Annotated in this window: 58 protein-coding genes, 3 pseudogenes and 1 other annotated feature (1 of these 62 running past the window's edge); of the genes and pseudogenes, 44 read left to right on the forward strand and 17 right to left on the reverse strand. The window is 46.3% G+C overall.

From position 1 onward, the window contains the following. Positions 1-149: 149 nt before the first annotated feature. From mmuP to JMN17_RS17615, 4 genes are all read right to left on the reverse strand, one after another. The gene (gene mmuP, locus JMN17_RS17600; RefSeq protein ID WP_087993173.1) at positions 150-1,562 is read right to left on the reverse strand and encodes an S-methylmethionine permease; all 1,413 of its coding nucleotides are present in this window, start codon (positions 1,560-1,562) and stop codon (positions 150-152) included. Positions 1,563-1,680: 118 nt separating this feature from the next. Beyond that, a complete protein-coding gene (mmuM, locus tag JMN17_RS17605; protein WP_087993079.1) occupies positions 1,681-2,628 on the reverse strand; it encodes a homocysteine S-methyltransferase in 948 nt (315 codons plus the stop codon). A 125-nt stretch (positions 2,629-2,753) separates the two neighbouring features. After that, positions 2,754-4,190, reverse strand: a complete 1,437-nt coding sequence (locus tag JMN17_RS17610; protein WP_202328637.1) for an alanine/glycine:cation symporter family protein — start codon at positions 4,188-4,190, stop codon at positions 2,754-2,756. A 24-nt stretch (positions 4,191-4,214) separates the two neighbouring features. Beyond that, on the reverse strand, positions 4,215-5,198 hold the full coding sequence (locus tag JMN17_RS17615; RefSeq protein ID WP_087993081.1) for a glutaminase: 984 nt from the start codon (positions 5,196-5,198) through the stop codon (positions 4,215-4,217). 296 nt (positions 5,199-5,494) lie between these two features. On the opposite strand from JMN17_RS17615, the gene JMN17_RS17620 reads away from it, so the two are divergent. From JMN17_RS17620 to JMN17_RS17685, 14 genes are all read left to right on the forward strand, one after another. Continuing rightward, positions 5,495-6,727, forward strand: a complete 1,233-nt coding sequence (locus JMN17_RS17620) for an ATP-binding protein (protein WP_202328877.1) — start codon at positions 5,495-5,497, stop codon at positions 6,725-6,727. Between the two features lie 9 nt (positions 6,728-6,736). Beyond that, positions 6,737-7,672: a DNA-binding domain-containing protein gene (locus tag JMN17_RS17625; RefSeq protein ID WP_087993082.1), complete on the forward strand. Its 936-nt coding sequence runs from the start codon at positions 6,737-6,739 to the stop codon at positions 7,670-7,672. A gap of 227 nt (positions 7,673-7,899) precedes the next feature. Next, entirely contained in the window at positions 7,900-8,826 is a 927-nt protein-coding gene (gene kdgD / locus JMN17_RS17630; RefSeq protein ID WP_202328638.1) for a 5-dehydro-4-deoxyglucarate dehydratase, read from the forward strand. A 31-nt stretch (positions 8,827-8,857) separates the two neighbouring features. Continuing rightward, positions 8,858-10,324: an alpha-ketoglutaric semialdehyde dehydrogenase GucD gene (gucD, locus tag JMN17_RS17635; RefSeq protein WP_202328640.1), complete on the forward strand. Its 1,467-nt coding sequence runs from the start codon at positions 8,858-8,860 to the stop codon at positions 10,322-10,324. An 85-nt stretch (positions 10,325-10,409) separates the two neighbouring features. Then, the gene (gudP, locus tag JMN17_RS17640) at positions 10,410-11,777 is read left to right on the forward strand and encodes a glucarate transporter GudP (protein ID WP_087993085.1); all 1,368 of its coding nucleotides are present in this window, start codon (positions 10,410-10,412) and stop codon (positions 11,775-11,777) included. A 36-nt stretch (positions 11,778-11,813) separates the two neighbouring features. Further along, positions 11,814-13,181 (forward strand): glucarate dehydratase, encoded by a 1,368-nt coding sequence (gene gudD, locus JMN17_RS17645; RefSeq protein WP_202328650.1) that lies wholly within the window; start codon positions 11,814-11,816, stop codon positions 13,179-13,181. A 69-nt stretch (positions 13,182-13,250) separates the two neighbouring features. Further along, entirely contained in the window at positions 13,251-13,952 is a 702-nt protein-coding gene (locus tag JMN17_RS17650; RefSeq protein WP_087993087.1) for a FadR/GntR family transcriptional regulator, read from the forward strand. A gap of 92 nt (positions 13,953-14,044) precedes the next feature. Further along, a complete protein-coding gene (gene garD / locus JMN17_RS17655; protein WP_087993088.1) occupies positions 14,045-15,577 on the forward strand; it encodes a galactarate dehydratase in 1,533 nt (510 codons plus the stop codon). A gap of 65 nt (positions 15,578-15,642) precedes the next feature. After that, positions 15,643-15,890: a binding site (T-box leader), on the forward strand. Between the two features lie 93 nt (positions 15,891-15,983). Then, the gene (locus JMN17_RS17660) at positions 15,984-16,145 is read left to right on the forward strand and encodes a hypothetical protein (RefSeq protein WP_003241325.1); all 162 of its coding nucleotides are present in this window, start codon (positions 15,984-15,986) and stop codon (positions 16,143-16,145) included. A 20-nt stretch (positions 16,146-16,165) separates the two neighbouring features. Beyond that, positions 16,166-17,104 (forward strand): DMT family transporter, encoded by a 939-nt coding sequence (locus JMN17_RS17665; RefSeq protein ID WP_202328652.1) that lies wholly within the window; start codon positions 16,166-16,168, stop codon positions 17,102-17,104. Positions 17,105-17,200: 96 nt separating this feature from the next. Next, positions 17,201-17,881, forward strand: a complete 681-nt coding sequence (locus JMN17_RS17670; RefSeq protein ID WP_202328878.1) for a response regulator transcription factor — start codon at positions 17,201-17,203, stop codon at positions 17,879-17,881. Between the two features lies 1 nt (position 17,882). Continuing rightward, positions 17,883-18,818, forward strand: a complete 936-nt coding sequence (locus JMN17_RS17675) for a HAMP domain-containing histidine kinase (protein ID WP_087993090.1) — start codon at positions 17,883-17,885, stop codon at positions 18,816-18,818. Between the two features lie 94 nt (positions 18,819-18,912). Further along, the gene (locus JMN17_RS17680) at positions 18,913-19,836 is read left to right on the forward strand and encodes an ABC transporter ATP-binding protein (RefSeq protein ID WP_087993091.1); all 924 of its coding nucleotides are present in this window, start codon (positions 18,913-18,915) and stop codon (positions 19,834-19,836) included. A gap of 18 nt (positions 19,837-19,854) precedes the next feature. Then, positions 19,855-20,541, forward strand: a complete 687-nt coding sequence (locus JMN17_RS17685; RefSeq protein WP_087993176.1) for an ABC transporter permease — start codon at positions 19,855-19,857, stop codon at positions 20,539-20,541. Here JMN17_RS17685 and JMN17_RS17690 read toward each other — a convergent pair. Together JMN17_RS17690 and JMN17_RS17695 are read right to left on the reverse strand one after the other, a co-directional pair. Beyond that, positions 20,505-20,632 (reverse strand): annotated as a pseudogene (locus JMN17_RS17690) (hypothetical protein); the annotation flags it as partial. The gene JMN17_RS17685 and the pseudogene JMN17_RS17690 overlap by 37 nt on opposite strands. Beyond that, positions 20,592-20,978 carry a YndM family protein gene (locus JMN17_RS17695; protein WP_202328654.1) on the reverse strand — a complete coding sequence of 129 codons (387 nt, stop codon included), beginning with the start codon at positions 20,976-20,978 and terminating at the stop codon, positions 20,592-20,594. The pseudogene JMN17_RS17690 and the gene JMN17_RS17695, both read right to left, overlap by 41 nt. Before the next feature lie 110 nt (positions 20,979-21,088). On the opposite strand from JMN17_RS17695, the gene JMN17_RS17700 reads away from it, so the two are divergent. From JMN17_RS17700 to tatC, 7 genes and pseudogenes are all read left to right on the forward strand, one after another. Next, a complete protein-coding gene (locus JMN17_RS17700; RefSeq protein WP_202328656.1) occupies positions 21,089-22,324 on the forward strand; it encodes a serpin family protein in 1,236 nt (411 codons plus the stop codon). 80 nt (positions 22,325-22,404) lie between these two features. Next, the gene (locus JMN17_RS17705) at positions 22,405-22,833 is read left to right on the forward strand and encodes a cell wall hydrolase (protein WP_202328658.1); all 429 of its coding nucleotides are present in this window, start codon (positions 22,405-22,407) and stop codon (positions 22,831-22,833) included. Between the two features lie 101 nt (positions 22,834-22,934). Next, positions 22,935-23,666, forward strand: a complete 732-nt coding sequence (locus JMN17_RS17710; RefSeq protein WP_087993177.1) for a vWA domain-containing protein — start codon at positions 22,935-22,937, stop codon at positions 23,664-23,666. Between the two features lie 79 nt (positions 23,667-23,745). Further along, positions 23,746-23,922: pseudogene (locus tag JMN17_RS17715) on the forward strand (hypothetical protein). 18 nt (positions 23,923-23,940) lie between these two features. After that, positions 23,941-25,692 (forward strand): alkaline phosphatase PhoD, encoded by a 1,752-nt coding sequence (gene phoD / locus JMN17_RS17720; RefSeq protein WP_202328666.1) that lies wholly within the window; start codon positions 23,941-23,943, stop codon positions 25,690-25,692. A gap of 12 nt (positions 25,693-25,704) precedes the next feature. Next, on the forward strand, positions 25,705-25,917 hold the full coding sequence (tatAD, locus tag JMN17_RS17725; RefSeq protein ID WP_003223835.1) for a sec-independent protein translocase protein TatAD: 213 nt from the start codon (positions 25,705-25,707) through the stop codon (positions 25,915-25,917). A gap of 60 nt (positions 25,918-25,977) precedes the next feature. Continuing rightward, entirely contained in the window at positions 25,978-26,703 is a 726-nt protein-coding gene (tatC, locus tag JMN17_RS17730; RefSeq protein ID WP_087993094.1) for a twin-arginine translocase subunit TatC, read from the forward strand. Here the strand turns inward: tatC and pcp are convergent. Beyond that, positions 26,700-27,347, reverse strand: a complete 648-nt coding sequence (gene pcp / locus JMN17_RS17735; RefSeq protein WP_087993095.1) for a pyroglutamyl-peptidase I — start codon at positions 27,345-27,347, stop codon at positions 26,700-26,702. The genes tatC and pcp overlap by 4 nt on opposite strands. An 80-nt stretch (positions 27,348-27,427) precedes the next feature. Here pcp and JMN17_RS17740 point away from each other — a divergent pair, with 80 nt between their 5' ends. Continuing rightward, the gene (locus tag JMN17_RS17740) at positions 27,428-28,540 is read left to right on the forward strand and encodes an aminotransferase class V-fold PLP-dependent enzyme (RefSeq protein WP_202328668.1); all 1,113 of its coding nucleotides are present in this window, start codon (positions 27,428-27,430) and stop codon (positions 28,538-28,540) included. Positions 28,541-28,598: 58 nt separating this feature from the next. On the opposite strand, the gene lmr(B) is transcribed toward JMN17_RS17740, so the two are convergent. After that, on the reverse strand, positions 28,599-30,038 hold the full coding sequence (gene lmr(B) / locus JMN17_RS17745) for a lincomycin efflux MFS transporter Lmr(B) (RefSeq protein ID WP_087993097.1): 1,440 nt from the start codon (positions 30,036-30,038) through the stop codon (positions 28,599-28,601). Between the two features lie 55 nt (positions 30,039-30,093). After that, positions 30,094-30,660, reverse strand: a complete 567-nt coding sequence (locus JMN17_RS17750) for a TetR/AcrR family transcriptional regulator (protein ID WP_202328669.1) — start codon at positions 30,658-30,660, stop codon at positions 30,094-30,096. A gap of 198 nt (positions 30,661-30,858) precedes the next feature. Between JMN17_RS17750 and JMN17_RS17755 the strand changes: the two genes are divergently transcribed. Further along, positions 30,859-31,035: a hypothetical protein gene (locus tag JMN17_RS17755; protein ID WP_176365302.1), complete on the forward strand. Its 177-nt coding sequence runs from the start codon at positions 30,859-30,861 to the stop codon at positions 31,033-31,035. 16 nt (positions 31,036-31,051) lie between these two features. On the opposite strand, the gene JMN17_RS21960 is transcribed toward JMN17_RS17755, so the two are convergent. Further along, positions 31,052-31,177 carry a hypothetical protein gene (locus tag JMN17_RS21960; RefSeq protein WP_277986992.1) on the reverse strand — a complete coding sequence of 42 codons (126 nt, stop codon included), beginning with the start codon at positions 31,175-31,177 and terminating at the stop codon, positions 31,052-31,054. Positions 31,178-31,571: 394 nt separating this feature from the next. Here JMN17_RS21960 and lipA point away from each other — a divergent pair, with 394 nt between their 5' ends. Then, entirely contained in the window at positions 31,572-32,210 is a 639-nt protein-coding gene (lipA, locus tag JMN17_RS17765) for a lipase LipA (protein WP_087993099.1), read from the forward strand. Between the two features lie 38 nt (positions 32,211-32,248). On the opposite strand, the pseudogene JMN17_RS17770 reads toward lipA, so the two are convergent. Beyond that, positions 32,249-32,567: pseudogene (locus JMN17_RS17770) on the reverse strand (RDD family protein). Between JMN17_RS17770 and JMN17_RS21820 the strand changes: the two are divergent. Both JMN17_RS21820 and JMN17_RS17775 read left to right on the forward strand, forming a co-directional pair. After that, positions 32,506-32,667: a hypothetical protein gene (locus tag JMN17_RS21820; RefSeq protein WP_242519925.1), complete on the forward strand. Its 162-nt coding sequence runs from the start codon at positions 32,506-32,508 to the stop codon at positions 32,665-32,667. The pseudogene JMN17_RS17770 and the gene JMN17_RS21820 sit on opposite strands and share 62 nt — an antisense overlap. Before the next feature lie 173 nt (positions 32,668-32,840). Beyond that, positions 32,841-33,917: a helix-turn-helix domain-containing protein gene (locus JMN17_RS17775; RefSeq protein ID WP_087993101.1), complete on the forward strand. Its 1,077-nt coding sequence runs from the start codon at positions 32,841-32,843 to the stop codon at positions 33,915-33,917. Positions 33,918-33,956: 39 nt separating this feature from the next. On the opposite strand, the gene JMN17_RS17780 is transcribed toward JMN17_RS17775, so the two are convergent. Together JMN17_RS17780 and natR are read right to left on the reverse strand one after the other, a co-directional pair. Continuing rightward, positions 33,957-34,913, reverse strand: coding sequence for a sensor histidine kinase (locus JMN17_RS17780; protein WP_087993102.1), 957 nt, complete (start codon positions 34,911-34,913; stop codon positions 33,957-33,959). Between the two features lie 12 nt (positions 34,914-34,925). Next, complete coding sequence (gene natR, locus JMN17_RS17785) at positions 34,926-35,627, reverse strand: two-component system response regulator NatR (protein ID WP_087993103.1); 702 nt, start codon at positions 35,625-35,627, stop codon at positions 34,926-34,928. Positions 35,628-35,770: 143 nt separating this feature from the next. On the opposite strand from natR, the gene natA reads away from it, so the two are divergent. The 3 genes from natA to JMN17_RS17800 all read left to right on the forward strand — a co-directional run bounded on the left by natA (position 35,771) and on the right by JMN17_RS17800 (position 38,740). Continuing rightward, complete coding sequence (natA, locus tag JMN17_RS17790) at positions 35,771-36,511, forward strand: sodium ABC transporter ATP-binding protein NatA (protein WP_087993104.1); 741 nt, start codon at positions 35,771-35,773, stop codon at positions 36,509-36,511. Continuing rightward, positions 36,512-37,672 carry an ABC transporter permease gene (locus JMN17_RS17795; protein WP_202328673.1) on the forward strand — a complete coding sequence of 387 codons (1,161 nt, stop codon included), beginning with the start codon at positions 36,512-36,514 and terminating at the stop codon, positions 37,670-37,672. 135 nt (positions 37,673-37,807) lie between these two features. Further along, the gene (locus JMN17_RS17800; RefSeq protein ID WP_202328675.1) at positions 37,808-38,740 is read left to right on the forward strand and encodes an aldo/keto reductase; all 933 of its coding nucleotides are present in this window, start codon (positions 37,808-37,810) and stop codon (positions 38,738-38,740) included. 39 nt (positions 38,741-38,779) lie between these two features. Here the strand turns inward: JMN17_RS17800 and JMN17_RS17805 are convergent, their stop codons facing one another. Together JMN17_RS17805 and JMN17_RS17810 are read right to left on the reverse strand one after the other, a co-directional pair. Beyond that, entirely contained in the window at positions 38,780-39,844 is a 1,065-nt protein-coding gene (locus JMN17_RS17805; RefSeq protein WP_087993107.1) for a DUF4352 domain-containing protein, read from the reverse strand. A 12-nt stretch (positions 39,845-39,856) separates the two neighbouring features. Next, a complete protein-coding gene (locus JMN17_RS17810; RefSeq protein ID WP_202328880.1) occupies positions 39,857-39,997 on the reverse strand; it encodes a hypothetical protein in 141 nt (46 codons plus the stop codon). Positions 39,998-40,181: 184 nt separating this feature from the next. Between JMN17_RS17810 and JMN17_RS17815 the strand changes: the two genes are divergently transcribed. Together JMN17_RS17815 and JMN17_RS17820 are read left to right on the forward strand one after the other, a co-directional pair. Then, positions 40,182-41,561, forward strand: a complete 1,380-nt coding sequence (locus JMN17_RS17815; protein WP_202328882.1) for a YcdB/YcdC domain-containing protein — start codon at positions 40,182-40,184, stop codon at positions 41,559-41,561. A gap of 187 nt (positions 41,562-41,748) precedes the next feature. Continuing rightward, positions 41,749-43,110, forward strand: coding sequence for a YcdB/YcdC domain-containing protein (locus JMN17_RS17820; protein WP_202328677.1), 1,362 nt, complete (start codon positions 41,749-41,751; stop codon positions 43,108-43,110). A gap of 6 nt (positions 43,111-43,116) precedes the next feature. Here JMN17_RS17820 and JMN17_RS17825 read toward each other — a convergent pair whose 3' ends face one another. Beyond that, the gene (locus JMN17_RS17825) at positions 43,117-43,620 is read right to left on the reverse strand and encodes a M15 family metallopeptidase (protein WP_087993108.1); all 504 of its coding nucleotides are present in this window, start codon (positions 43,618-43,620) and stop codon (positions 43,117-43,119) included. Positions 43,621-43,742: 122 nt separating this feature from the next. Here JMN17_RS17825 and rapJ point away from each other — a divergent pair, with 122 nt between their 5' ends. The 6 genes from rapJ to znuB all read left to right on the forward strand — a co-directional run bounded on the left by rapJ (position 43,743) and on the right by znuB (position 50,178). Continuing rightward, the gene (rapJ, locus tag JMN17_RS17830) at positions 43,743-44,864 is read left to right on the forward strand and encodes a response regulator aspartate phosphatase (RefSeq protein WP_202328679.1); all 1,122 of its coding nucleotides are present in this window, start codon (positions 43,743-43,745) and stop codon (positions 44,862-44,864) included. A gap of 107 nt (positions 44,865-44,971) precedes the next feature. Further along, on the forward strand, positions 44,972-45,748 hold the full coding sequence (locus JMN17_RS17835) for an SDR family oxidoreductase (RefSeq protein ID WP_087993110.1): 777 nt from the start codon (positions 44,972-44,974) through the stop codon (positions 45,746-45,748). Positions 45,749-45,772: 24 nt separating this feature from the next. Further along, on the forward strand, positions 45,773-47,464 hold the full coding sequence (locus tag JMN17_RS17840) for a glycoside hydrolase family 13 protein (protein ID WP_202328680.1): 1,692 nt from the start codon (positions 45,773-45,775) through the stop codon (positions 47,462-47,464). A gap of 186 nt (positions 47,465-47,650) precedes the next feature. Further along, positions 47,651-48,628 carry a metal ABC transporter substrate-binding protein gene (locus JMN17_RS17845; RefSeq protein WP_202328682.1) on the forward strand — a complete coding sequence of 326 codons (978 nt, stop codon included), beginning with the start codon at positions 47,651-47,653 and terminating at the stop codon, positions 48,626-48,628. Positions 48,629-48,682: 54 nt separating this feature from the next. Beyond that, a complete protein-coding gene (znuC, locus tag JMN17_RS17850; protein WP_087993113.1) occupies positions 48,683-49,378 on the forward strand; it encodes a zinc ABC transporter ATP-binding protein ZnuC in 696 nt (231 codons plus the stop codon). Then, on the forward strand, positions 49,336-50,178 hold the full coding sequence (gene znuB / locus JMN17_RS17855; RefSeq protein ID WP_087993114.1) for a zinc ABC transporter permease ZnuB: 843 nt from the start codon (positions 49,336-49,338) through the stop codon (positions 50,176-50,178). The genes znuC and znuB overlap by 43 nt, the downstream gene beginning before the upstream one ends. Before the next feature lie 38 nt (positions 50,179-50,216). Here znuB and JMN17_RS17860 read toward each other — a convergent pair whose 3' ends face one another. Then, complete coding sequence (locus tag JMN17_RS17860) at positions 50,217-51,212, reverse strand: LLM class flavin-dependent oxidoreductase (RefSeq protein WP_087993115.1); 996 nt, start codon at positions 51,210-51,212, stop codon at positions 50,217-50,219. A 286-nt stretch (positions 51,213-51,498) separates the two neighbouring features. Between JMN17_RS17860 and JMN17_RS17865 the strand changes: the two genes are divergently transcribed. The 7 genes from JMN17_RS17865 to JMN17_RS17895 form a co-directional block, all read left to right on the forward strand. Next, positions 51,499-52,101 (forward strand): TerD family protein, encoded by a 603-nt coding sequence (locus JMN17_RS17865; RefSeq protein WP_202328684.1) that lies wholly within the window; start codon positions 51,499-51,501, stop codon positions 52,099-52,101. A gap of 23 nt (positions 52,102-52,124) precedes the next feature. Beyond that, positions 52,125-52,706: a TerD family protein gene (locus tag JMN17_RS17870; RefSeq protein ID WP_087993117.1), complete on the forward strand. Its 582-nt coding sequence runs from the start codon at positions 52,125-52,127 to the stop codon at positions 52,704-52,706. Between the two features lie 35 nt (positions 52,707-52,741). Next, positions 52,742-53,320 carry a TerD family protein gene (locus tag JMN17_RS17875; protein ID WP_202328692.1) on the forward strand — a complete coding sequence of 193 codons (579 nt, stop codon included), beginning with the start codon at positions 52,742-52,744 and terminating at the stop codon, positions 53,318-53,320. 51 nt (positions 53,321-53,371) lie between these two features. Next, a complete protein-coding gene (locus JMN17_RS17880) occupies positions 53,372-54,145 on the forward strand; it encodes a TerC family protein (RefSeq protein WP_087993119.1) in 774 nt (257 codons plus the stop codon). Between the two features lie 61 nt (positions 54,146-54,206). Further along, positions 54,207-55,367 carry an HpcH/HpaI aldolase/citrate lyase family protein gene (locus JMN17_RS17885; protein ID WP_087993180.1) on the forward strand — a complete coding sequence of 387 codons (1,161 nt, stop codon included), beginning with the start codon at positions 54,207-54,209 and terminating at the stop codon, positions 55,365-55,367. Continuing rightward, positions 55,357-56,667 (forward strand): phosphoribosyltransferase family protein, encoded by a 1,311-nt coding sequence (locus tag JMN17_RS17890; protein WP_202328884.1) that lies wholly within the window; start codon positions 55,357-55,359, stop codon positions 56,665-56,667. Before JMN17_RS17885 ends, JMN17_RS17890 begins: the two co-directional genes overlap by 11 nt. 6 nt (positions 56,668-56,673) lie before the next feature. Further along, on the forward strand, positions 56,674-57,671 hold the 5' portion of the coding sequence (locus JMN17_RS17895; protein WP_202328694.1) for a cysteine protease StiP family protein. 112 nt of this gene lie beyond the right edge of the window; 998 of the gene's 1,110 nt are visible here — the first part of the coding sequence; the start codon lies at positions 56,674-56,676; its stop codon lies beyond the right edge, outside the window.

Below are 57,671 nucleotides of genomic sequence, written 5' to 3' on the forward strand. Positions count from 1 at the left end.
GAGAAGAATTTCTTGTGTGGAACATAAGAAAGACACCGTCCTTTTTAGTCTTTCTTTTATTTTATTACAGAGGAATGGATATTTTAAGGAAAAATAAAGGCTGTCGAGATTTTCTCGACAGCCTGAACCTGCTCTGAGGCAGGTTCTTTTTACTTTGAATGAGTCATATCAGCTGTCGGCTTGTTTATGCGATTTTTTACATAATACACTGCGTAGCAGATGGCCATAAAAGAAATGCCGCAATACAGTGCGATTCTTTGATTTGGATCAAAGGCAATGCCGAGCACGGATGCCAGGCATAATAGGAACGCGGCAATCGGCACGAACGGATACCAAGGGGTCCGGTACTTTAAATCGGCGACCTTGTTTCCCGCTTCGATATACCGTTTTCTGAACATGAATTGAGAAGCTGCGATTCCCATCCACACGACAACGACCGCAAAACCGGAAATCGACACGAGCACAACGTATACAGTGTCTGGCGCAAATACGCTGGACAGCAATGAGAGAATGCCGCCGATCATGCTGAACACCAGCGCGTTAAACGGGGTTCCTTTTGATGTCAGCTTTGCAAATGCCGGGTGAAGCGTCTTTTCTTTTGATAAAGACCACAGCATCCGGGAAGAAGCGTAGAGTCCGGAATTAGCCGCTGACAGGATCGCTGTCAGGATGACAAAGTTCATGATATCGGCTGCGTATGGCACACCGACTCTGTCAAAGACAGCGACAAACGGGCTTTTGATGACGCCTGCTTCTTGAATCGGAATCAGCCCTGACAGGACAAAAATGGTTCCGATAAAGAAGAGTGAAAGACGCCAGACCGTTGTTTTAATCGCTTTTGGTATCGTCTTGTCGGGATCGACGCTTTCTCCGGCGGCGATTCCGATCAGTTCAGTCCCCGAAAAGGCAAAATTGACAGACAGCATCGTCATCAAAATCGGGACAAATCCATGTGGAAAGAGCCCGCCTTCCGCTGTGAAATTGGACAGCATCGGAGCGGCCTCTCCGCCTTGAATCGGAATGATGCCGAACATGGCAGAGCCGCCTAAAAGAATAAACAATACAATGGCTAAAACTTTGATGCTGGAAAACCAAAATTCCGATTCAGCGAAAAACTTGACCGAAAATGCGTTAAGCAAGAAAATCAACAGCGCAAAGATGGCACTCCACATCCAAACGGACGTATGGGGGAACCAGCGCTGCATTAACAGGCCGGCTGCTGTGAATTCCGATCCCAATGCCACGGTCCATGTCAGCCAGTACAGCCAAGCGACCGTAAATCCAGTTCCCGGTCCTATGTATTTGGTTGCATAGGTGTGAAAGGCGCCTGTCACAGGCATGGCTACAGACAGCTCACCGAGGCATAGCATGACCAAATAGACGATTCCGGCGCCGACTAAGTAGGCGAGTATCGTTCCCGCCGGGCCTGCCTGCTGAATGGTATAGCCGGAGCTTAAAAACAGTCCGGTTCCGATGACACCCCCTAAGGAAAGCATAAAGAGGTGCCGGCTTTTCATACTTCTCTGAAAGTTTGTCTCATTCTTGTTGTGAGCAGATTTCATCTTTTTCCAACTTTCTATCGGCGATTTCTTTCCTTTAATAAAAAATCCCATGTCAGCGAGTGACACGAGACTCCGGCGAACCGGCTTTAAGATAGAATATACAAACAATTCCGATAAGTCAAGTTGTTTTTAAAGAGCGCGCCCAAGCCGCGATTTCTTTAATATCTTCGGGTTTTGTCCGGCAGCAGCCGCCAATCAGCTTCGCTCCTTTTTCATGCCACGCGCGGGCGCTTACTCCGTAAGGTTCTCCGCATGCCGCCCCGTTCCACGTTTTTGTCTCCGGATCATACTGCTCGCCTGAATTCGGGTAGACGATGATCGGTTTTGATGTGTGTTTTTTTAACTCCTCTATTAAAGAAGGGATATGCTGAAGCGGCGTGCAGTTGATGCCGAGCGCTGCAATTTGGCGGTGCTTATCAAGCCATGACGCACAGTCAGCGGCAGGTGTTCCGTCACTAATATGAAGGCTGTCTTTTGCACTGAAGCTGATCCACGCATACGTTTCAGGAAACTCCTTCAGCAGCCGCGCAATCGCTTTTGCTTCGCTCAGACATGGGATCGTTTCACATGCCAAAACATCAGCTCCAGCTTCGATCAGCGCCTTCATGCGGGGGCGATGAAATTCAACAAGTTCATCCTCTGAGATTCCGTAGTCGCCGCGATACTCAGAGCCGTCTGCAAGATAAGCGCCATAAGGGCCGACAGAAGCCGCAATGATTGGCTTTGGCCGATTGACACGGTTTTCTTCGAGCGCCCAAAATTCATCACGTGCTTCAGCTGCGATGCTGACGGACATCTCGATGAGCCGGCGTGCTTCCGCTTCGCTCAGCCCGCGTGCGGCAAAGCCTTCAAACGTAGACTGATAGCTGGCGGTGATCGCACAGTCAGCACCTGCCGCAAAATAATCAGTATGCACTTGTTTAATCAGATCCGGCTCTTCCATCAGGATTTTTGCCGACCAGAGACTGTCGTTCAAATCACAGCCCTTGCGTTCAAGCTCGGTCGCCATGGCGCCGTCTAGCACAATAAGCGGGTATGTATCTAGTATGTGTTGGATAGGATTCATAGAATGTACCGATGCCTTCTTTCAGATTTTTTGAAATGATATGAAAATCGTAAGGGAGGTTTACGTGTTTGTCAATAAACACAAAAGGGAAAGGTGTTCAGCCCGTCTATCTGAACACCTTTTTTTTATGATATTTGTTTGTTGTGTGTGTCAGCCTGTTTGTCAGAAAGCGGCCAGCATTCAATGCCATTGTGGTTTTTGAGCACATTTTTATAAAAGACTGGATCTTTGCCCGCTTTTTTCTGGCGTGTATAGTCTTGCAGCGCCACAAAAACGACCTTTGATAATAAGAAAATCGCAATTAAATTCACGACGACCATCAAGCCCATGAACAAATCAGCCAGATCCCAGACGAGCTGGACTTTGGCAACACAGCCAAACACAATCATCGCCAGCACGCCGATACGGTAGACAAAAATCAGTTTTTTACTTTTGTTTAAAAAGCCGATATTGGTTTCCCCGTAATAATAGTTTCCGATTAATGCACAGAAACCGAATAACAAAATCAGAATGGCGAGAAAGCCTGATGCCCACGATCCGACATGGGAGCTGAGAGAGGCTTGTGTCAACGCGATCCCGCTCAGTCCCGGAGTTTGATAGGCATCCGAAAACAGGATGATAAAAGCAGTGCTTGTACAAATGACTAGCGTATCTGACAGCACACCCAGCGCTTGAATCAGCCCCTGTTTGACAGGATGGCTTGTCGTTGCGGTGGCGGCGGCATTCGGTGCGCTCCCCATTCCCGCTTCGTTTGAAAAGATTCCCCGTCTGACGCCCTGCATTAACGCCGCTCCCAAAGCGCCGCCAGCGGCCTGGTCAAAACCAAACGCATTTTTCACGATAAGCGTAATCACGTCAGGCAGCTGCGTAATGTTGGTTAAAATCACAAAAAACGCAACGCTGATATACAGGGCCGCCAACACGACGACAATGGATTCAGCCAGCTTCGCAATCCGTTTTACGCCGCCGAAAATAATCGTGCCGAACACAGTAATTAAAATGAGTCCCAATGTCAGGCGGTTTGTGCCGAACGCGTTTTCAAAGGCGAGGCTGACTGTATTTGATTGGACCGAGTTAAAGACGATACCGAACGATAAGGTGATTAATACAGCGAACAGCGCGCCCATCCACCTTTTGTTCAGCCCTTTTTCCATGTAATAAGCCGGTCCGCCGCGGAATCCGTTTTCATCTTTTACTTTATAAATCTGGGCCAGTGTGCTTTCCACAAAGCTTGATGCTGATCCGATAATGGCGATAATCCACATCCAGAAGATTGCACCGGGTCCGCCGAGCGCAATGGCGATGGCAATGCCCGTAATATTTCCCGTTCCGACACGGGCTGCCATGCTGATACAGAACGCTTGAAACGGAGAAATACTGTTTTTCGATCGGGAGGCAGCACCTTCTTTTAATACCCTGACCATTTCTTTCAGCATGCGAACCTGCAAAAACTTCAGTCTGAACGTAAAATAGATTCCCAGAGAAAGGAGCAATACAATTAATAGCTTTGACCACAAAAGATCATTTGCGATACCGACAACATGTTCCAGGATTTGCTGCATACAATCACCTCTTTTTTTTTATGTTTAAAAAATGCTGAGTTCCCACTCCTGTGCCATATGCTTCAGCAGCATTCCGCCAGTGAGGCTGTTGCCGTATTCATCAATGGCCGGTCCGTAAATGCCGATCCCGCAACCGGATGGAAAAGGCTTTTCTCTTCTGGCGCTTGGAGGAACCAGTGCCATAATGCCGCCGGAGACGCCGCTTTTGGCCGGCACGCCGACAAACGCCGCATATTTGCCTGAAGCGTTGTACATGCCGCACGTCAGCATTAACGCCTTGGCCAATTTTGCCACGTCCTTTGGAATCACTTGCTTGCGGTGAATCGGATGATAGCCGTCATGGGCAAGGATCAGGCCGATCAATGCGATATCTTCAGTGGTGCTCTCCATGGCGCAATGCTTCAAGTAAACCTCAAGCGTTTCTTCTACGTCTGCTTCTAAAAAGTTTGTTTCTTTTAAATAGTAGGCCAGCGCTCTGTTGCGGTGGGCGGTTTCCCACTCAGATCGGAACACTTCCTCATGAATTCTCGGCTGTTTTCCTATTAAGGTTTCCATCACCGAGTTAAGAAAATCGAGCTTATCGTGTGCCGACTCTCCGGGAAGAAGCGAGGCGATGGTGAGAGCACCCGCGTTGATCATAGGATTGAATGGCTTTCCCGGCTTGTTGATTTCGAGCCGAATGATGGAATTAAAGGCGTCACCTGTCGGCTCGACATCTACGCGGTCCAGTACATAGGGAATGCCGCGGCTCATGCAGGCGGCGATAAAGCTGATCACTTTTGAAATGCTTTGCAGGGTAAAAGGGACGTTCCAGTCGCCGGAGTGTATCATCGTTCCGTCAGGCTCCAATATACAAATGCCGAGCTGTGAATCATTGACTTTTCCTAAAGCGGGGATATAATTTGCACTTTGTCCATTAGCGGCAAATGGGCGATAGTGCTCCACCCAATCATGCAGCTGGGACGCCGGGTCTATTTCTTTCCGGAGCTCTTTTATCAATTCTTTCATCAAATTCCTCCTCACTGTTTTTTTAAAGGACTATGGTTTACCAAAACGAAGGATGAAGGGGCATTAAACGCTTTCACTAAAGCGGAGGGTATATTTACTGTATAATGACGACTACAGAATCATACAAAATACGACAAAAATATTTTGAAAATAAGCCGTAAGATTTATAAAAACCTCATGTTCTGGGTCAAAAGAAATTTGCGGGTTTTCAGCCGTTTCCCCAAAATAAAAGCGAGGATGTGATCATCATAAAACTGAAGCGTTTTTTTGAAAAAGATGGATATATTTTGGCTCTCATGCTGATGACGGTACCCTTGGCCGGTGAACTGAAATTTTATCCTCTTAATGAAGAGTTCCGGATTAGCTTTGGCGCACCGGTTTTTTTCTTCTTCTTGTCGCTGCTGCGGCATGTGCCCGCTGTGCTGCCGGGTTTTCTGACTGGAGCGGCAGTACTCGTCTTTCGTGTCTTTCTGGAATTGTGGCGCGGGGGACACGATGGACTGACTCCGATTCTGTATGACCAAGCGTCTGGCTTTTTCTTTTATATGACTTACGCTTGCCTGTTTTCCGTATTGAAGGCTAATCGTTTCCGCGAACGGCCGTTTATGCTCGGCTTTGTCGGTTTTATGATTGAAATTGTGGCAGATTGTGTCGAGCTGGCTGTGCAGTTTCTCATGTTCCATACCGTCGTCACGCCTGAGGAAATCACCGATCTCGCGGTGATTGCGATTTCTCACACATTTATCGTGATGAGCTTTTATAGTGTGCTGAAGCTGTATGAAACACAATCGAGAGAAAAACAGACAAGGCGGCAACACGAGCATATGCTGATGATCGTTTCCAATTTATATGAAGAAACGGTGCATCTAAAAAAGACGCTGAAAACGACAGAACAAGTGACGAACGATTCGTATCAGCTCTATCGGGAAGTAAAGGGCAAAGATGATCAGCTCAGCGGCAGAATCCTGAGGCTGGCCGGAGAAATTCATGAAGTGAAAAAGGACAACCAGCGGATATTCGCCGGGCTTTCAAAACTGATTTCTAATGAGAGCTTGAGAGATTATATGAGGGCGTCTGATTTGCTGCAGCTTGTGATTCGCATGAATGAGAAGTACGCTGAAGCACTGGGAAAGCAGATTGATTTTCACTGCTTGATAGAGGGGGAGCATGAAGAATATCACGTATTTATCGTGCTTTCGATCATTAATAATCTAACGGCGAATGCGGTAGAAGCCATGGGGGAAGAGGGAATGATCAGCCTGAGGCTCAATAGGCCAAATGAGAATATGGTAGAATTCCAGGTAGAAGACAATGGTCCCGGCATTTCTGAGAAAATCGGAGAGATTGTGTTTGACCCGGGCTTTACCTCAAAATATGACGAATATGGCACGCCTTCTACGGGAATTGGACTTTCCTACGTGAAGGAAATCGTGACAGAGCTGGAAGGGGATATCACATTTGATAATCAGCAGCGTGGAGTGGTGTTTGCTGTTAGGCTGCCTGTCCGGCATTTGATTCAGAAAGGGTGAACCGAAGCTATGCGTTTTTTTATCGTTGATGATGACCGTGCGGTACGGTCGATTTTAAGGCAGATCATTGAAGATGAGGATCTCGGGGAAGCTGCTGGTGAAGCGGAAGACGGGAGCCAAGTGGAAGGGCATATGCTGCAATTCAAGCAGATTGATATTTTATTAATCGATCTGTTAATGCCTGGAAGAGACGGCATTGAGACGATTCGCCAGCTCCAAAATACGTACTCCGGCAAGATCGTCATGATCTCTCAAGTGGAAGCGAAGGAAATGGTCGGAGAAGCGTACTCACTCGGCATCGAATATTTTATCCATAAGCCGATTAACCGCATTGAAATTGTCACGGTTCTCCAAAAAGTGAAGGAACGGATCGAGCTTGAGCACTCAATTGGGGCTATTCAGCTCTCTCTCAGCCGGCTTGTCAATCGGAATGAACGGAAAACGCGTCCTCAGCAGAATAGTGACAGCGGCTTAAAAGAAGCAGGAACATTCCTATTGTCCGAGTTGGGCATGATGGGGGAAGGCGGCGCGCATGATCTCGTGGCGGTGCTGCAGTATTTAGCAGAACATGAGCCGTACGAAAAACATATCCCTTCGCTAAAACAGATCTTCACTCAAGTAGCGGAACGGAAGCTGGGGGCAGGGGCATCCCAAACGGAAGTCAATCGCGAAATGAAAGCCTCGGAGCAGCGCATTCGCAGAGCGATTATCCATTCACTGCACCATTTTGCTTCACTGGGCACAACTGATTTTTCAAATCCGAAATTTGAAACCTATGCATCGAAATTCTTTGATTTTCCGGTTGTCAGCCAGAAAATGAAAGAACTTCAATCCAAGGATGCAAAACCTCTCGCCACTGCGAGAGTGAATATGAAAAAATTCATCCATGTGTTCTTTTTGGAGGCGAAGCTTTTGCATGAGGCGATGAAACAAAGAAGGGTGTAAAACCAAACAGCCGGCTGTCCCGGCTGTTTTTTTGCTGCGCCAGAACCCCGGAGGGACAGCGGTTTACTTTCTTTTTATAAAATATCAGAAAATAAAGATATTGACTTATTGTTTATTTGTCTTACAATTAAACAAAAGGATGTATGGGAAGGAGCGGATGCGAAACAAAAACTAATAAAAGCGCTTTCGGTCAGGGCTGTTTACACGAATAACAGGAGGTTATGTTGATGAGCCGTATGAGAAAAGCACCTGCTGGAATTTTAGGTTTTCCGGTTGCTCCTTTTAACACACAAGGAAAACTGGAGGAGGAAGCTCTTTTTCAAAACATTGAGTTTTTGCTGGAAGAAGGCTTAGAAGCGATTTTTATCGCTTGTGGGTCTGGTGAATTTCAATCTCTCAGCCAGAAGGAATACGCGCAAATGGTCGAAGTCGCAGTCTCGGCAGCCGGAGAAAAGGTTCCGGTTTACACGGGGGTGGGGGGTAACCTCAGCACAGCGCTTGAATGGGCGCAGCTGTCGGAGAAAAAAGGCGCCGATGGCTACTTGATCCTGCCTCCGTATTTGGTACATGGCGAACAGGAGGGGCTCTATCAGTATGCGAAAACGATTATTGAAAGCACTGACCTGAATGCGATTCTTTATCAGCGCGATAACGCCGTTCTCTCTCTTGAGCAGATCAAGCGGCTGACCCAATTGGAACAGCTTGTCGGAGTGAAGGACGGGGTGGGAAATATGGATTTGAATATTAACCTCGTCTATACGCTCGGCGACCGCTTAGGATGGCTCAACGGAATGCCGATGGCTGAAGTGACGATGCCGGCTTACCTGCCGATCGGATTTCACTCTTATTCTTCAGCGATTTCAAATTATATCCCGCATATTTCCCGGATGTTCTATGACGCATTGAAAAACGGAAATGACGAGCTGGTGAAGGAGCTCTATCAGCATGTGATTCTGCCGATCAACGACATTCGCAAACAACGAAAAGGATACGCCGTATCTTTGATTAAAGCGGGCATGGAGATCATGGGTTTAAATGTGAGAAACACAGCCAGACCGCCTGTCGGCCCGGTTGAAAAAGAGCACTATCAGCAATTAGAGGCGATTTTGAAGCAGGCGGCTGACCGTTTTCCGAAAAAAGCCACGACGGTTTGAAGAACAAAAAAACATGAAAGGGGCAATGGGCATGTCTGTGATCACGGAACAAAACACGTATCTGAACTTTATTAACGGAGAGTGGGTGAAGTCTGAGTCAGGCGATATGGTCAAGGTCGAAAACCCCGCGGATGTGAATGATATTGTCGGCTATGTACAGAATTCAACGGCTGAAGATGTGGAACGGGCCGTCGCCGCCGCCAATAAAGCCAAAACGGCTTGGAGAAAGCTGACGGGTGCCGAGCGGGGCCAATACTTATACAAAACAGCGGATATCATGGAACAGCGCTTGGAGGAAATCGCCGCCTGTGCAACGCGTGAAATGGGAAAAACACTGCCCGAAGCGAAAGGAGAAACGGCTCGGGGTATTGCGATTCTGCGCTATTATGCCGGAGAGGGCATGCGCAAAACGGGTGACGTCATTCCGTCTACTGACAAAGACGCGCTCATGTTCACAACTCGTGTTCCGCTCGGTGTTGTCGGCGTGATTTCTCCGTGGAACTTTCCGGTGGCGATTCCGATTTGGAAGATGGCCCCGGCATTGGTGTACGGAAATACCGTTGTCATCAAACCGGCGACAGAAACAGCCGTGACATGCGCGAAAATGATTGCCTGCTTTGAAGAAGCGGGGCTGCCGGCAGGAGTCATCAATTTCGTGACAGGCCCGGGTTCTGTTGTCGGGCAGGGACTTGCTGAGCATGACGGGGTAAACGCCGTTACGTTTACCGGTTCAAATCAAGTCGGCAAAATCATCGGGCAGGCCGCTTTAGCGAGAGGAGCCAAATATCAGCTTGAAATGGGCGGCAAAAACCCGGTCATCGTAGCTGATGACGCTGATCTTGAAGCTGCGGCAGAAGCTGTCATTACGGGTGCCTTCCGTTCAACCGGACAGAAGTGTACCGCGACAAGCCGCGTCATTGTGCAAAGCGGAATTTACGATCGTTTTAAAGAAAAACTTCTCCAGCGCACAAAAGATATTACGATCGGAGACAGCTTAAAAGAGGATGTCTGGATGGGGCCGATTGCCAGCAAGAATCAGCTTGATAACTGTCTGTCGTACATTAGGAAAGGCAAACAGGAAGGCGCTTCCCTTTTGATCGGAGGTGAAAAGCTGGAGGATGGAAAGTATCAAAAGGGCTATTATGTTGAGCCTGCCATCTTTGACAATGTGACATCTGAGATGGCGATTGCCCAAGAAGAAATTTTTGGTCCGGTGATCGCCCTGATCAAGGTGGACTCGATGGAGGAGGCGCTGGACATCGCCAATGATGTGAAGTTTGGTTTAAGCGCATCCATTTTCACGCAAAACATCGGCCGAATGCTTTCATTCGTTGATGAAATTGACGCCGGGCTTGTCCGGATTAACGCAGAAAGCGCGGGTGTTGAGCTTCAGGCGCCTTTTGGGGGAATGAAGCAGTCAAGCTCCCACTCCCGTGAACAGGGTGAGGCGGCGAAGGACTTTTTCACGGCGATCAAAACCGTTTTTGTGAAGCCGTAAGGGTGCTGGAAAGAGGCGGACGTCTCTTTCCTCGCTTTATCACCAGCCAGCATATGATTCTCTATTTTGAAAAGGAGAAGATATTATGAAAAAAGACTATGCGAATGTTTCACCGGCGGGCAATAAAACGTCTGTACGCTGGTTCATCGTTTTTATGCTGTTTCTTGTGACCTCTATTAACTACGCGGATCGGGCGACGCTTTCCATCACGGGAGATTCCGTCCAGCATGACCTGGGATTGGACTCGGTCGCCATGGGATATGTCTTTTCTGCTTTTGGCTGGGCCTATGTCATCGGGCAGCTTCCGGGCGGCTGGCTGCTGGACCGTTTTGGTTCAAAGACGGTCATTGCGTTAAGCATTTTTTTCTGGTCGTTTTTTACACTGCTGCAAGGGGCGATTGGCTTTTTCTCCGCCGGCACAGCGATTATCCTGCTGTTTGCACTGCGTTTTCTGGTCGGCTTGTCCGAAGCGCCTTCATTTCCCGGAAACGGAAGAGTTGTTGCCTCATGGTTCCCAAGCTCCGAGCGCGGGACAGCTTCAGCCTTTTTTAATTCAGCTCAATACTTCGCAATCGTCATTTTTTCTCCTTTAATGGGCTGGCTCACCCACTCTTTCGGCTGGCATTCCGTCTTCGTTGTCATGGGTGCCGCGGGCATTCTTCTGGCTGTCATCTGGCTAAAAGCGGTGTATGAACCTAAAAAACATCCGAAGGTCAATGAAGCCGAGCTTGCATATATCGAACAGGGCGGCGGGCTGATTTCCATGGATGACAGCAAAAGCAAGCAAGAAACAGAATCGAAATGGCCTTATATCAAACAGCTGTTGACGAACCGCATGCTGATCGGCGTGTACATCGCGCAATATTGCATTACAACTCTCACCTATTTCTTTCTCACATGGTTCCCGGTATATTTGGTTCAGGCCCGCGGAATGTCTATCCTTGAAGCGGGGTTTGTCGCTTCCCTGCCGGCGCTGTGCGGATTTGCCGGCGGTGTGCTTGGGGGCATCGTGTCAGACATCTTGCTCAAAAAAGGCCGTTCTCTGACCTTTGCAAGAAAGGCGCCGATCATTGTCGGCATGCTGCTGTCTTGCAGTATGATTGTCTGTAACTACACGGATTCAGCGTGGCTCGTCGTTGTCATTATGTCACTCGCGTTTTTCGGAAAAGGCTTCGGCGCATTGGGATGGGCTGTCGTGTCGGACACGTCTCCGAAAGAGTGTGCAGGATTAAGCGGCGGGTTGTTCAACACATTCGGGAACATCGCCTCGATTACGACTCCGATTATTATTGGTTATATCGTTAACGCTACAGGATCTTTTAATGGAGCGCTTGTGTTTGTCGGCGCTAACGCGATTGCGGCGATCCTCAGCTATTTGTTGCTGGTCGGGCCGATCAAACGGGTCGTGTTAAAGAAACAAGAGCAGGACCCCGATCAATCATTGCCTGTCTAACACTTATGAAAGCGCTTTATAAAAGGAGGATAAAACATGAGTTCACCAATACAAGAGCAGGTCCAAAAAGAAAAAAGATCGAATATTCCTTCAATTTATGAGATGAAGGTAATCCCTGTTGCGGGACATGACAGCATGCTGCTGAATCTGAGCGGCGCACACAGCCCATTTTTTACCCGGAATATCGTGATCTTAACCGACAGCAGCGGAAATCAGGGAGTTGGCGAGGTGCCTGGCGGAGAACAGATACGCCGTACACTCGAGCTGGCAAAGCCGCTTGTGGTCGGAAAATCTATTGGCGCGTATCAGGCGATATTGCAGACGGTCAGAAAGCAGTTTGCCGATCAGGACAGGGGAGGGCGCGGCATCCAGACGTTTGATTTGCGCACCACCGTACATGCCGTCACAGCGCTGGAAGCGGCTTTGTTAGATTTGCTTGGAACGTTTCTTCAGGAACCGGTCGCGGCCTTGCTGGGCGAAGGGAAGCAGCGCGATGAAGTGAAAATGCTCGGCTACCTCTTTTACATCGGTGACCGAAAGCGGACGACCCTGCCGTATCAAGGCGATGAGCAGTCAGATTGTGAGTGGTTCCGTCTTCGCCATGAGGAAGCACTGACGCCTGAGGCTATTGTACGCCTTGCCGAATCCGCGCAGGAGCGCTACGGCTTTCAGGATTTCAAGCTGAAAGGCGGGGTGCTGCGGGGAGAGGATGAAATCGAAGCTGTCACCGCATTATCAAAACGTTTTCCTGAGGCGAGAATTACCCTTGATCCGAACGGGGCGTGGTCATTAGAGGAAGCTATTATATTATGCAAAGGAAAGCATGATGTGCTTGCGTATGCGGAAGATCCGTGCGGGGATGAGAACGGCTACTCCGCCCGTGAAATAATGACTGAATTCCGCCGTGCGACAGGGCTTCCGACCGCGACAAATATGATTGCGACCGACTGGCGGGAAATGGGTCACGCGATCCAGCTTCACGCGGTGGATATTCCGCTGGCTGATCCGCACTTCTGGACGATGCAGGGTTCGGTGCGGGTGGCGCAAATGTGCCATGATTGGGGTTTGACATGGGGCTCCCACTCCAACAACCACTTTGATATCTCCCTAGCGATGTTTACTCATGTGGCAGCGGCGGCTCCGGGACGCATTACGGCGATTGATACCCATTGGATCTGGCAGGACGGGCAGCGTTTAACGAAACAGCCTTTTGAGATTGCCGATGGCTGTGTCAAGGTGCCGAATAAGCCCGGTCTTGGCGTTGACATTGATATGGAACAAGTTGAAAAAGCGCATGAACTCTACCAGAAAATGAATTTAGGCGCCCGGAATGACGCGATCCCTATGCAGTTTCTGATCAACAACTGGGAGTTCGACCGGAAACGCCCGTGTCTTGTGCGATAAGATTGATTGTAAATATTGTAACCTTGGCTATTTTGTCTTACAATTGAACAACTGAAGGGAGAGTTGTTCGTGTACGAAGGTTTAGAGGATCTGAAAGTCGATACAGTCAATCGGAAAACATTAGCCAAGCAGGTCATTGAACGAATTGTCCATTTATTGTCGAGCGGACAGTTAAAGGCCGGAGACAAATTGCCGACAGAAATGGAACTGATGGACATTTTGCATGTCAGCAGGCCGGTGCTTCGAGAGGCGCTGAGTTCACTTGAAACGCTGGGCGTCATTACGAGAAAAACCCGCGGCGGCACGTATTTCAACGATAAAATTGGCATGCAGCCATTTTCCGTCATGCTTGCCTTGGCCACTGATAATCTTCCGGCCATCATTGAAGCGCGAATGGCGTTAGAACTCGGACTCGTGACGATTGCCGCGGAAAAAATCAATGAGGATGAACTCCAGCGTTTGCAGAAGACGATCGACGACATCGCCAGCAGCACTGACAATCTTTATGGTGAAGCGGATAAAGAATTCCATCGAATTATTGCGTTAAGTGCCAATAACCCCGTTGTCGAAGGGATGATTCAGTCTCTCTTAATTACCCATGCGAAAATTGACAGCCAGATTCCGTACAGGGAGAGAGATGTAACGGTCGAATATCACAAAAAAATCTACGATGCACTTGCTAAAAGAGACCCTTACAAAGCGCATTACCACATGTATGAGCATCTGAAATTTGTCCGTGACAAAATTCTAAAGGGCATGGATGAGAAATAATTGCAGAGACAGCCGCAGTTGAAACGAAAGAGCTGCGGCTTTTTTGAACCGATTAAGAAAGCGTTTACTATGAGATAAGGAGTGATTTTCATATGGCGATGAACCTCAGGCAGAACCAAGCGCCCCTTTACATCAAAGTGAATGAAACAGATAACACGGCGATTATTGTCAATGACGGGGGACTTCCAAAGGGCACTGTTTTTTCATGCGGGCTCGTACTTGAAGAGGATGTCCCTCAAGGCCATAAGGTGGCGTTAACCGATCTCAATCAAGGGGATGAGATCGTGCGTTACGGAGAGGTGATCGGATTTGCCGATGAGACGATCAAACGAGGGAGCTGGATACGGGAAGCCCTCGTGAGAATGCCCGCTCCACCCGCTTTAGATGATCTTCCTCTCGCAAACAGAGTGCCCAAACCGCTGCCAACTCTTGAAGGTTACACGTTTGAAGGGTATCGAAATGCGGACGGTAGTGCCGGGACGAAAAATATTCTCGGCATCACCACAAGTGTCCAATGTGTCGTTGGCGTTTTGGATTATGCGGTCAAACGGATCAAAGAAGAGCTGCTGCCGAAATATCCAAATGTCGATGACGTTGTGCCGTTGCATCATCAATACGGCTGCGGGGTGGCGATCAATGCGCCTGATGCTGTCATTCCGATCCGCACAATTCAAAATCTGGCGAAGCATCCGAACTTCGGCGGTGAAGTGATGGTGATCGGATTGGGATGTGAAAAGCTCCTCCCGGCAAGGATTGCGCCTGAGAAGCATGATGATATCCTCTCACTCCAAGATCACCAAGGTTTTGCGGCGATGATTCAATCCATTTTGGAAATGGCGGAGGAACGGTTAATCAGGCTGAACAGCAGAACCCGTGTGACCTGCCCTGTTTCGGATCTGGTTATCGGCCTGCAATGCGGCGGCAGTGATGCGTTTTCCGGCGTGACGGCGAACCCTGCCGTGGGGTATGCGGCTGATTTATTGGTTCGGGCAGGTGCGACCGTTTTGTTTTCTGAAGTGACAGAGGTGCGGGATGCGATTCATTTATTAACACCGCGGGCTGTCAGTGAAGAGGTTGGACAATCGCTGATCAGAGAGATGAAGTGGTATGACAGCTATCTGCGGCGGGGGGAAGCGGACCGAAGCGCGAACCCGTCACCAGGCAATAAAAAAGGCGGGCTATCCAATGTAGTGGAAAAAGCGTTAGGCTCGGTAGCCAAATCAGGCACAAGCCCCATCTCCGGCGTGCTCGGCCCGGGGGAAAAGGCAGAGCGAAAAGGGCTGCTGTTCGCGGCGACACCGGCGAGCGATTTTGTGTGCGGAACCCTGCAACTGGCGGCAGGCATGAATCTGCAGGTTTTTACGACAGGGAGAGGAACACCGTACGGCCTGGCCGCTGCCCCGGTGCTGAAAGTATCCACACGGCATTCATTATCAGAGCATTGGGCGGATTTAATCGATATCAATGCCGGACGAATCGCGACAGGAGAGGCCAGTATTGAAGACGTAGGCTGGGAAATCTTCAGGACAATTCTGGCTGTGGCGAGCGGCCGCAAACAAACGTGGGCGGACCGCTGGGGCCTTCATAATGATTTGTGCTTGTTTAATCCTGCTCCGGTGACTTGATACATCTTGTGATTGACTTCTAAAAATAATCAGAGTATTATAAACTCTACAATTAATAGGACGGATCAACAATCGTGAGGAAGAGTGAGTACGCGTCAATGTGTGAGGTTCAGAGAGTCGGTGGCAGGTGTGAACCGATCCTCCCCTGATGCCGAATGGGCTTCTGAATTGCTTTGCTGAACGGATAGTAGGCGATGCCGGGATTCTCTCCCCGTTACCAAGAGAGGAGTATCGAAACGGATGTTTTCTGTACTGAGAGTGAACGGCGTATAGCTGTTAATAAAGGTGGTACCGCGAGACCCTCGTCCTTTGCATAGGACGGGGTTTTTTTGTGTCTTAAAGGAGGTGACGGCCAATGGATGATGGCTGGTGGTGCATAACAGAAAATAGGAAAGGAGGATGTCATGTGGTCATAGCAACTGATGATCTTGAGGTCGCATGCCCTGAGTGTGAAAGAGCAGGAGAAATCGAAGGCAGCCCATGTCCAGCTTGCGGCGGGAAGGGTGTCATTCTGACGGCTCAAGGAAATACGCTTCTGGATTTTATACAAAAGCATTTGAACAAGTAAAGGAGAAAAGCTGAGCTGAGATGAGAGTAGAAGAGCAGAGTAAGATTCGCAAGGCATCGGCAGGTACGGTTTTTTTGCTGATCGGAACGGTTTGTTTTGCATCTAAGTCGATTTGGATTAAATGGGCATATCAAATGGGTGCTGAGCCAGACGCGGTGTTGTTATACAGACAGCTGTTTGCTGTTCCGCTGTTTTGGTTGATTTTTTTGTTATACCGTCCTCCAATGCCAGACGGTATGAAAAAAGGAGATCTATGGAGGGCGTGTGTCGCGGGAGTGTTTTGTTTTTTTCTGTCTCCCTTGTTTGATTTTATCGGGTTGAACCATGTATCCGCAATGGTTGAGCGTATTTTGCTGATGAGCTATCCGGTGTTTATGATCGGATTCAACGCGTGTTGTGACCGGAAAATGGTTTCCATCCAAGACCTTTTCGCAGTGCTGATGGTCATGATCGGTTTTTTCTTTGCGCTCGGCGGCTGGAATGCCGAGCTTTTTCAGGCGAATATGATTGGTTCTGTATTCATTTTGTTATCCTCGGCCGTTTATGCTGGCTATCTTGTTCTTTCCGGGCGGCTCGTCCATCAAATCGGCGGCATCCGACTCAATGCTTATGGGATGACAGCAGCCGGAGCGGCCATGATGCTTTACACAGGCATAAAGGCGGCGATCGGCATAAATACGCCAATGACAGCATATCCGCTTGCTGTGTACGGTTTGTTTGTGTTCATCGCAGTCGTCTCCACTGTGATTCCATTTGTGCTGATGCTTGAGGGCATAAAACGAATCGGGGCACTGCGAGCTGCCACTATTTCAATGGCAGGGCCTGTCCTGACGATTTTCTTTGGAGCCTTATTTCTCGGTGAGCGGCTCAAACTTACTCAAACCATCGGATGCGCTGCCGTATTCTTTGTCATTACGGGCATGGAATACAGGAAGCTGAAAACAGGAAAAAATAAATAATTTTTGTAAAACACACACGTTTTTCAATTACAATAAGTGTAATTACGTGTGTGTTTTTTGATTTTGTAAAGGTTAGGTGAGAAGATGCAGCGCATATTGCTTGTAGAAGACGACCACTCAATCAGTGAAATGGTGGATCATTATTTAACAAAAGAGGGTTTTGAGATGGTGCATGCTTTCGATGGAGAAGAAGGCATCCGGCTGTTTCGTCAGGATTCATATGATTTGATTCTCCTTGATATCATGCTCCCGAAGCTGAACGGCATGGATTTTCTGAAAATCATCCGCGAAAAAAGCAACATTCCAGTTTTAATGATTTCGGCAAAAGACGGAGATGTGGATAAGGCATTGGGACTGGGGTTTGGGGCGGATGATTATATCTCCAAACCGTTTTCGATGATTGAGCTGACAGCTAGAGTAAAGGCCGCGATACGGCGGGCGACGCAATATTCGGCAGAGGAACCGGCTGAGAATAAGGTGATCCAGATTCAACAGCTTACGATAGATACAGATAATGTCTCAGTGTTGAAAAGTGGGAAGCCGCTTCAGCTAACGTCAACAGAATGGCAGCTGCTGTGCCTGTTTGCGGAAAATCCTAAAAAAGTGTTTACGAAAGAACAAATCTTCCGTTCGGTCTGGAATGACGAGTACTTTGGCGATCAAAATATCATTAACGTACATATGCGGCGTCTTAGAGAAAAGATTGAAGACGATCCCTCTTCACCTCAATACATTAAAACGTTATGGGGCATCGGTTATAAATTAGGAGAGTTTTAGCATGACAGTGTTATGGATGGCCGCTGTCATCGTTCTGGTATGTCTGAATGTCATTCAATTCATGATGAAAAAGAAGCGGGATGGGAATTTGGCATACATGGCTGAACAGCTCGGAGCCATGCTCAATCGGGATTCGGCAGGGCAAATTTTGCTTCATACAGACGATCAGGCGGTGAAAGACCTGCTTGTCAACACCAACCTATTCGTTGAGAATCGTCAGCAGATCAGCGCCCGGTTTGCCAAAACAGAGCAGTCTATGAAGCGAATGCTGACCAATATGTCACACGACCTTAAAACGCCGTTAACAGTCATTCTCGGTTATATCGAAACCATTAAAAGTGATCATGACATGCCGGACGAAGAGCGGGAAAGATTGCTGGGTAAGCTCGGCCAGAAAACAAATGAACTCATTCAGATGATCAACTCCTTTTTTGATTTAGCGAAATTAGAATCTGAAGATCAAGACATCCCGATCACCAAAATACATATGAACGAAATATGCAAACGAAATATCCTGCACTATTATGACGCCGTTCAGTCAAAAGGCTTTCAAGCTGCCATCGATATCCCGGACACGCCGGTGTTTGCGCAGGCGAATGAAGAGGCATTGGACAGAATCCTGCAAAACCTCTTATCCAATTCGATTCAATATGGCGCGGCCGGCAAGTTTATCGGCATGACGCTGTCGTATGATGAGACGAGCGTTGCCATCACTGTATGGGATCGCGGAAAAGGGATCGGTGAAACCGATCAGCAGCGTGTGTTTGAGAGGCTGTACACACTTGAAGAATCCAGAAATAAAGCATTTCAAGGAAGCGGTCTCGGTTTAACCATTACAAAACGGCTTACGGAAAAAATGGGAGGCACTATATCCATTCAAAGCAAGCCGTACGAACGGACCGCATTTACGATTACATTGAAACGAATGACATACTAGCAAACGTAAGAATTTCTTAAGATTTGAGAAATAAAAATGACAGGGATCGCCGCTACAATAGAAAACAGGAAAAGAGAGGGAAGGAGAAACAAAGTTGACTTATATCGTACAAACGAACGGACTGACCAAAGCGTATCAGGGAAAAGAAGTCGTATCCAATGTCAGCATGCATATTAAAAAAGGTGAAATCTATGGCTTTCTGGGCCCGAACGGCGCGGGGAAAACAACCATTATGAAAATGCTGACGAGCCTTGTTAAACCGACAAGCGGTGAAATCAGCATCCTAGGGAACAAGCTCACCCACACATCATACGAGGTGCTGGGGAACATCGGCAGCATGATTGAATATCCGATTTTTTATGAAAGTCTGACAGCTGCAGAAAACTTAGATCTGCATTGTGAATACATGGGGTACCACAATAAAAAAGCCATTCAAGAAGTGCTGGATATGGTGAACTTAAAACAAATTGACAAGAAGCCCGTCAAAACATTTTCGCTCGGGATGAAGCAGCGTCTGGGGATTGCGCGTGCCATCCTCACGAAGCCGGATCTGCTTATTTTGGATGAACCGGTAAATGGTCTTGACCCTCTCGGTATCAAAAAGATCAGGCAGTTGTTTCAAGTGCTGAGCAAAGAGTACGGGATGACGCTGCTGATCTCAAGCCACTTGCTGAGTGAAATCGAACAAATTGCGGACACGATCGGCGTCATTCGGGACGGCAGGCTGCTTGAAGAGGTGTCAATGGAAGCCGTCAGAGGCCAGAATACTGAATACATCGAGCTTGTCACACCGGATCAGACAAGAGCCTGCTTTGTGCTGGAGAAAGAGCTGCGATTAACCAACTTTAAAATCTTAAATGAGAAAACGATTCGGATTTACGAGGCAGAAGCCTCTCAAGCTGCCATATCCAAAGCGCTGATTTTAAATGATGTAGACATTGAATCAATGAACAAAAAGTATACGTCGCTGGAGGATTATTTTATCAGCTTGATCAACGGCAATAGCATCGGTGCGTAAAGGGGGAGAGACACGTTGATGAATTTGATCAGAATTGAATTAAGAAAAATGAAGTTGGGCTGGTATGTCAGAGGTGTCCTTATTGCCAATCTGATAATCATGGGCTTTTTGTGGCTGATTAGTTATTCCGAAAAAGCCGATGGCGGGGTTTCGTTCCAAAGCATGGAGGAAGCGTTTCTCATCATCGGCACTTTCGTCAGAGCGGTATTCATCGTTTTTGGCGCGGTGCTGATCGCAAAATTGGTGATTTCCGAATATAAAAACAAAACCATTCTTGTGATGTTCACGTACCCGATCAGCCGTAAAAAACTGCTCACTGCTAAACTCATGATCGCGGCCGGACTGACATTTATCACGATCCTATTATCGAATATACTTATCGCCGCCGGTTTCTTTGTGATGAACTCGATCTATCATTTCATACCGGGAGAGCTAACTTCTGAAATCATGTCACAGCAGGCCATAAAAATGGCGGTTTTCGCTTTTGGCGCCGCTGGAACGAGTTTAGTTCCCATCTTTTTTGGGATGCGTAAACATTCGGTTCCGGCTACCATCATTTCGTCTGTCGTGATTGTAATGCTTATCAGTTCAACAAGCCCGGGTTTCTCCATTTCGTCTGTTGTGTATATCCCGTTATCCTTGGCAGCTTTCGGTTTGTTGTTTTCATACATGGCGATCAGGAACGCAGACAAACAGGATGCTTGAAAAAAGGCGCCCAACATGAAAGGCCGATGCTATCAGCACCGGCCATTCTATTATGAATCTGTTCTTGTTTCAAGATAATGCGTCTTGCCAATCTCTTTGCTCATCATATAGAAATGGAAGCAATATTCACCGATGGCCATGGCGATCGCGCCAAATAGAGCCGCCAGTGCAACTTCACCGCCAGTCATCCCCATAGAAAGCGGCATGCCCATCAGCCAGATGACGAGGAAGGCCAGACCGAAATCAGCTAACGTCGCAATCATATTATTCCATCTTGGCAATACATAAAGATCGCCCAGCAAATAAGAAATAACCCCTAACACAAGTGTCATTAAGAGCGTATCACCAAACGTGAAACCGAAGCCCAGACCAAGCACTAGATACAACACAATGATTGTCATAATACCTTTAATCGCGAGTGCTTTCACATGTGTCATTCCAAAGTACCTCCTTCTATTTTTATTTGTTATGTATGATTCCTCAAATGCAGAAAGTTAAACCTTATATTGCGTTTTTGCATGCTGTGTAAAAGGAGTGGATGGTTTGTATGAAAGGAAAGTTGTTCACAGTGGTGCTGGTGTGTATGATGTTCGGAGGCGGGTGCAAACCTGCTGAAGAACCCGCGTCAACTGCTCAATCGTCTTCACTATCTGATTCTGCAAAAAACAAAGCTTATGATATTCATGAGGGTTTTATTAAAGCGGAGCGTACATTCGGAACCGAGTTGTTTCAATACATGTCAGCTCAAGACGGGTTAAAGGACAATCTTCTAATTTCCCCGTACAGCTTACAGCAGATGCTGATGATGACGGCAAATGGAGCGGCGGGAGATACATTAAAAGAAATGAAAGCTGCTCTATATTTGTCGGACATTCATGACAGCGCCATTAATGAGTCATCGTTCGGGCTCATGAAAAGGTTTGAATCTTTGACTGAAGGTGACCTGATGACGGCCAATGCTGTATGGACAAGGCTTGAGACCGAGCCGGACTTTAAACAAACGATTAAACAATACTTCTTTGGAAGTGTCTTTAAAATGGATGACAATATTAAAACCGCAAAAAACTCGATCAGTCAGTGGGCGGCTGGCCAAACAAAAGGGCGAATTGACGATATAGCGGATCATCTTTCGCCGAAAGCTGTTTTGGTTTTGATAAACGCCGTCTATTTTCAAGCAAAGTGGGCGCTGCCGTTTGACCCGAATGTGAGCGCTGAGGAGCATTTTTTTCTGCCAGACGGATCGGCCAAAAAACTGCTGATGATGAAGCAGACTGCACGCCTCGCTTACTTAGAAAATGATCTGTTCCAAGCAGTCAAGCTGCCATACGAAGATCAACAACTTTCGTTTACTTTATTTCTGCCGAAGAAAACGCCGGCTTCTTTCATGTCTCTCTTCACCAATCAAAACATAAAAGCATGGGACCGCGAATTTCAGCCAAAAACAGTAAAGCTGAGTATGCCCCGTTTTACATTGAAAGGGAGGTATAACGTAAAATACGCTCTTCGTGATATGGGGCTGATTTCCGTCTTTTCCGATGCTGACTTTTCCAGAATGTTTACTGAAGGCCGGGGTGTTTCAATCGACGATGTGAATCACCATACATTTATCAAGGTGAATGAATCTGGCACCGAGGCTGCGGCTGCCTCGTCAGCGGAAATTGTTGAGGCCGGACTGGCGCCAGATGTTACCTTGACGGCCAACCGCCCATTTTTCTTTGCCATCACTGATGAGCAAACAACAAGTCTTTTGTTTTTAGGCTTTGTCGCAAATCCGCATGAATAAATTAAAAACTTCTCCTGTCCTCCGTCATCACTTTTGAAGTATTGCAATATGATGAAAGGAGATCAAGGGGAGGTGACGTGATGGCGGTCGTGAGAGCAACGAGTGAAGATGTCGATTTGCTGGCAAGGCTGCTCAGAGCTGAAGCGGAAGGCGAAGGCAAGCAGGGGATGCTGCTTGTTGGCAACGTGGGAGTTAATCGGCTAAGGGCGAATTGTTCAGATTTTAAAGGCCTCCGCACCATCAGGCAGATGATTTTTCAGCCGCACGCGTTTGAGGCGGTGACTCATGGATATTTTTATCAAAGGGCACGGGAGAGCGAGAAAAGCCTTGCACGCCGGTCGATTAATGGCGAAAGGATCTGGCCTGCAAAATTTAGTTTGTGGTACTTCAGGCCGGAGGGGGACTGTCCGCCCCAGTGGTATAATCAGCCATTTGTAGCCAGATACAAGTCACATTGCTTTTATCAGCCGACTGGGGAAACGTGTGAAAATGTATATAACACATTTTAGAGACAGGGCGCCGTTCAAATTGAACGGTGCTTTTTTTTGAAAAGATATACAATGGAAAATATTCCTGTGAGATAATCAAAGAAAAAAACGGAGATGACAGAATGGCAACAATAGACCTGCAAAAGAAAAGCGTAAAGATCGTACTGGAGAAAAAGCAATTAACGAAGGTGACGGCTCGTGTCGGACTTGTGCTTGATATTACGGGTTCAATGAGAACGCTCTATAAAAACGGAACGGTTCAAAACGTGGTGGAACGGATTTTGGCGGTGGCCGATCAATTTGATGATAACGGCTTACTGGATGTATGGGTGTATGATAACGAATTCTCCCGATTAAAGCCAGTTTCTGAAAAAGATTTTTCGGGCTATGTCAATCGAGAAATTTTGAATAATGACCGCTTGCATAAATTCGGCAGAAATGATGAGCCGCCGGTCATGAAGGACGTGCTGCGCAAATATATTGCAGAGGAACCCAGTTCTTATCCCGCTTTCATCGTTTTTATTAATGATGGAGGCTGTAAAAAGTCGATCAAATCAATTATTGAAGCCTCTTCTGACAAGCCGGTGTTTTGGCAGTTTGTCGGCATCGGAAACGGAAACTTCGATTTTCTCAATAAACTGGATACGTTAGAAGGACGTGTCGTTGATAATTCGAGCTTCCTGCGTATCGAAGAGATCGACCGTATTTCTGATGACGAGCTTTATGACGCTTTGCTTACTGAATTTCCATTTTGGCTGAAAGAAGCGAAGAAAAAAGGGATTGTAAGAGAACAAGAGCCACCTGCTGAAAAGCCGAAAAAGAAGGGCTTCTTCAGCAGATTATTTTCAAAATAACTGGTGCGGCACTGAGTCATTCTGCGAAATGGCTCGGTGTTTTTGTTTTTTTAAGATCATGTGAAGAAAAATAGTCCGAATGGGCGGCTTGCAAACGACAGGATATGCGGAAAACGCGCCATTTAGCCAGCTTTCGGCAAGTTTCAGCGGCAGGCTTGTGAGTGAAGACCTGTTTCTGTAGTTCAGCGCTTACAATCGGTTCACACTTCTTCACATCCATTTAACAATGATCTCCTATAATGGAGGCGATCAATGAGAAGAGAGGGGATCTTGAATGGCATACGACAGTCGTTTTGATGAATGGGTACAGAAGTTGAAAGAGGAAAGCTTTCAAAACAATACGTTTGACCGCCGCAAATTTATTCAAGGAGCGGGGAAGATTGCAGGGCTTTCTCTTGGATTAACGATTGCTCAGTCAGTTGGTGCATTTGAAGTCAATGCTGCGCCTAAGTTCTCTAGCTATCCGTTTACGCTAGGGGTCGCGTCTGGAGATCCGCTTTCTGACAGTGTCGTGCTCTGGACGCGTCTTGCGCCAGATCCGCTGAACGGCGGGGGAATGCCGAAGCAGGCGATCCCAGTCAAATGGGAGGTCGCAAAGGATGAGCATTTCCGCAAGATCGTGAGAAAGGGCACCCAGATGGCCAAACCGAGTCTCGCCCACTCTGTTCACATAGAAGCGAACGGGCTTGAGCCAAATAAAGTGTACTATTATCGTTTCAAAACCGGACATGAACTAAGCCCTGTCGGAAAAACAAAAACATTGCCCGCCCCTGGCGCGAATGTGCCGAAAATGACCTTTGCGTTCGCTTCCTGCCAGCAATATGAGCATGGATATTATACGGCCTACAAGCATATGGCGAAGGAAAAGCTTGATCTTGTCTTCCATCTCGGTGACTACATCTATGAATACGGTCCAAATGAATATGTTTCAAAAACAGGCAATGTCCGCACGCACAGCAGCGCAGAAATCATAACGCTGCAAGACTATCGGAACCGCCATGCCCAATATCGTTCTGATGCCAATTTAAAAGCTGCACATGCGGCGTTCCCTTGGGTTGTGACATGGGATGACCATGAAGTCGAAAACAACTATGCCAATAAAATCCCGGAAAAAGGACAGTCGGTTGAAGCATTCGTGCTCCGCCGCGCGGCTGCGTATCAGGCGTACTATGAACATATGCCGCTCCGCATCTCCTCTCTGCCGAACGGTCCGGATATGCAGCTGTACCGTCATTTTACGTACGGAAACCTGGCGTCCTTCAATGTTCTTGATACCCGCCAGTATAGAGATGACCAGGCCAATAATGACGGCAATAAGCCGCCTTCCGATGAATCGCTCAATCCGAATCGGACTTTGTTAGGAAAAGAACAGGAGCAGTGGCTCTTCAACAATTTGAGCAGCTCAAACGCTTACTGGAATGTGCTGCCGCAGCAGATTTTCTTTGCGAAGTGGAACTTTGGAACAAGCGCTAGCCCGATCTACAGCATGGATTCGTGGGACGGCTATCCGGCTCAGCGCGAGCGGGTCATCAATTTCATTAAAAGTAAAAATCTGAATAATGTTGTTGTGCTGACAGGTGATGTACATGCAAGCTGGGCATCAAATCTGCACGTCGACTTTGAGAAGACAAGTTCAAAGATTTTCGGGGCTGAGTTTGTCGGAACTTCGATCACCTCTGGAGGGAACGGCGCGGATAAACGGGCGGACACAGACAAAATTTTAAAAGAAAATCCGCACATTAAGTTTTTTAACGACTATCGCGGATATGTCCGCTGTACCGTGACGCCTCACCAGTGGAAAGCCGATTATCGGGTAATACCGTTTGTGACAGAGCCTGGCGCAGCCATTTCAACTAGGGCTTCATTCGTTTATCAAAAGGACCAAACTGGATTGAAAAAGGTATCCTCCACGACAGTCCAAGGCGGGGTGAAGCAATCCGATGAAGTCGAAGAGGATCGTTTTTTTGCACACAACAAAGCCCACGAAAAACAAATGATTAAGAAACGGGCAAAAATCACGAATTAAGGAGTGGAAAGTATGTTTTCAAACATTGGAATACCGGGCTTGATTCTGATCTTTGTCATCGCCCTCATTATTTTTGGCCCTTCAAAGCTGCCGGAAATCGGACGTGCCGCCGGACGGACACTGCTGGAATTTAAAAGCGCCACAAAATCACTTGTGTCTGGTGATGAAAAAGAAGAAAAATCAGCTGAGCTGACAGCGGTAAAGCAGGACAAAAACGCGGGCTGAGTGCTGATGAGGCAGACACCGGGTCTGCCTCTTTTTTTATGAAAGGGAGGGCTTTTTTGAATGGATAAAAAAGAAACCCATCTGATCGGGCATTTAGAAGAGCTTCGCCGCCGGATTATCGTGACACTCGCGGTCTTTCTTCTATTTCTTATCACGGCTTTTTTGTTTGTGCAGGATATTTATGACTGGCTGATTCGAGATTTGGATGGGAAGCTGGCTGTGCTTGGACCGAGTGAAATTCTCTGGGTGTATATGATGCTTGCCGGTATTTGTGCCATTGCGGCTTCCATCCCTGTTGCCGCTTACCAGCTATGGCGTTTCGTAGCCCCGGCGCTGACGAAAACGGAGCGCAAGGTGACGGTCATGTACATACCCGGGTTATTTGCGTTATTTTTGGCGGGCATCTCTTTTGGATACTTTGTCTTATTTCCGATCGTACTCAGTTTTTTGACTCATTTGTCTTCCGGGCATTTTGAAACAATGTTTACGGCGGACCGCTATTTCAGGTTTATGGTGAATTTGAGCCTGCCGTTTGGCTTTCTGTTTGAAATGCCTTTAGTGGTGATGTTTTTAACAAGGCTGGGCATCTTAAATCCCTACAGGCTGGCCAAAGCGAGAAAGTTGTCCTATTTTTTGCTGATTGTCGTGTCCGTATTGATTACACCGCCTGATTTCATTTCTGATTTTCTCGTTATGATCCCTCTGTTTGTCTTGTTTGAAGTGAGTGTCACCCTATCGGCGTTTGTCTACAAAAAGAGGCTGACGAGCGAAACGGCGGCCGCTTAGTGCAGCGTCCCGCCGGGTGACTTCAAATCTTGCTCGTATTGTGCGGCCGTAACAGCGGCGATCCTCAATGCCCGGACCATCGTGTCCAAGCTGAGGCTCGGCGCTGTTTTGTCGATGGTCTGCTCCGGAATGAAGGGGATATGAATAAACCCGCCGCGTATGTGCGGGGATGTCCGGCTAATGTGATCCATTAATCCGTAGAACAAATAATTGCATACAAATGTGCCTGCTGTATAAGAGACAGCGGCTGGAATGCCGTTTTCCTTCATTTTCGCAGTCATGCGTTTCACGGGAAGCCCGGTCCAGTAAGCGGCGGGCCCGCCTGGAGAAATCTCTTCATCAATCGGCTGATGTCCTTCATTATCGGGGATGCGCGCGTCTGTAAGATTGATCGCCACCCGTTCGGGCGTGATTTGCATTCGCCCGCCGGCTTGGCCGACACAGATCACGACATCCGGCTGATGCTTCTGAATGGCTTGCCGCAGAGTGTCCAGAGCGGTTTTAAAAACAGTCGGAATTTGTTCTGCTGTGATGATTGCTTCATCTGTTTCAAAGCCATTCAGCCGTTTCGCCGCTTCCCATGATGGATTGACGGTTTCTTTGTCAAAAGGGTCAAAGCCTGTGATCAGCACTTTTTTTCTCATCTTCCCATCTCCTTTTTCCTTTTATTCTATTGTTTATTTTTAGGTTTTTCCTCAAAATAATGAAAAGGAGTGAATCGCCAATGGAACATTTACCGCAGCAGTATCGTCAGTTGTTCCCAACCGTGCAGACACATACGATGCTTGCCAGCTGTTCTCAGAGCGCGTTGGCAGAGCCGGTGTCAAGGGCGATCAACGACTATCATGACAGCCTGCTCCATATGGGGACAAACTGGAATGAAGCGGTCGAAAAAACAGAGAGTGCGAGGAACGAGTTTGCAAAGCTGATAGGGGCTGAACCGGATGAAATTGCGATTGTGCCGTCAGTTTCCGATGCGCTGGTCTCTGTCGCAGCCTCTTTATCTGTTTTTGAAAAGAAGCATGTTGTGTATACGGAGATGGATTTTCCGGCGGTGTCCCATGTTTGGCAGTCACAATCCGATTATACCGTATCTGTCATTCCGTCATTAGACGGGGGACTGCCTCTCGAACAATATGAAACACATATTACCGATGAAACAGTGCTGACGTGTGTTCCGCACGTTCATTATCGTGACGGCTTTGTTCAGGATGTAAAAGCGATCGCTGCGATTTCTAAGAGAAAGGGTTCTTTGTTATTTGTGGATGCTTATCAATCAGCGGGGCACATTCCCATTGATGTGAAGGAGTGGGGAGTAGATATGCTGGCGGCAGGCACGCGGAAGTATTTGCTTGGTATACCGGGAATGGCGTTTCTTTATGTGAGAAAGGAGCTGGCGGATGCGCTTAAGCCGAAAGCATCAGCTTGGTTCGGCAGAGAGAACGGATTTGATGAGGCTTATGCGACAGGTGCGCGGCGTTTTCAAACAGGCACCCCTGCTTTTATCAGTGTATACGCAGCGGCATCAGCTTTATCACTGCTGAATCATATCGGGGTTTCTCATATCCGGGATCATGTGAAAACGATCTGTGCCGATGCCTGTCGATATGCTGCTGAAAAAGGCCTGAAGCTGGCGTCGGCACAAGCGGGGCATCATCCCGGAATGGTTGCGATCCGGGATGAGCGGGCATCGGAAACGGCGGCGCTGCTGAAGAAGAAAAAAGTGATTTGCGCGCCGCGGGACACTGTCATCCGTCTGGCTCCCCACTTTTACAACACGAAGGATGAATTGCGTCATGCGATTGATGAAATCGCAGCGGTTTTCTCCGCGCGCTGATTGCGGCACATGTAAACATACAAAAGCCCCTGACCTTGAGATCAGGGGCTTTTTCATATTAATGATCAACCTTAACCCGCTTCAAAAAGAAAGCGCCAATTAAACCGATAATCGCCACAATCATCGCGAACACAAACGCATGCTGTACGCCCGCTGTCAAAGCCTGCGGGATGACTGCCGGATCGGCAGGATTTTTGGCTGTGTTCATATAATCATGCTGGCCCGCAGCCATAATGCTGACCGCAACCGCTGTTCCGATAGCGCCCGCCATTTGCTGGAGCGTGTTCATGATGGCGGTGCCGTCTGGATAAAACTCGCGCGGAAGCTGGTTTAAACCATTTGTCTGCGCAGGCATCATAATCATAGAGATCCCGATCATCAAGCAGGTGTGCAAGATGATAATCATCACAGCCGTTGAAGTTGTAGTGACGTTCGAGAAGAGCCAAAGGACAACAGTGACAATCACAAATCCCGGAATGACAAGCCATTTCGGTCCGTATTTGTCGAACAGACGGCCTGTAACAGGGGACATTAAACCGTTTAAAATGCCGCCCGGCAAGAGAATGAGACCAGCAGCAAATGCCGTCAGGACTAAGCCGCCTTGCAGATACATCGGCAGAAGCAGCATAGACGACAGGATGACCATCATGCAAATGAACACCATGAGCACGCCCAAAATAAACATCGGGTATTTGAATGCACGGAGGTTCATCATCGGCTGCTTCATCGTTAGCTGGCGGATTGAAAATAGGATAAGACCGACAACGCCGACAATCAGTGAGACGATAACAGTCGGGCTGGACCATCCGCCGGAGCCTTCACCAGCGTTGCTGAATCCAAACACAATGCCGCCGAAACCAATCGTCGACAGGATGATAGACAAAACATCAATTTTCGGCTTTGTAATCTCAGATACATTTTGCATGTATGCCATACCGTAAACAAGTGCAAGCACAAGGAACGGAAGAGAGATCCAGAAAATCCAGTGCCAGTTGAGGTGCTCCAGAACCAATCCGGAAAAAGTCGGGCCGATGGCTGGCGCAAACATAATGACAAGCCCGATCGTTCCCATCGCCGCGCCTCGTTTATGCGGCGGAAAAATCACCAAAATCGTGTTAAACATCAGCGGCAGTAAAAGCCCCGTTCCAATAGCCTGAACGATTCTAGCCGCTAATAAAAACGGAAAGCTCGGCGCAAGCGCCGCGATCAAGGTGCCTGCAATTGAAAAGATAAGTGACACGGTAAAAAGCTGTCTTGTTGTGAACCACTGCAATAGCAGGCCAGATACAGGAACGAGGATACCAAGTACAAGCAGGTAGCCTGTCGTCAACCATTGAACAGTTGACGCTGTAATGTTCAATTCCTTCATAAGATCGGTTAACGCGATATTCAGTGCCGTTTCACTGAACATGCCGATAAAACCGGCCAACAGCAAGGAAATCATAATCGGCATCACTTTGTATTGCGGAGATGCTTTAGCTGCTGTTTCCAAAATCATTTCCCCTCTCTGTCAGCTGAATGTATTCATTCAGCTTGTATAAGTATGTCTTTTTTTATCTCTTCAGCAGGGCAGGAATGCGGTTGGAGATATGAAGGAGCGGTGTGCTGTTTTTTGCCGTCAAAGATAGAAGAATACCGCCTTCAATTATCGCGTTAATCACGGTGCTGGCTTCCTTAGCATGGCTTTCGCTAAAGCCTGCCTGCCGCAGTTTTTCCTCATACACAAGGGCCCACTCTTTGTAGGCTTCATGACAGGCATCCCTCAATGGTTCGCTTTTCAATGACGTCTCAGCCGCAAGCAAACCGACAGGCAAGCCTTCTATGTCTTCCGTACATGAAAATTGGCACGATAACTCCTTCAAAAAGGCTTGAATGCCTTCCGCCGGATCGGTGTACGCTTCCATGCAGTCCGCGATTTTCTGGCGGATATAATCCTTCATCTCATTCACCGCTTCGATCGCCAGCTGTTCTTTACCGCCCGGAAAGTGGTAATAAAGAGAGCCTTTAGGCGCGCCGCTTTCCTTTATAATCTGGCTCAGCCCCGTGCCGTAATAACCTTGCAGCTGAAAAAGCCGGGTAGCTGCCGAAAGGATTTTCTCACGGGAATCTCCATAACTCATAACATTCCCACCTCACTGAATTGCAATCAAAAATATAGTGACTGGTCTATTATCATGATTCAACCATCAGTTGTCAAGAGAAATTGACTGTATGAAAAACAAAAATTGAAGGGACTCTGGGTGCTTTTGGCTATCTTTATCTTTGAATTTGCAAATGGTAAAATGATCTAAGAAACCGATAAGGGAGGTCTCCCTCATTTGCGATTCAATAGATACACAATGATCCTCATTCTTCTTGCCGCAGTATCTCACGTCATTTCAATATACGTATTTCACCAAGGCATCTTAGCTTATCTTCTTGCCATTATCTTTTTATTATTCGCTGGCTATTCCACGAAATTCACTAAACCCAAAGACGAAAATCAAACCAAATAAAAAAGAGAGAAAAGGATTACTCCTCTTCTCTCTTTTTTTTATGCCTTTTCCACACACCATCAAGAAAGAATGCAACTGTAATAACAACAACTAAAACTGTTAATGTCACAGTGAAAGAAAAATGTTCTCTAACAATTGACATGAATAATGCCCCTAATACTCCAAACACAAAACTCTTTAGTAAATTCACTGCGAAGTTCAAACCTTTCTTCATTTTCGTAGGAAAATAATGCCAGAACTATTGATTGGAAGTAAGTGCAAAAATTGAATGACCTTTAGTAAAGACGACGTGATACTCACTGCTTAACAATCTAACAATGAACAGAAACAAATCGAGACAGCACCGAAAATGATGGTCATATTGAACTCAGCGGCGAGAATATTGTCAATATATTCATTTTAAAAACAAAAATAGGAAAAAAGGTATCCCTCCGAACCTTAAAATCTCTTTAAAAATAAGGTGAAATTACCCTTTACCTAATTAATTTGGTAACGTAATATAATTGAAGAATTTGTTACAAAAAAAGGAGGATTTTATGAAATTTGTAAAAAGTAAGTTCATTGCACTTGTAACAATTTTGGTACTGTCTGTTACATCGCTGTTTGCGGTGCAGCCGTCAGCAAAGGCCGCTGAACACAATCCGGTTGTTATGGTACACGGTATTGGAGGAGCATCATTCAATTTTGCGGGTATTAAGAGTTATCTCGTCTCTCAAGGCTGGTCACGGAGCAAGCTGTATGCAGTTGATTTTTGGGACAAGACAGGCACGAATTATAACAATGGCCCTGTATTATCACGTTTTGTGCAAAAGGTGTTGGACGAAACAGGTGCGCAAAAAGTGGATATTGTCGCTCACAGCATGGGGGGCGCGAACTCACTTTATTACATAAAAAATCTGGACGGCGGAAACAAAATTGAAAACGTCGTAACGCTTGGCGGCGCGAATCGTTTGACGACAGGCAAGGCGCTGCCGGGAACAGATCCTAATCAAAAGATTTTGTACACATCCATTTACAGCAGTGCCGATATGATTGTCATGAATTATTTATCAAGATTAGACGGTGCTAAAAACGTTCAAATTCATGGTGTTGGCCACATCGGCCTTCTATACAGCAGCCAAGTCAACAGCCTGATTAAAGAAGGACTGAACGGCGGTGGCCAAAATACGAACTAATGAGAAACATAACCTTGAAGAATGTCTATTCTTCAAGGTTATTCTGCTTTCAGCACAATCGTTTTCGCCGCCATATCATGAACGGCTTGTTTTTTCTTCGTAAAGGCGGCTGTCAAATAGATCAGGCGGGAGAATACATGCACCCACGCGATTATGTAACGGGCAATGGCCTGTGGGAGGGTGATTTTCTCGCATGTTTCGTCCCTCACAATTTGCAGCCCGATGATTTTTTTTTCCGAATGTACCCTTCCAATTTGTCAGCGGCATCAGCAAAGGATACACAAGCAGCATCAAAATGGCGGCAACAATGACGCCGGCGGACCCGTCCCCCAACGTAAATCCGGATGCCAAAATCACTGCGGCTGCGACGATCACATCAAGTATGAGAGCGCAGGCGCGCAGCATAAAACCAGCTGGTTCCAACATTCCTAATGATTGTAAAAAAGAAGAGCCTTAAGCGGGAATCGGTTAAAAGTCATAAATCACAAAATCTAGTTAAAATGTCATAGGTAAATTAACATCGCCAGCCGGCTTTTCATATTACCAAATTCTTTTTTAGCCCGAAACCAAGCCCTCAGAAGTTATTTTTGTTAAAATAGAAAAGTTACAACAGAATTCGGAGGGTTTATTGTGGGAAAAGTGAAACGAAATGCCCCTTGCCCGTGCGGCAGCGGCAAGAAATATAAAAAATGCTGCGGAAGTAAAGTTGTCGACTTCCCGACAGAACTAGCGGCAAAAGAAGCAAAACAAATTCAGGAAGACTTAGTGGAGTTTGCCTTCACCGTACATAGAGAAAGCATGTCAGGATTTATCAATCAGCATGATTTTCTTTCAGCTATGGACAGACAGACGAAAGACATCAGCGTATTTAACTTAGGGATCTGGGGAATCTTCTTCCACCCTCTTGCTGGTGAAAAGACCATTTTCGAAGATTACCTTCAGAAAAAAGGCGATTCGATCACTCGTCCGAAAACGCGTGAGATCGTTGAATCATGGAAGAGCATGACACCTGCGTTATTGCTGCTGCAAGACCTGAAAGAAGGTGTCATTCACTTTGAGGATGTGATTACGACAAAACAATTCGAAGTGGAAATGGATAAAAATAACCAAGACCTTCCGCCAGTGGGAAGCCTGATTCTCGGCTATCCGATCCATGAAGCGGAAAAAGCAGAATTCTTCATGCAGTTCACGATCTTTCCGGTGAAGAGAACCGAAGCGCTGATCAGCAAGGTGAAGAAATATGCGGATGCCGCTGTGAAGAACGGCAAAACGCCGGAGGATTTCATGAAACAAGAATTCAACAACGTTCTGTTCGCGCTGTTAGCGGAGAAAGAGGAAGAGCCGCAAGCAGAGGCAGCGGAAGAGAGCAGCGTTGAGTGGGCAAACGACATGGAGAAAGAAACAGCTGCGGCTATCGAAGAAGGCATGAGCGGAGATGAGTATCCGACTGAATTGATTCCGGCTGTCATTGATATCTGGAAAACATTCTGCGAGAAAAAATCACCTGTCATCAGAAAACCGGAAGCTTTTGCGGCGGCAGTTGAATATTATGTAAATGCGATTTCTCTTAACGGCGCGTCCGTTTCTCAAGCTAAACTGGCGAAAAAATACGGCGTAAGCGCATCTACCATTTCCAGCCGCTACAAAGAAATTGAAAGCACGCTGCAAGACGAAGCGGATCGCTTTGCGCAAGCGTTATCCTCATAATGAAAAAAACCTTGAAAAGCCGGGCTTTTCAAGGTTTTTTTATTTCTGGAACGGAATTTTGATTTCTAACCGGAAGACAGGATGGCGATAGGTGAAATCCAGTCTGCCAGAAGCGCTTTTCACCAGTTTTTGAATGATATATGTGCCCATGCCTTCATGATCGCCGCCGCTTTTCGTTGAACGGCCAAATGATTGATACAGTGTGTCGAGCACTTTTGGGTCCATGCCGGGCGTGCTGTTTTCACAAATCAGCACATAAAGCCCGCTGCGCAGCGAGGTTTCCAGTTTAATCTCCCCTTTTTCTCGGACCTCCGCTGCACTGTCTAGCGCATTTTCCAATAGGTTGCCGACCAAGCTGACCTGGTCAGCGGGTGAAAACGGAAGTGAGGAAAGCGGGGTATGCATATTCAGCGCAACCTTCACACCTGAAGCACGTGCTTTTTCAAGAAAATCATAAAGCACCCCTGCAACGTACGCATTCTCTCCCTTTAAAAAACGGTCATATTGACTATACAGATCCGTCCAGTTTTGGATATATGCTTGTGTATCTGCCTTGGACTGCGCTGCACGGATCGCTGTCATATGCTTCATTGTGTCGTGATTTCGGCTTCTGACATCCATCAGCATGTGATTGGCGTGCTGTTCAGCTTTCACCAGCTTATCAATTTGATCAGAAAGCCTTGCCTGCAAGGCAGACTGTCCGATACGAAGCCCTTCACATGCTGTAAATATCACGATCACAAACAATGCCGGCAGTATAGAAGCGCCAATCAGCACCGCCGCTGACATCACTTGAATGACAGCGATCCACATACAGAGCTGAGGGGAACAGCGATCCCACACCCGCTTCGTTTTCCAGAGGTACAAGCCTGCTGCAGCTGTGCCTAAAGCAGCCGCAAGCAAAGAGACGGCTGTACTGAGTGAAAGAGCAGCAGCCCCCTGATAAAATATGAAACTAAAAATAAACAAGCAAAGACATTGAAAAAAGGTAATCACGTTCCGAACTCCTCAAAAATAGTAGTTTTGAAAATAATCAAGCTGCTGCTTGGTGATCATCGCTTTTTTAGGCGTTCCCTCAAAAGCAACCGTAAACGAATGCTTTGTATAAGCGGAAAAATGCTTTATGTAATGGATGTTGATAATAAAGGAACGGTGTGAACGGAGAAAATCTTTCTCAGGCAGGTCACCTTTAATATCATTTAATGTTTGATACGTCTGCACCTCTTCGGCGGTTGTCACAATCGTCGTCGAACGTCCCGTCCGTTCTGCGAAGATGATATCTTTCTTTTGCAGGACGTGCATTTCAGATTTTTGCTTAATTAATATCCGTCCATTCAAACTCGTTTCCGTTTTCTTTTTCACATAACGGTCGAAAGAAGCCTTCAGCCGGTCGGCATGGTACGGCTTCATAATATAATCATGGACGTTCAGGTCAAAGGCGTGGACTGCATAGCCGCCGTTGCCGGTAACGAAAATCACATCCACATCAAGCGAGTGGGACCTGATCAAATCAGCAAGCTCGTAGCCAGACATGTGAGGCATCTCGATATCGGCAAGCAGCAAATCAATGTCTCCGTTCTTCACCCGCCTGTAGGCTTCCTTCGCTGAATCGGTCGAAAAGACTAATTCGATATCCTGTATTCTGGACACGATCGCTTCCAGTTTCTCTAAATCTACTCGATAATCATCGACAAGTCCGACTTTTACCATTATCATTCCCCTAGTTACATAGAATCATCTTTATTTTATCCCATTTCGCGACATAAAAAGAACTCTTCGCGACAACTTTATCCAACAAATCCAGCAATTCGTATATAGTCATTACTAGAAATAACGAAAAGGGAGATTGTGACATGATTACACTGACCGATTGCAGCCGCAGGTTTCATGATAAGAAAAAAGTAGTCAAAGCGGTGCGAGATGTAAGCTTAACCATTCAAAAAGGAGAAGTCGTCGGCATTCTCGGAGAAAACGGTGCCGGCAAAACCACGATGCTGAGAATGATTGCTGCCTTGCTTGAACCATCACAGGGTGCTATCACTGTAGCCGGCTTTGACACGGTCAAGCAGCCCGCCGAGGTCAAAAAAAGAATCGGCGTCTTATTCGGAGGAGAAACCGGACTTTACGACCGGATGACCGCTAAAGAAAATTTACAATATTTCGGCCGGCTGTACGGGTTAAACCGCCACGAAATCAAAGCAAGAATAGAAGATTTATCGAAACGGTTCGGTATGCGTGATTATATGAACAGGAGAGTGGGTGGGTTTTCTAAAGGGATGAGGCAGAAAGTTGCCATTGCTAGAGCGCTGATTCACGATCCGGACATCATTTTATTTGATGAGCCGACAACAGGACTTGATATTACATCAAGCAACATCTTCCGCGAATTTATCCAGCAGCTGAAAAGAGAACAAAAAACCATTCTATTTTCCAGCCACATTATGGAGGAAGTGCAGGCGCTCTGTGACAGTGTCATCATGATTCACAGCGGAGAGGTGATTTACCGGGGAGCGCTTGAATCATTATACGAGAGCGAGCGGAGCAACGATTTGAATTACATCTTTATGTCTAAGCTTGTCAGGGGGATTTCTTAAATGCTGAGCCATATTTATAAAAAAGAAATGATCGACGCGCTGCGCGATAGAAAAACGATATTACTCACGATTTTAGTTCCAATGATTACAATGCTTGGGCTTGTATTCTTTTATGAAAGCATGCTGTCCGACAAAGGGGAGCAATACACACTGGCTGTCGGCCATTCTCTGCCGTCCGCACTGGAAAGCAAGTTCAATGTGATTAACGAGATCAGTGTAAAAACATTTACAAATCCTGAAGAGGCGGTTGATGACGGAAAAGCAGATGTGTACCTGAACGTCCCGAAAGAGTTCGACTCATATGTCAACAGCATGACGCCTTTTAAAATCGATGTTTACGGCAATTCAATCGATCAAGGCTCGTCAAATGCCATGCAGCTTGTGCAATCTGCCTTAGATCAGTACAAAAATGAAATTGTCCAAGACCGTTTAACAAATAAGCATATTGATCAATCGGTAATCCAGCCGTTTATGATTCAGCAAAAGGAAGGGGACGAGGAGAAAGGGGCTTCGGCTATTATGATTTCTGCCATTTTGCCCATGCTGATCCTGACATCCATTGTTTCGGGCGCAATGCCGATTGCTCTTGATATCATGGCTGGGGAAAAGGACAGGAAATCAATCGAAGCACTGCTGTTGACGCCGGTCAGCCGAAACAAAGTGCTGGTCGGCAAGTGGCTTGCGGTTTCCACTTTTGGAATTGCTTCAGGCGTATTGGCTTTGATGTTTTTGATTTTGTCCACCGTGTTATTTACCGAAAATTTAAGGACCGCCTTCCAGTTGGGAGATCATATGTGGGTTGTGCTCGGCGCTTCCGCCTTAATCATCGTGCTTTCTGCATTGCTGATCTCTGCGATGGAGCTTTTCATCAGCATCATTTCCAGCTCGGTAAAAGAAGCGCAAAGCTATATGTCTCTTGTCGTCTTTCTGCCTGTGTTCCCGATGTTTTTCATCCTCAGCAAGGCACCGAACCAATTTGATTTATCATACTTTTTCATCCCATTTCTGAACCTGCACGCTTTATTCAAACAGCTTTTATTCGGGATGATTGACCCGGCTGCCATTTTGTATACATCAGGAACCATCGCCGTGCTCATCGCCATATTCTTTTTACTGGCCAGAGCCTGCTTCTTGAAGGATAAATGGGTTCTGCCAAAATAAACTTGCAAAAGGAGAAATACACTTTCTCCTTTTTGTATATCCTGATAAAAGGAGGAAAATAGAAAAAGGATATCTAATACAGAAAGTGACCCTGCACTATTTTTCATCAAAATTTGTTTCGAAGGAGAAGAAACAATGGATCAAACACGTACTCTTGGCAAAACGAAGCTGCGGGTGAAGCGGATCGGATTCGGCGCGAATGCGGTCGGCGGACATAATCTATTTCCGAACCTGAATGATGAAACAGGGAAGGATTTGGTGAGAACGGCATTGGATGGCGGCGTGAATTTTATTGATACCGCCTTTATATACGGACTGGGGCGTTCTGAAGAATTAATCGGCGAAGTTGTGCAGGAACGCGGCGCACGGAATGAGCTCATGATTGCCACCAAAGGGGCCCATAAAGAAGTGAATGGCAGCATTGAATTAGACAACAGCCGGGAGTTTCTTCGCGGCGAGGTGGAAAAGAGTCTGAAGCGCTTGAAAACAGATTACATTGATTTGTATTATGTTCATTTCCCTGATGGCAAAACCCCTCTTGCTGAGGTGGCAGGCACGCTGAAGGAGCTGAAGGATGAGGGGAAAATCAAAGCGATCGGCGCTTCAAACCTCAATGATCAGCAATTGCAGGAATTTAATGCAGACGGCTATTTGGAGGTCTTCCAGGCAGAATACTCTCTCATTCAGCGTGATGCCGAGAGGGAGATTCTTCCATACTGTGAAAAACACGGCATATCCTTTATTCCTTATTTTCCGCTCGCGTCCGGACTGCTGACAGGAAAATTCACGAAAGATACGGTCTTTGATGACTTTAGAAAGGATAAGCCGCAATTTCAGGGAGAAACGTTTATTCACAACCTCACAAAAGTAGATAAGCTGAAAGCGGTGGCGGAGGAAAAACAAGCGGAGACGGCACATGTCGCATTGGCGTGGCTGTTAACGAGACCGGCAATAGACGCCATCATTCCAGGCGCTAAGCGTCCAGAGCAATTGAAAGATAACCTGAAAACCTTGAACATTGAACTGACCGAAGATGAAGTGGAATTTATCAGCGGGATTTTTACATAAAAAAGGAAATAGCAGCGGTGGCTATTTCCTTTTGGTGTTTTATTCTTTGATGAATGCTTCGACTAATTCTGCTGCTCTGTAATCGTCCATATCAAGCTGCCATTGATCGATGTCGTTCTTCTTCATTTTCACTTCAACCGTTTTTTCAGATGAAGCCGGTCCGAGCTTTTTGAATTCCTCAGGATATACTTGAAGCGCGTATTTCACAGCATCCTCATAGCTCGCGCCAGCATTCTTGCTGTAGTAGTCTTTCACTCTGTCTTCGATGCGGTCTGAGAGCGAAGACGCATCTACAGGTTTGATAGTGGCTTCAACAATTGCTTCGTCTTTAGAGAGCGATGTTGTTTTCGCCTGGATGGAAGAGTTTTTGCTTAATCCCGCTTTAATGCCGTTCACGATATTATCAAGCGCTTTGCTGTCCGCGTATGTGCTTGAAAGACCGGAAGCTGAGAGATAGCCGTCTTTGGCTGATTCGTTGAAATCATGTACAATTTCGTTTTTGTTGGCACCGGTGATTTTTTCGAAATCAGCGTTGTCTTTACCGAAAAGAAGGACGTCAACATAAGCCGATAATGCTTTTGCAGAGTCTTGTAGCTGATCGGCTGTTGCAAGGATTTTTTTGTCTTTACCATTAATTTTGAAAGTAACTGATTTTGGCTTTTTATCACCGTAAGATTCCGGCGTATAGTTAAGCTCGTATTTCTCGCCTTTATCTACAACAAAGAAAAGGCTTCCTTCAACGGATTTATCAGCGTTAATCGTGCTGCTGCGCAGCTTTTCGTTATAGTCTTCAGGGTCTGTGTCAGACATTTTGGTATCATCTTGGTACAAAGTGAAATCCATACTGTCTACATTCAGCGGCTCTTTCCCTGTGTTTTTCACAGCGACATTGACTTTTAACACAAGCTGGCCATCTGTAGTGGACTTATCATATTTAGACGGCAGTGTATAAGAGACATCTTTAAGTTTGACTTGAGCTATATCTGAGCTTTTTTCTGTTTCTGACTCTTTCTTCTCCGCGCTTGTTTTGCTTCCGGAACAAGCGGCTGTAAACATCATCAGCAGAAGAATTAGGAAAACAGCTTGCGTTTTTTTCTGGAACATTCTTTTTCCTCCTCAAGTGGTTTTGGGTAAGAGAGTCTTTTGTCTTTGAGAAATGGATCTTTTTGAATGGATTAGCATCAAATCACCAAAAAAATCAGTTCTTTTCTCACGGTTTTCACCGGGTTTTATGGAAACTCCGCCCTTCTTTGTTATAAATGGACCTATAAAAGTTACAACGGATTTAATTTTAAGATTATTGGCTTTTATATTGAATAGGTTCATCATCCTATTTTTGGTGAAAAATGTTCTGGTAAAACTGGTAAACTCAGAAATTTGTGTATTTTAGACTATTACTTTTTGATTAGTTAGAGGAGGCGTCTTGTTGAACAAAGAGGAAATGAAACAAAAAGCACTGGAAATCGGCCGTGTACCGACACACTTAAAACTGGAAATTGAGGATTATAAAGGTGATGAGAAAGGAGCCTATTATTGTTGGGCAGACCCTCACGATGACAACATCGGCATTATTGTGGAATTTGGGCCGGACGGCCAGCTGGAATCCATTTCCCGTGATCTTGAGCCTGAAAGCGGAGAAAGGCTGTCTGAAGAACAATTAGCGGATAGGATGCGCCAATTTGTCGAGACTCATTATCCCGGAGCGCTCACTGACTTTGTCTGTGAAGAAAATGGCCGTACATACGATGATAAGGTGAGATTTTCATATGTTCAAATAGAGGACGGTCTTCCTCTTCCCATGAGCGGATTTATGGCGGATATCACCTTATCAGGCGAGATCATTTACTTCCGCTATTACGGGAAAGCGGGCAGCATCATCAAACCAAAGCGGATCGCTGATGATGAGGAGGCACTTGCCTTTATCAAGAAGGATGTGGAGTTCAACCTATTGTTTGAAGTTCTCAATCGTTCTGTTTACAAAAACGGGGACGATCAGCCGCATTTGGTGTATGAGCCTGAATGCAGAGCCATCACCGTGCCCGCGGATTTGGTTCTAGAAGAATGGGCAATTGATGACGATGACAGGGAGCGTGAAAGCTTTCCTCTCCCTTTATTCGAAGACATTTATGAAAAGGTTGATCTAAGCAGCATGATCGGCATCGAAAAAGAGTTTGTCAAAGAGCGGGAAGCGGATTTGGGAGACGGAAAAATCGGGACTGTTTGGCGGAATCCGGATGATCCTGTATATCAGCCGGCGGATAAAAGCATGGACAGCTGGTTTAGAGGACGGGTTCATCAAGTGCTGAAAACCATCCATAACAAAGATACCGGAAAACTCGAAAGTGTCATGTCATTTATGGAGAAAAAAGGGCCGTTGACAGTAACTGAGGCAGAGTGTGAAAAAATTGCGATTCGCTTCCTGTTTGCTTTATTTCCGAATGCCGATCAATATTTTAAGATCAGGTACGACGAACCGGATGAAGAAGATAACGCAGTCGCTGGTTTTACATTTGAAGCGCACTGTCATGGAGTGCCGCTCCGGTTTGGACAGACCAGAATCTGCGTCAGCCGCCAGACCGGCCGCATTACCGCTTATATGGGACCGGATATTGACCCGAAGGAGCTGGAAACCATTCATCCGGTTCCGGCTATTTCAGCAGAACAAGCGAAGTCTATCTTCTGGAAGCATTTTAAAGTTGAGCTTAGCTGGGAGAGGGAATACCGTGATGATGAAGGAAACAGCTACCGGCTCGTCTACAAGCCGGTGTATCCGTGTTTTATTGAAGCCCATACAGGAGAGCCAGTGATGAGTGTCTGGTAAAACAGTAAAAGGCCATACAAATGCCAACAAATATATAAGATGACGTGTGATGAAAGTAACAGAAAGAATATTAGAGAATAAAGACAATAATATAAAAGGACCTTTCTTCACTTTAAATGAAGAAGGGTCCTTTTATATAATAAACAGGATTCTCTTTGTCGTAGACTCTTTTGAAAGGATGACTTCATTGGTTAATAAACAGCTGAAAAAGAAGGCGCAAGGAATCGGGAATGTACCGCCGCATTATGAGCTTGAGATAGAAGATTACGACCAAAAGCAAAAGAAAAAGGGGCAGGCGTACTTCATCTGGAAGGACCCTAAAGATCCTGAAAAGCACATTACAGTTGAACTTGGAAATGACGGCGCTTTGCTCACCTTTTCAACAACCGTGCGCTCCGAGGCAGACAAAAAGCTCCCAGATGCCGAGCTGAAGCTGAAGGCTCTTCAATTTGCTGCTGCCAACCATCCCGGCACATTTATGAAATTTCATTTTCAGGGCAAGGAAGAACGGGGGCAACGCATCCGTTTTATATATGCCAAAATGGAACTGGGGCTTCCGCTTCCCAATTCAGGCTTTTTGATTGATATGACACGCAGCGGACAGATTGTCCATTTTTTATATTACGGAGAAGGGCATAAAGCCGAAGTTCCAAAGGAATTTGTAGCAAAAGAGAAGGTTGTGTCCCATTACGTAAATACAATGTCTTTGCGGCTGATGTACGATGTCATAGATGGCGAACAGGCACCAAGGCTTCTGTATGAACCGATTCTGCCGGGATACAGCTATCCCGCCGATGTAGACGAAATCGTTCCCGACCAGCATATCGCTGATGAAAGAATAGAAAACGGGACGCCCCTGCCGACGCTTCAGAACACGGAAAAAATCGATATATATACGATGCTGGGCTTCACCCCTGATATGCAGAAAGTCAGTGAAAAGGACTTTGGAGAAGAAATGGGAAGCACGTGGCGCGAAGGAACTGCGCCGGAGCGGAAGGATTTAAGCATAGGGAGTTATTTTGAAACGAGAAATAAAAACACAATCAAAATAAAAACGGACAAAACAACAGGGAAGTTAAAAGCAGCGCTCTCTTTTATGGAACAGCGGAACACCCGCCAATGCTCAATAGAAGAATGCCAAAGGACAGCGCTTCAGTTTTTATATGCGCTTTATCCTAGAGCGGCTGAGTTTTTCAAAGTGAATCCCATCCTAATTGATGAAAGAGGGAGAATCCGCAATCATTTTTCTGTCTGGTATAAAGAAGTGCCGCTGCGGTTCGGTGCTGCCCGAATCATTGTCAATCCGGAAACCGGAATGATAGATGCTTTTATGGCGCCGGATATTGATCCTGAACAATTAGAATCAATCAATCACAGGCCGGATGTTTCAGCTCAAGAAGCGAGAGAAACGTTTTTAGCCGCTTTTGATGTGAAGCTGGAATGGCAGCCTGATTTTACAGCGGGCAGCGTTCAGCATTACAAGCTGGTGTATAAGCCTGTTTATCCTTCCTACATTGATGCGCACATAAGGAAAAAGAAAAGGCTGTGAGGGTGTCTAGTCAGGAATCATCTGCAAGTGGGGGTAGTCCTTGAATCGTTTCCAGTCGCCGCCCCACTCAAAACCGAGCTTCTTAGCAATCTCGACAACCTCCACCCAATCTGATTGACCGTTTTGATTGCCGTCATATTCTATGTCCCAAATGATGCTGCCATCCTTTTTTTGCAGGGCGAAATCTATGGCGAAACCATAGTTATGATACGATTCTCCTCCTCTTGCATAGGTGACAATATTCCCTTCTTTTGTACGCCCCTGTTTATATAATTCGTCTTGTTCCTTAAAGGACCTGAATCCTTCTGTAATGACAACGTTAATGCCTTTTTTCGCCGCTGCGGCCTTGAGAGCATCGGCGTTCTGTTTCACAATCGGATGAAGATCCGAAGGGACAGGCATATTCTGCAGGGCGTTTTGAGAATGCCATTCGTTTCGTATATAACTAAAACACAGATCAAGAAGAAACAGAATACATAAGATAACGGATATTTTTGCGGATAATTTCATATCGGTCTCACTTTCTCATGATGTGCTGAATGTTTTCGCTTTTAAGTGATTGACTCTCTCTAAAAGAGAACAGCTATGATAAAATATAACATAAATAGTAGCAGGAGGAAGGAGGCAGATAGATGAGAGCAAAGATTCCATCTGAGGAAGTAGCAGTAAAGCTAAACGAATGGTACAAGCTCATTCGCGCATTTGAAGCAGATCAAGCAGAAGCGTTAAAGCAGGAGATCGAATACGATTTAGAAGACATGGAAGAAAATCAGGACTTGCTTTTATATTTTTCTTTGATGGAATTCCGGCATCGAATCATGCTGGATAAGCTGATGCCGGTGAAAGACAGCGACACCAAGCCTCCGTTCTCTGATATGCTGAACGAAATTGAAAGCAATCAGCAAAAACTCACAGGCTTATTGGAATACTACTTTTATTATTTCAGAGGGATGTACGAATTTAAACAGAAAAATTTCATATTAGCGATTGACCATTATAAACATGCCGAGGAAAAGCTTGAGTATGTCGAGGATGAGATCGAAAAAGCTGAGTTTCTTTTTAAGGTTGCAGAAGTGTATTATCACATCAAACAAACGTATTTTTCCATGAATTATGCGAGCCAGGCGCTTGATATCTATACGAAATATGAGCTGTACGGGCGCCGCCGCGTGCAGTGTGAATTTATCATTGCCGGAAATTTGACCGATGTTTATCATTATGAAAAAGCGCTGATACACTTGTGCAGTGCCTTAGATCATGCGAGGCAGCTTGAAGAATCGTATATGATCGCCGCTGCCCATTACAATGTCGGACACTGTAAGTACAGTCTGGGAGATTTCAATGAAGCGGAGGGCTATATCAAAACAGCCGCCGCCATTTTTGAGAGGCACAGCTTTCAGCAGGCCGTTCAAGCCGTTTTTTCACTGACCCATATCTACTGTAAACAGGGAAAATACGACAAAGCGGCAGAAGCATATGACCGCGGGATCAAGAGCGCTGCTGAATGGGCAGATGACATGTACTTGACGAAATTCCGCCTCATTCATGAGCTTTATCTTGGCAGCGGCGACTGGAAGGTGCTTGAAGAATGCTTCGACCTGCTGGAATCCCGCCAGCTTCTTGCCGATGCTGAAGAACTGCTGCATGATACAGCGGAACATTTCAATCAGCAAGAACATTACGAGTCCGCCGCTTTCTTTTACCGCAGGCTGATGAATATTAAAAAGAAGCTTGCTGAGCAGCGTTTTCGATAGAAAATGGCAGAGAACATACAGGTTCTCTGCTTTTTTATGCTGTTTTCAACCCGGAAAAATGGGGTATTTTCCACTGCATAATGGAAAATCAGAGGAGGATATCGTTTATGTATAAAGATTTAACCGGAAAAACAGCGATCGTGACAGGTTCTTCAAAAGGAATCGGGAAAGCCATTGCGGAACGGTTCGGGCAGGAGAAAATGAATGTTGTTGTGAATTATCACAGCGACCCGTCTGGAGCCGATGAAACGGTGGACATCATTAAGCATAACGGAGGGAAAGCCGTCGCAGTTGAGGCGGACGTGTCAAAAGAAGAAGGAATTCAGGCGCTCTTGGACACCGCTTTAGACCATTTCGGCACGCTCGATGTTCTGGTGAACAACTCGGGTTTTAACGGCGCGGAGGCTATGCCGCATGAGATGAGTCTTGAAGATTGGCAGAGAGTCATTGATGTCAACATCACCGGAACCTTTCTGGGAGCAAAAGCAGCCCTTAGCCACATGATGAAAAACAACATCAAAGGCAATGTGCTGAATATTTCGAGCGTTCACCAGCAGATCCCGCGCCCCGTCAATGTTCAGTATTCCACGTCGAAAGGCGGCATCAAGATGATGACAGAAACGCTGGCGCTCAATTATGCGGATAAAGGAATTCGCGTCAACGCAATAGCGCCCGGCACCATTGCCACAGAATCAAATGTGGATACGAAAAAAGAAGAGAGCAGACAAAAACAATTGAAAAAAATCCCAATGAATGCCTTCGGAAAGCCGGAAGAAGTGGCAGCAGCAGCGGCTTGGCTTGTTTCTGAGGAAGCGAGCTATGTAACCGGCACCACACTCTTCGTCGATGGCGGAATGACAATTTATCCGTCTCAGCTTGAATAGAACATAAAACAGGGGGATTGCGGGATGAAGACAGACTGGTGGAAGGATGCGGTGGTCTATCAAGTTTATCCGAGAAGCTTTCAGGACAGCAATGGAGATGGAATTGGAGATTTGCGGGGAATTATGTCCCGCCTTGATTACATAAAGGAGCTCGGAGCAGACGTGATTTGGATTTGCCCGATTTATCCTTCTCCGAATGTTGATTACGGCTATGATGTGACAGACCATAAGACGATTATGGATTCATACGGAACGATGGACGATTTTCACGAGCTGCTTGACCAGGTGCATCAGCGAGGATTAAAGCTAGTGATGGATTTTGTGTTAAATCACACCTCGGTCGAGCACCCGTGGTTTAAAGAAGCGGAGCTGGACAAAAACAGCAAATACCGCAGCTATTACATTTGGCGCCCCGGCACAAAGAACGGCCTACCGACGGACTGGGTGTCTGACTACGGATGCCCGGTCTGGCAATACGAGGAGCACACGGGAGAATATTATCTCCATATGAATGCCGTCAAACAAGCTGATTTAAATTGGGAACATCCTGAGGTGCGCCAAGCGGTATTTGACATGATGAGATTTTGGCTTGATAAAGGGGTGGACGGGTTACGGATTGATCAGCTCCATCTCATCTCTAAGAAAGAATATCTACCTTCGTATGAGGACTATATCAACCAGCGGGCAGAGCCGAAGTCTTTCCAGCCAAATGGCGAACGGATTCATGACTATTTAAAAGAAATGACAGATAAAGTATTTTCTCAATATGATGTCATGTCCGTCGGAGAGGCAGGAAGCGCCACACCGGAGGAAGGCCTGAAGTATACGGGAACAGATAAGCATGAACTGAACATGATTTTTCACTTTCAGCATATGGAGCTTGACCAGCAGCCGGGAAAAGAACATTGGGATGTAAAACCCCTTGAGCTTTCTGATTTAAAGTCTGTTTTGACAACATGGCAAAAGAAGCTTGAATATGAAGGGTGGAATACATTGTTTTGGTGCAACCATGATCAGCCCCGGATTGTGTCGCGATTCGGAGACGATGGGGAATACCGGAAAGAATCCGCGAAAATGCTGGCCGCCGTTCTTTATTTCATGAAGGGCACGCCGTATATTTATCAAGGAGAAGAAATCGGGATGACAAACGCGCCGTTTACCCGAATTGAGGACTACAAAGATATCCAAACGGTCAATATGTATCATAAACGGGTGTTTGAAAAAGGCTATGATCCAGAAGATGTGATGAGATCGATCTTAGCCAAAAGCCGGGATCACGCCCGGACGCCGATGCAGTGGAGCAGCGGCAAGAATGCCGGATTTACTGACGGCACGCCTTGGCTGAAGGTCAACCCGAACTTCTCGACTATCAATGTAGAGGAAGCACAGACAGACCCTGATTCGATCTTAACCTACTACAAAAAGCTGATCAGCCTGAGAAAGCAGTACGCTGACCTCATGAAAGGAAGCTATGATCTTTTGCTTCCGGATGATCCGCAGCTGTTTGTATACATGAGAGAAAATGGAAAACAGCAGCTTTTGTCGGTCAATAACTTTTCAAAAGAGCAGGCTGTTTTCCGTTGGCCTAAGTATTGCGGAAAGAATCAGGCATCCTTGCTTCTCAGCAATTATAAAAACAACGGTGATCTGGCTGACGAAATGGTGTTTCAGCCTTACGAGAGCAGAGTATATCTTCTGGACAAAACAATCAAATGACTCAGCCCGCCCGGCTTTTTAGCCGGGTTTTTTAAGTACATATATTCGCCCCATAGACGGGAAGAATAACATCAAAACGAAAATTACTCTTGCAAAACGTAATGACTTCGGTTTATTATGATATAGGATTACAAAATCGTTATCATTTTGATTTAAAGTTCATGTGAAAAAGAGGGGATATACGATATGTTTAAAAAATGGAGCGGCTTGTTTGTGATTGCAGCGTGCTTTTTATTAGTCGCAGCATGCGGCAATTCATCAACAAAAGGGTCGGCGGATTCTAAGAGTGATAAACTGCACATTGTCACAACGTTCTACCCGATGTATGAATTTACGAAACAAATTGTAAAAGATAAAGGAGATGTGGATTTGTTAATTCCATCTTCCGTTGAACCGCATGATTGGGAACCGACGCCAAAAGACATTGCCAACATTCAAGATGCTGATTTGTTCGTTTATAATAGTGAATACATGGAAACTTGGGTTCCGTCAGCTGAAAAAAGCATGGGTCAAGGCCATGCCGTTTTCGTCAACGCGAGCAAAGGCATTGATTTAATGGAAGGTTCGGAAGAAGAACACGAAGAGCATGAAGAACACGGAGAGCACGAGGAGCATGAGCACAGCCATAGCCATGCAATGGACCCTCACGTATGGCTCAGCCCTGTTCTGGCGCAGAAGGAAGTTGAAAATATTACGGCGCAGATCGTAAAGCAGGACCCGGATAACAAAGAATACTATGAGAAAAATAGTAAAGAATATATTGCAAAACTGCAGGATCTTGATAAACTATATCGTACAACCGTAAAAAAAGCGGTGAAGAAAGAATTCATCACACAGCATACAGCTTTTAGCTATTTGGCAAAAGAATACGGTCTGACGCAGGTTCCGATTGCAGGGCTTTCGCCTGACCAAGAACCGAGCGCAGCCGACTTAGCAAAACTGAAAACGTATGCCAAAGAACATAACGTAAAAGTCATTTACTTTGAAGAAATTGCATCCTCAAAGGTCGCAGAAACGCTGGCCAGTGAAATCGGCGCAAAGACTGAAGTGCTCAATACACTGGAGGGCTTAAGCAAAGAAGAACAAGATAAAGGTTTAGGGTATATCGACATTATGAAACAAAACCTCGATGCCCTTAAAGATTCACTATTGGATAAATCATAAGATAGTGTGCGCCGGAGGGTGCACACTATTTCTTTGTGAGAAAGGAAGATTGACATGAATCTCGTCTCATTGAAAGATATCGTTTTCGGCTATTCCCATACGCCTGTTTTGGATAAAGTATCACTTGATATTGAAAGCGGTGAGTTTGTCGGCATCACGGGCCCAAACGGCGCCGCTAAATCGACGCTTATGAAAGTCATGCTCGGCATGCTGAAACCGTGGGAAGGCACGGTGACGATCAGTAAAAGGAATACAGAAGGAAAACGCCTGACGATAGGCTACGTCCCGCAGCAAATTTCTTCATTTAATGCCGGTTTTCCAAGTACGGTGCTGGAGCTTGTGCAGTCAGGCCGATACACAAAAGGGAAATGGTTTAAACGTTTAAATGAAGAAGATCATATCGAAGTGGAAAAAGCGTTGAAAATGGTGGAAATGTGGGAGCTCCGCGAGCGGAAAATCGGCGACTTATCAGGCGGACAGAAGCAGAAAATCTGTATCGCAAGAATGCTTGCCAGCAATCCGGATCTCTTAATGCTGGACGAACCGACAACAGCCGTTGACTATGACAGCAGAAAAGGATTTTACGAATTTATGCACCATCTCGTGAAAAATCACAACCGCACAGTTGTGATGGTCACTCATGAACAAAATGAAGTGCAGCAATTTTTAGATAAAGTAATTCGATTAGAGAGAGGAGAAAAAGGCGGATGGAAATGTTTGACTTGGAATTCATGCGACGAGCTTTTCTAGCAGGCGGCATGATCGCCATCATGGCCCCGATTTTAGGGGTTTATCTCGTTCTCAGAAGACAGGCCTTAATGGCTGACACACTATCACATATTTCATTGTCAGGTGTGGCCATCGGCTTTTTTCTCAGCACCAATATTACCGCGGCGAGCATCGTCGTCGTGACCGTCGGCGCAATCGGGATTGAATACATGCGGCGGGCATACCGGACATATTCAGAAGTGTCCATTGCCATCTTAATGGCGGCTGGTTTGTCCTTCGCGATGTTTTTAATCAGCCTTTCAAAAGGCACAGCCAATATGAGCATTGACCAATACCTATTTGGATCGCTCGTGACCGTAAACCAGCAGCAGGTCTATATTATCGGCATCATTACACTGCTGATCCTGCTTTACTTTATCGTACTGAGAAGACCGCTCTACCTGCTGACGTTTGATGAAGCAACAGCAAAAACGTCCGGAATCAATACAAACGTCCTGTCGATGTCATTCAGTATCGTCACAGGGCTGGCGATCTCAGTCATTATTCCGATCATCGGGGTTCTTCTTGTATCAGCCCTGCTCGTATTGCCGGCAGCATTCGCCATTAGAATTGCAAAAGGCTTTAACATGGTATTTATCGCAGCTATACTCATTTCGTTATTCAGCGTTTTTATGGGACTGACATCATCTTATCAGCTCGGAACGCCGCCAGGGCCGTCTATTACCCTGCTTTTGATCGTTCTGCTTTTGATTGGATTCGCGGTTCAGGGAGTTTGGACGTTTATCAAAAAAGAAGCCCTGCGTAAAAAAGGGCGCCGGTAACACGAAAAGCAGTTTTTCCATCGGAAAAACTGCTTTTTTTATAGAAACAACCCGGCAAGACGCTCATATGATTCCTTTTTCGCCTCAAAATCAAACACATTGCAAAGAACCATGATTTCATTTGTTTCATAACGGTCTGTGAGCTCTAAAAGCTGCTGTTTGACAGTGTTTGGAGAACCGATCACCATTCGCTTTCTGTTTTCTTCTATGAGCTTTTTATCGGACTCTGTGTAGGGATACGCTTTTGCTTCCCCGCTGCTCGGCACGCGGCTGTCCAAGCCTTTTCCGACGCGAAGAAGCCATAAATCCTGGCTTAACGCGAGCTCTTCTGCCTCCTCATCTGTTTTTGCGCAAATGACAAAAATCGTAAACAATGCGGCCGGAGACGAGAAATGAGCTGACGGCCGAAAGTTTTCCCGGTAAACACGAAATGCATTTTCTCCTCGCTCGGGGTTAATGAAATGCCCAAATACATATCCAATCCCCTGATGCGCCGCGCGTCTTGCGCTGTTTTCACCGAGACCGAGCACCCATAGCTCCGGTGCAGTGTCAATAAGCGGCGCCGCTTTGATTCCGGCATACGGATGCCCGGCAGGAAGCGAATTCGTGAGAAAATAAGAGACATCCTGCAGTTGTCTGTTGAAATCGGTTAAGCTTTTTTTCACCCCGTCCGTTAGCGCAAGGCGGGTTTTTGTCGTGCCGCCGGGGGAACGCCCGACACCGAGGTCAATCCGGTTGGGATACAGGGCCTCAAGCTGGCGAAAGGTTTCGGCCACTTTAAACGGGCTGTACTGGGGCAGCAGCACGCCGCCTGACCCGACACGGATCGTGTTTGTCTGTGCCGCGATGCGGGCGATCATAATTTCCGGCGCCGTGCTTGCCAGTCCTTTCGTGCTGTGATGTTCGGCAAACCAATAACGCTTATAGCCCCACTGTTCGCTTAATTGGGCAAGCTCAACCGAATGCTGAAGAGTTGTCACAGGGCTTTCTCCTTTAGAAACAGGTGCCTGGTCTAGTATGCTGAAATGAATCAAAAGGCCGCTTCCTTTCTGTCTGTTTTTAGAATGTGACACAAGAATAGGCAAAATGACTCGCTCACGTCAAATGGTTTGTTTTAGAATCACAATTCATATGATTTGCAAAAATCACATCAAATATGGAAGTTTTTTTCGAGGATTTTCGTCAATTATTCTTAACTTTTATGAAACTTTGCTATAATAACAAACGTATCTATTAATAATTTACGGCATACTCATCTTCCCTTTGTACGTAAAAATAAATGTGACTATATTCACATCTTGATGATTAGGAGTGAATCGTGTGGCGATTTCTTTAGAAAAAGGACAGCGTATTGATTTAACAAAAGGAAAAGCGGGCTTATCAAAATTGATGGTCGGTCTCGGCTGGGACCCGGTTTCATCAGGCGGAGGCGGTTTTTTCGGAAAGCTGCTCGGCGGGGGCGGACCCAATGTCGACTGTGACGCTTCAGTATTGATGCTCGAAAACGGCAAATTCACCGATAAGAAAAATATCATCTATTTCGGCAACCTGAAAAGCCGCTGCGGCGGTGTCAAACATACAGGCGATAACCTGACAGGCGACGGTGCGGGTGATGACGAACAAATTATGATAGATTTGGAAAAAGTGCCTGCAAATATCGACAGGCTTGTATTTGTTGTTAATATTTATGATTGTGTCAGAAGAAAACAAGATTTCGGCATGATTCAAAATGCGTTTATCCGTGTGGTCGATCAATCTAAAAATGAAGAAATGCTCAAATACAATTTAAAAGACAATTATGCCGGGAGAACAAGCTTAATTACGGCTGAAATCTACCGCCAGGACGGCGAGTGGAAATTCGCGGCGATCGGTGAAGGCACAAACGATACGAGATTAGAAGATATTATCAGCCGATACGTATAAAAGAAAAAAGGAGTGGATGAAACATGGCAATTTCATTGGCAAAAGGACAAAAAGTAGATTTAACAAAAACAAATCCAGGTCTTTCAAAGGTTGTTGTCGGTTTAGGCTGGGATACGAATAAGTATGACGGCGGACATGACTTTGACCTTGACTCAAGTGTATTTCTTTTAGATGCGTCTGGAAAATGCGCATCTCAAAATGATTTTATTTTCTACAACCAGCTTGAAGGCGGCAATGGTTCAGTCGTTCATTCAGGCGATAACCTGACAGGTCTTGGTGAAGGCGATGATGAGAATGTAAAAGTGAATCTCAGCGCCGTACCTGCCAATATCGACAAAATCTCATTTGTCATCACGATTCACGAAGCGGAAGCGCGCAGCCAAAACTTTGGACAAGTGTCAAACGCGTTCGTTCGCATCGTCAATGAAGAAACAAATGAAGAGCTCATCCGTTACGATCTGGCGGAAGATTTCTCTATTGAAACAGCAATTATCGCTGGAGAGCTTTACCGGCATAACGGAGAGTGGAAATTCTCCGCTATCGGCTCAGGCTACCAAGGCGGTCTTGCCCGTATCGCAACAGACTTCGGCTTGCAAGTTGGTTAGGACAGATTACGAAGAGCAGAAAGGAGAGAGGCAGTATGGCTATTCAATTAGCAAAAGGACAGCGTGTTGATTTAACGAAAACAAATCCGGGACTCACAAAAGCGGTGATCGGTTTAGGCTGGGATACAAATAAGTACTCAGGCGGAGACGATTTTGACCTGGATGCTTCAGCTTTTTTAGTTGATGCGCATGACAACTGCGTGAATGATCTCGATTTCGTCTTCTATAATAACCTTGAGCATCCGAGCGGCGGTGTCATCCATACGGGTGACAACCGCACGGGTGAAGGTGACGGAGATGATGAGCAGCTCATCGTTGATTTTTCAAAAATCCCTGCTCACATTGAGAAAATAGGTATCACAGTGACCATTCACGACGCTGAAGCACGCAGCCAAAACTTCGGACAAGTTTCCAATGCGTTTGTACGCGTTGTGGACGAAGAGACGCAGAATGAACTTCTTCGCTTCGACTTGGGAGAAGATTTCTCTATTGAGACAGCCGTTGTCGTTTGTGAGCTTTACAGACACGGCGAGGAGTGGAAATTCAATGCGATCGGCAGCGGTTTTTCCGGCGGGCTGGCTGCATTGTGCCGGAACTACGGTTTGCAAGTGTAAGCGAGTGACAAATAGAGAAGTCACCGTTTTCAATTAATAGGAGGAAAAAATTTGGACTTTTTACATCATATCATGTCTACGTATGCTTCATTTTTCGATTGGAAAATGTGGGGGGAAGTGTTGTCTGATCCTGTTTCCTGGGGTCTGATTGGTTCTCTTGTTGTTTTGGAAGGCCTTTTATCGGCCGATAACGCGCTTGTTCTTGCGGTGATGGTCAAACACCTGCCGGAAAAACAGCGGAAAAAAGCGTTAACGTATGGTTTATTTGGAGCTTATATTTTCAGGTTTATTTTTATCGGGCTCGGTATGCTCCTCATCAAGTTTTGGTGGATCAAGGTGCTTGGCGCGCTTTATCTGGCTTGGCTCGTCATTAAGCACTTCTGGATCGGCGAAAAAGATGAGGAAACGGACGGCATGAAGAAAAACTCTTGGATGGTCCGCACGTTCGGTATTTTCTGGGCGACTGTTATTTCAGTTGAATTGATGGACCTTGCCTTCTCTGTGGACAGCATTCTGGCCGCATTTGCGGTATCTGAAAAAGTATGGGTGCTTCTGGTCGGCGGTATGCTCGGTATATTAATGATGCGTACAGTGGCAAAAGTATTCCTTGTACTGATTGATAAAATTCCTGAGCTGGAAAACACAGCATTCGTGTTAATCGGAATTATCGCGCTGAAAATGGCCGGGAGTGCCTTCCATTACGAAATGCCGCACTCTGTATTCTTCATTATCATTATCGCTGCTTTTGCGATTACATTTATCATTCACTATATCAACAAACAAAAGCAAGTGCGCGAACAGACAGCCGCGTCAAAAGAAGAATAAAACAAAACAAGGAGGGAGGTTTATGTCCTTCCTTTTTTGTTACAGAAAAGAGGTGACGTGTGTGCGGTATTTCCACTATTTATCAACACATCAAGAAGAAAATGTATTTTATCAAGCGCCGAAACAGGTCACGAAAGAGGCGCCTAAGAAGCTGCTTGAGCACGCACTGGGGGCCGTATTATATATGCCGGCAACCCGCCCGGACATAGCGGCGATGATAACGGAACACAAATATGAGGATTTATCATCTATTGTTTTCTGTCTGGAGGATGCGATTGGAGATCATGAGGTCAAGCGGGCTGAACATAATGTGAGCCGCCAATTAGAGTTGATTGAGCAGGCGATCCAGCACCGCAAGATAAAGCCGGACCATCTCCCGTTTATGTTTGTGCGTGTACGGTCTCCGAAACAGCTGCTGCAATTAGCCGATACCCTGAAACCTGCACTCCATTTGTTAACAGGATTTGTCTTCCCAAAATTCTCAGCGGAAAACGCCCGTGACTATGTTGAAGCACTTGAAGGCATATCCGGTGACATGACGGTGCCGCTTTACGGCATGCCGATATTGGAAACACCCGATTTGTTAATGAAAGAGACAAGGGCTGCTGCTTTGTCTGAAATGAGTATGATTTTGCATCAGCATCAGGACTTGATCTTAAATGTGCGGATCGGTGCGACTGATTTATGCGGATTATACGGCATCAGAAGAAAGTCGGAGCAAACGATATATGATATCCGTATGATTGCGGACTTTATGTCAGATATCATCAATTACTTCGGCCGGGAGTTCGTTATTTCAGGCCCTGTATGGGAGTATTTTCAGGCATCGCAAAAGCCCCATCTGCTATCGGCGCACCCGCCAGTTGAGCTGAATGAGTATGTAAAAGGTTTGGTGAAGGAAACCGAACTTGACATCGCCAACGGCATTCACGGAAAAACGGTCATTCATCCGACCCATCTCAAAATTGTAAACAGCCTGTATGTTGTAACAAAGGAAGACTATATGGATGCGTTAAGCATTATTCATCACGGAAACGGTTCAATCGGCGTGATGAAAAGCCATTTTTCTAACAAAATGAATGAAATCAAGCCTCATATGAAATGGGCTGAAAAAATCTTATTAAAATCAGAAATTTATGGGGTGTATCATGAAAACCGATCTTTCACCGATTTGCTCAACGAACAGCAAAACCCTTCAAATATTGGACAATATGGCGGTTGATCTGTCGGTCACAGACAACCCGCTTTTCATACCTGAACAAGCATTATTCGAGATGGCGGCAAGAGTGAATAAAAAAAGGGGCTTTTTATTTGTCAGCAAAGTGCTGGGCAAACATATCCCGGTTCACCCGCTGAAGCCGCTTTTAGCGTCCGGGCTGCTTGCCTTGGAATACGCTGAGCGGAAAACCGGACAGGAGCTAAAGGAAAAAAACGAGATCTTGAACGGACTTCTTTCAGAAACGGAAAGCGAGCTTCAAGCTGCTTATCAAACGCTTCAACAGCACCCTGTTACACTGGACGAAGCGCCGCTTGTAATCGGGTTTGCGGAAACGGCGACGGCGCTTGGACACGCGGTTTATGATTGCATTGAACAAGCGTCGTTTGTCCATACAACACGTGAACAGATCCGAAACACAGAGCCTTCGATCATATTTGTGGAAGAGCATTCCCATGCCACTGATCAGCTGTGTTACGCAGAACCAGATATGATGAACAACAGCTGTCCGATTCTTCTTGTAGATGATGAAATCACCACAGGGAAAACCGCATTACATATGATTCGGGATATCCAATCCAAATTTCCGCGCAAAGAATACGCTGTCCTGTCTTTATTGGATTGGCGGACGGAGGAGCATAAGAAGGCATACGCAGAGGCTGAACGGGAATTAGGCGTCACAATTTCAACCGTTGCTTTATTATCAGGGCGGATTTCCTTTAAGGGTGTGCCGTTGTCCGAGTCCTCCTGCAACTACAGCCCGAAGCCGCAAGGAACAGCGATAAACAGAACGGACATTGATATATCGGATTTCTTCACATCCGTTCCTTATCAGCCGGAAACATCCGCAAACGTTCATTCTTACGTGAAAGAAACAGGGCGATTCGGCGTAAAGCCGTCTGAGCGAAAGGCTGTTCACGAAGCTTGCCGCCAAGCAGCGCTTTACATCGAACAATATCGGAAGGGCAAAAGAACACTCGTGCTTGGAACGGGAGAGCTGATGTATCTGCCAATGAAAATCGCCTCAAAGCTTGGCGGTTCGGTTTCCTATCACTCTACCACGCGCAGTCCGATTCACCCGGTTGCAAAACAAGGTTATGCCGTGCAAAACGGTTATTCATTTATGAATCCGGAAGATGAGGCGGTTCGCCATTTTGTCTATAACCTTCCTGCCGGAGCGTATGACGAAGTCTTTTTCTGTCTGGAAAAGAACGTTTCGGATGAGGCGTTACAGCCGATTTTTGATATTTTCAAAGAAAAAGAAGTGCCTCATATCCACATTGTAACTCTCTCAGGAAAGGCGTGATCTGATTTGAAAGACGTTATTGACCGTATTGGGAGCTATCCAGAAGAAGATGTGACCTTTCTATTAAAAGACTTGTCCGCTGTATCCATTGAAAAAAGTACGGAAGAACGGGAGAAGTCAATTCAAAGCGGCATCCATTATTCAGAAATGCTGCCGATCGAATACAAGCCGACAGATGAATACATGAAACTGTTTTATGCCTCGCTGGAAGACAGCAAACAGAAGGTCGCATTAGCGGCGGGAGTTGTTGCGGAGCAGATTTATGAAAAAAGCGGGAAAGATGCGGTTTTGTGCAGTTTGGCAAGAGCAGGCACGCCGATCGGTGTCTTGATCAAACGTTATATCAAAATGAAGTATCATGTCTCGCTGCCGCACTATAGCATCTCTATCATTCGGGACAGGGGAATTGATGAGATTGCCTTGCATTATATGTTGAAGCATCATCCGGAAGGCAAGGTTGCGTTTATCGACGGATGGACAGGCAAAGGCGCCATCACGAAAGAACTGATCCGCTCTGTAGAACGCTTTAATCAACGCTTTGGAACAAGGCTGTCTTCTGAAATCGCGGTGCTTGCCGATCCGGGGCATTGCGCGGATATTTATGGTACGAAGGAAGACTTTCTGATTCCGAGCGCTTGCTTGAATTCTACTGTATCAGGACTTGTCAGCCGCACAGTTTTAAATGAAAAGTGGATCGGGCCGTCTGACTTTCATGGGGCGAAATATTACAAAGAGCTCAGCGAAGAGGATGTATCCAATCTCTATATTGAAACGATAGCGGAGCAATTTCCGTCTATTTATAAAGAAGCAGAACGCCTGGCACTTAGGCTGCAAAACGATCGTGTGAAACCAGATTGGAACGGTCTAGCTTCCATTGAGACCATCCAAAAGCAATTCGGCATCAGCAACACAAATCTGATTAAGCCGGGTGTTGGGGAAACGACCCGCGTGCTTTTGCGAAGAGTGCCTTGGAAAATACTCATTCAGCCGGGTGCTGAAGAAGC

The organism is Bacillus sp. RHFS10 (genome assembly GCF_016757475.1).
Lineage (GTDB): Bacteria > Bacillota > Bacilli > Bacillales > Bacillaceae > Bacillus > Bacillus subtilis_G.

What these genes read in the sequence shown, in the direction of transcription:
- mmuP (WP_087993173.1), bottom strand. Translation starts at nt 1,562, where the DNA reads ATGAAATCTGCTCACAACAAGAATGAGACAAACTTTCAGAGAAGTATG.
- mmuM (WP_087993079.1), bottom strand. Translation starts at nt 2,628, where the DNA reads ATGAATCCTATCCAACACATACTAGATACATACCCGCTTATTGTGCTA.
- JMN17_RS17610 (WP_202328637.1), bottom strand. Translation starts at nt 4,190, where the DNA reads ATGCAGCAAATCCTGGAACATGTTGTCGGTATCGCAAATGATCTTTTG.
- JMN17_RS17615 (WP_087993081.1), bottom strand. Translation starts at nt 5,198, where the DNA reads ATGAAAGAATTGATAAAAGAGCTCCGGAAAGAAATAGACCCGGCGTCC.
- JMN17_RS17620 (WP_202328877.1), top strand. Translation starts at nt 5,495, where the DNA reads ATGCTGATGACGGTACCCTTGGCCGGTGAACTGAAATTTTATCCTCTT.
- JMN17_RS17625 (WP_087993082.1), top strand. Translation starts at nt 6,737, where the DNA reads ATGCGTTTTTTTATCGTTGATGATGACCGTGCGGTACGGTCGATTTTA.
- kdgD (WP_202328638.1), top strand. Translation starts at nt 7,900, where the DNA reads ATGAGCCGTATGAGAAAAGCACCTGCTGGAATTTTAGGTTTTCCGGTT.
- gucD (WP_202328640.1), top strand. Translation starts at nt 8,858, where the DNA reads ATGTCTGTGATCACGGAACAAAACACGTATCTGAACTTTATTAACGGA.
- gudP (WP_087993085.1), top strand. Translation starts at nt 10,410, where the DNA reads ATGAAAAAAGACTATGCGAATGTTTCACCGGCGGGCAATAAAACGTCT.
- gudD (WP_202328650.1), top strand. Translation starts at nt 11,814, where the DNA reads ATGAGTTCACCAATACAAGAGCAGGTCCAAAAAGAAAAAAGATCGAAT.
- garD (WP_087993088.1), top strand. Translation starts at nt 14,045, where the DNA reads ATGGCGATGAACCTCAGGCAGAACCAAGCGCCCCTTTACATCAAAGTG.
- JMN17_RS17665 (WP_202328652.1), top strand. Translation starts at nt 16,166, where the DNA reads ATGAGAGTAGAAGAGCAGAGTAAGATTCGCAAGGCATCGGCAGGTACG.
- JMN17_RS17675 (WP_087993090.1), top strand. Translation starts at nt 17,883, where the DNA reads ATGACAGTGTTATGGATGGCCGCTGTCATCGTTCTGGTATGTCTGAAT.
- JMN17_RS17685 (WP_087993176.1), top strand. Translation starts at nt 19,855, where the DNA reads ATGAATTTGATCAGAATTGAATTAAGAAAAATGAAGTTGGGCTGGTAT.
- JMN17_RS17695 (WP_202328654.1), bottom strand. Translation starts at nt 20,978, where the DNA reads ATGACACATGTGAAAGCACTCGCGATTAAAGGTATTATGACAATCATT.
- JMN17_RS17700 (WP_202328656.1), top strand. Translation starts at nt 21,089, where the DNA reads ATGAAAGGAAAGTTGTTCACAGTGGTGCTGGTGTGTATGATGTTCGGA.
- JMN17_RS17705 (WP_202328658.1), top strand. Translation starts at nt 22,405, where the DNA reads ATGGCGGTCGTGAGAGCAACGAGTGAAGATGTCGATTTGCTGGCAAGG.
- JMN17_RS17710 (WP_087993177.1), top strand. Translation starts at nt 22,935, where the DNA reads ATGGCAACAATAGACCTGCAAAAGAAAAGCGTAAAGATCGTACTGGAG.
- phoD (WP_202328666.1), top strand. Translation starts at nt 23,941, where the DNA reads ATGGCATACGACAGTCGTTTTGATGAATGGGTACAGAAGTTGAAAGAG.
- tatAD (WP_003223835.1), top strand. Translation starts at nt 25,705, where the DNA reads ATGTTTTCAAACATTGGAATACCGGGCTTGATTCTGATCTTTGTCATC.
- tatC (WP_087993094.1), top strand. Translation starts at nt 25,978, where the DNA reads ATGGATAAAAAAGAAACCCATCTGATCGGGCATTTAGAAGAGCTTCGC.
- pcp (WP_087993095.1), bottom strand. Translation starts at nt 27,347, where the DNA reads ATGAGAAAAAAAGTGCTGATCACAGGCTTTGACCCTTTTGACAAAGAA.
- JMN17_RS17740 (WP_202328668.1), top strand. Translation starts at nt 27,428, where the DNA reads ATGGAACATTTACCGCAGCAGTATCGTCAGTTGTTCCCAACCGTGCAG.
- JMN17_RS17750 (WP_202328669.1), bottom strand. Translation starts at nt 30,660, where the DNA reads ATGAGTTATGGAGATTCCCGTGAGAAAATCCTTTCGGCAGCTACCCGG.
- JMN17_RS21960 (WP_277986992.1), bottom strand. Translation starts at nt 31,177, where the DNA reads ATGTCAATTGTTAGAGAACATTTTTCTTTCACTGTGACATTAACAGTT.
- lipA (WP_087993099.1), top strand. Translation starts at nt 31,572, where the DNA reads ATGAAATTTGTAAAAAGTAAGTTCATTGCACTTGTAACAATTTTGGTA.
- JMN17_RS21820 (WP_242519925.1), top strand. Translation starts at nt 32,506, where the DNA reads ATGGCGGCAACAATGACGCCGGCGGACCCGTCCCCCAACGTAAATCCG.
- natR (WP_087993103.1), bottom strand. Translation starts at nt 35,627, where the DNA reads ATGGTAAAAGTCGGACTTGTCGATGATTATCGAGTAGATTTAGAGAAA.
- natA (WP_087993104.1), top strand. Translation starts at nt 35,771, where the DNA reads ATGATTACACTGACCGATTGCAGCCGCAGGTTTCATGATAAGAAAAAA.
- JMN17_RS17795 (WP_202328673.1), top strand. Translation starts at nt 36,512, where the DNA reads ATGCTGAGCCATATTTATAAAAAAGAAATGATCGACGCGCTGCGCGAT.
- JMN17_RS17800 (WP_202328675.1), top strand. Translation starts at nt 37,808, where the DNA reads ATGGATCAAACACGTACTCTTGGCAAAACGAAGCTGCGGGTGAAGCGG.
- JMN17_RS17805 (WP_087993107.1), bottom strand. Translation starts at nt 39,844, where the DNA reads ATGTTCCAGAAAAAAACGCAAGCTGTTTTCCTAATTCTTCTGCTGATG.
- JMN17_RS17815 (WP_202328882.1), top strand. Translation starts at nt 40,182, where the DNA reads ATGAAACAAAAAGCACTGGAAATCGGCCGTGTACCGACACACTTAAAA.
- JMN17_RS17825 (WP_087993108.1), bottom strand. Translation starts at nt 43,620, where the DNA reads ATGAAATTATCCGCAAAAATATCCGTTATCTTATGTATTCTGTTTCTT.
- rapJ (WP_202328679.1), top strand. Translation starts at nt 43,743, where the DNA reads ATGAGAGCAAAGATTCCATCTGAGGAAGTAGCAGTAAAGCTAAACGAA.
- JMN17_RS17835 (WP_087993110.1), top strand. Translation starts at nt 44,972, where the DNA reads ATGTATAAAGATTTAACCGGAAAAACAGCGATCGTGACAGGTTCTTCA.
- JMN17_RS17840 (WP_202328680.1), top strand. Translation starts at nt 45,773, where the DNA reads ATGAAGACAGACTGGTGGAAGGATGCGGTGGTCTATCAAGTTTATCCG.
- JMN17_RS17845 (WP_202328682.1), top strand. Translation starts at nt 47,651, where the DNA reads ATGTTTAAAAAATGGAGCGGCTTGTTTGTGATTGCAGCGTGCTTTTTA.
- znuC (WP_087993113.1), top strand. Translation starts at nt 48,683, where the DNA reads ATGAATCTCGTCTCATTGAAAGATATCGTTTTCGGCTATTCCCATACG.
- znuB (WP_087993114.1), top strand. Translation starts at nt 49,336, where the DNA reads ATGGAAATGTTTGACTTGGAATTCATGCGACGAGCTTTTCTAGCAGGC.
- JMN17_RS17870 (WP_087993117.1), top strand. Translation starts at nt 52,125, where the DNA reads ATGGCAATTTCATTGGCAAAAGGACAAAAAGTAGATTTAACAAAAACA.
- JMN17_RS17875 (WP_202328692.1), top strand. Translation starts at nt 52,742, where the DNA reads ATGGCTATTCAATTAGCAAAAGGACAGCGTGTTGATTTAACGAAAACA.
- JMN17_RS17890 (WP_202328884.1), top strand. Translation starts at nt 55,357, where the DNA reads ATGGCGGTTGATCTGTCGGTCACAGACAACCCGCTTTTCATACCTGAA.